Annotated in this window: 58 protein-coding genes, 2 tRNA genes and 1 riboswitch (1 of these 61 only partly in view); of the genes, 35 read left to right on the top strand and 25 right to left on the bottom strand. The window is 59.0% G+C overall.

What is annotated here, in order from left to right:
- Positions 1 to 538 precede the first annotated feature (538 nt).
- Entirely contained in the window at positions 539 to 919 is a 381-nt protein-coding gene (locus J3R80_RS05440; protein WP_275392737.1) for a hypothetical protein, read from the bottom strand.
- Between the two features lie 312 nt (positions 920 to 1,231).
- On the opposite strand from J3R80_RS05440, the gene J3R80_RS05435 reads away from it, so the two are divergent.
- Together J3R80_RS05435 and J3R80_RS05430 are read left to right on the top strand one after the other, a co-directional pair.
- A complete protein-coding gene (locus J3R80_RS05435) occupies positions 1,232 to 1,444 on the top strand; it encodes a hypothetical protein (protein ID WP_275392736.1) in 213 nt (70 codons plus the stop codon).
- A 160-nt stretch (positions 1,445 to 1,604) separates the two neighbouring features.
- The gene (locus J3R80_RS05430; RefSeq protein WP_275392735.1) at positions 1,605 to 6,167 is read left to right on the top strand and encodes a hypothetical protein; all 4,563 of its coding nucleotides are present in this window, start codon (positions 1,605 to 1,607) and stop codon (positions 6,165 to 6,167) included.
- A gap of 169 nt (positions 6,168 to 6,336) precedes the next feature.
- Here the strand turns inward: J3R80_RS05430 and J3R80_RS05425 are convergent.
- From J3R80_RS05425 to murA, 10 genes are all read right to left on the bottom strand, one after another.
- A tRNA-Phe gene (locus J3R80_RS05425) sits at positions 6,337 to 6,411 on the bottom strand.
- 80 nt (positions 6,412 to 6,491) lie between these two features.
- Positions 6,492 to 6,686: a DNA gyrase inhibitor YacG gene (yacG, locus tag J3R80_RS05420; RefSeq protein WP_275392734.1), complete on the bottom strand. Its 195-nt coding sequence runs from the start codon at positions 6,684 to 6,686 to the stop codon at positions 6,492 to 6,494.
- Positions 6,683 to 7,726: a ribonuclease E/G gene (locus J3R80_RS05415; RefSeq protein WP_275392733.1), complete on the bottom strand. Its 1,044-nt coding sequence runs from the start codon at positions 7,724 to 7,726 to the stop codon at positions 6,683 to 6,685. The genes yacG and J3R80_RS05415 overlap by 4 nt, the downstream gene beginning before the upstream one ends.
- Positions 7,723 to 8,310, bottom strand: a complete 588-nt coding sequence (locus tag J3R80_RS05410) for a Maf family protein (RefSeq protein WP_275392732.1) — start codon at positions 8,308 to 8,310, stop codon at positions 7,723 to 7,725. Before J3R80_RS05410 ends, J3R80_RS05415 begins: the two co-directional genes overlap by 4 nt.
- Before the next feature lie 12 nt (positions 8,311 to 8,322).
- On the bottom strand, positions 8,323 to 8,541 hold the full coding sequence (infA, locus tag J3R80_RS05405) for a translation initiation factor IF-1 (protein WP_008186030.1): 219 nt from the start codon (positions 8,539 to 8,541) through the stop codon (positions 8,323 to 8,325).
- 93 nt (positions 8,542 to 8,634) lie between these two features.
- Complete coding sequence (locus tag J3R80_RS05400; protein WP_275392731.1) at positions 8,635 to 9,111, bottom strand: low molecular weight phosphatase family protein; 477 nt, start codon at positions 9,109 to 9,111, stop codon at positions 8,635 to 8,637.
- A gap of 2 nt (positions 9,112 to 9,113) precedes the next feature.
- Positions 9,114 to 9,596, bottom strand: coding sequence for a UPF0262 family protein (locus J3R80_RS05395; protein WP_275392730.1), 483 nt, complete (start codon positions 9,594 to 9,596; stop codon positions 9,114 to 9,116).
- 17 nt (positions 9,597 to 9,613) lie between these two features.
- Entirely contained in the window at positions 9,614 to 10,915 is a 1,302-nt protein-coding gene (gene hisD, locus J3R80_RS05390) for a histidinol dehydrogenase (protein ID WP_275392729.1), read from the bottom strand.
- Positions 10,916 to 10,918: 3 nt separating this feature from the next.
- Positions 10,919 to 11,407 carry a DUF2948 family protein gene (locus J3R80_RS05385; RefSeq protein WP_275392728.1) on the bottom strand — a complete coding sequence of 163 codons (489 nt, stop codon included), beginning with the start codon at positions 11,405 to 11,407 and terminating at the stop codon, positions 10,919 to 10,921.
- Complete coding sequence (gene murA / locus J3R80_RS05380; protein ID WP_275392727.1) at positions 11,404 to 12,669, bottom strand: UDP-N-acetylglucosamine 1-carboxyvinyltransferase; 1,266 nt, start codon at positions 12,667 to 12,669, stop codon at positions 11,404 to 11,406. The genes J3R80_RS05385 and murA overlap by 4 nt, the downstream gene beginning before the upstream one ends.
- Before the next feature lie 265 nt (positions 12,670 to 12,934).
- On the opposite strand from murA, the gene J3R80_RS05375 reads away from it, so the two are divergent.
- The 5 genes from J3R80_RS05375 (at position 12,935) to J3R80_RS05355 (ending at position 18,431) form a co-directional block, all read left to right on the top strand.
- Positions 12,935 to 13,009, top strand: a tRNA-Thr gene (locus J3R80_RS05375).
- A gap of 593 nt (positions 13,010 to 13,602) precedes the next feature.
- The gene (locus tag J3R80_RS05370) at positions 13,603 to 15,909 is read left to right on the top strand and encodes a glycosyltransferase family 2 protein (RefSeq protein ID WP_275392726.1); all 2,307 of its coding nucleotides are present in this window, start codon (positions 13,603 to 13,605) and stop codon (positions 15,907 to 15,909) included.
- Between the two features lie 446 nt (positions 15,910 to 16,355).
- A complete protein-coding gene (locus tag J3R80_RS05365) occupies positions 16,356 to 16,967 on the top strand; it encodes an autoinducer binding domain-containing protein (RefSeq protein WP_275392725.1) in 612 nt (203 codons plus the stop codon).
- 55 nt (positions 16,968 to 17,022) lie between these two features.
- Entirely contained in the window at positions 17,023 to 17,610 is a 588-nt protein-coding gene (locus tag J3R80_RS05360) for an acyl-homoserine-lactone synthase (protein WP_275392724.1), read from the top strand.
- Between the two features lie 236 nt (positions 17,611 to 17,846).
- Positions 17,847 to 18,431, top strand: coding sequence for an outer membrane beta-barrel protein (locus J3R80_RS05355; protein WP_275392723.1), 585 nt, complete (start codon positions 17,847 to 17,849; stop codon positions 18,429 to 18,431).
- Between the two features lie 98 nt (positions 18,432 to 18,529).
- Here J3R80_RS05355 and J3R80_RS05350 read toward each other — a convergent pair whose 3' ends face one another.
- Together J3R80_RS05350 and J3R80_RS05345 are read right to left on the bottom strand one after the other, a co-directional pair.
- On the bottom strand, positions 18,530 to 20,422 hold the full coding sequence (locus tag J3R80_RS05350) for an acyl-CoA synthetase (protein ID WP_275392722.1): 1,893 nt from the start codon (positions 20,420 to 20,422) through the stop codon (positions 18,530 to 18,532).
- A gap of 135 nt (positions 20,423 to 20,557) precedes the next feature.
- A complete protein-coding gene (locus J3R80_RS05345) occupies positions 20,558 to 22,354 on the bottom strand; it encodes an ABC transporter transmembrane domain-containing protein (RefSeq protein WP_275392721.1) in 1,797 nt (598 codons plus the stop codon).
- A gap of 190 nt (positions 22,355 to 22,544) precedes the next feature.
- Between J3R80_RS05345 and J3R80_RS05340 the strand changes: the two genes are divergently transcribed.
- Both J3R80_RS05340 and J3R80_RS05335 read left to right on the top strand, forming a co-directional pair.
- Positions 22,545 to 22,937, top strand: coding sequence for a hypothetical protein (locus tag J3R80_RS05340; RefSeq protein ID WP_275392720.1), 393 nt, complete (start codon positions 22,545 to 22,547; stop codon positions 22,935 to 22,937).
- Positions 22,934 to 23,428 (top strand): YdcF family protein, encoded by a 495-nt coding sequence (locus tag J3R80_RS05335; RefSeq protein ID WP_275392719.1) that lies wholly within the window; start codon positions 22,934 to 22,936, stop codon positions 23,426 to 23,428. The genes J3R80_RS05340 and J3R80_RS05335 overlap by 4 nt, the downstream gene beginning before the upstream one ends.
- Here J3R80_RS05335 and J3R80_RS05330 read toward each other — a convergent pair.
- The 5 genes from J3R80_RS05330 to J3R80_RS05310 form a co-directional block, all read right to left on the bottom strand.
- Positions 23,406 to 23,846, bottom strand: a complete 441-nt coding sequence (locus tag J3R80_RS05330) for a hypothetical protein (RefSeq protein ID WP_343075815.1) — start codon at positions 23,844 to 23,846, stop codon at positions 23,406 to 23,408. The two genes, J3R80_RS05335 and J3R80_RS05330, sit on opposite strands and share 23 nt — an antisense overlap.
- A gap of 124 nt (positions 23,847 to 23,970) precedes the next feature.
- Positions 23,971 to 24,558 carry a rhodanese-like domain-containing protein gene (locus tag J3R80_RS05325; RefSeq protein WP_275392718.1) on the bottom strand — a complete coding sequence of 196 codons (588 nt, stop codon included), beginning with the start codon at positions 24,556 to 24,558 and terminating at the stop codon, positions 23,971 to 23,973.
- A 21-nt stretch (positions 24,559 to 24,579) separates the two neighbouring features.
- Positions 24,580 to 24,900: an antibiotic biosynthesis monooxygenase family protein gene (locus J3R80_RS05320; protein WP_275392717.1), complete on the bottom strand. Its 321-nt coding sequence runs from the start codon at positions 24,898 to 24,900 to the stop codon at positions 24,580 to 24,582.
- A 108-nt stretch (positions 24,901 to 25,008) separates the two neighbouring features.
- The gene (locus tag J3R80_RS05315; protein ID WP_275392716.1) at positions 25,009 to 25,404 is read right to left on the bottom strand and encodes a zf-TFIIB domain-containing protein; all 396 of its coding nucleotides are present in this window, start codon (positions 25,402 to 25,404) and stop codon (positions 25,009 to 25,011) included.
- A 93-nt stretch (positions 25,405 to 25,497) separates the two neighbouring features.
- Entirely contained in the window at positions 25,498 to 25,905 is a 408-nt protein-coding gene (locus J3R80_RS05310; protein WP_275392715.1) for a universal stress protein, read from the bottom strand.
- Between the two features lie 305 nt (positions 25,906 to 26,210).
- Here J3R80_RS05310 and ffh point away from each other — a divergent pair, with 305 nt between their 5' ends.
- The 23 genes from ffh (at position 26,211) to J3R80_RS05195 (ending at position 44,764) form a co-directional block, all read left to right on the top strand.
- A complete protein-coding gene (gene ffh / locus J3R80_RS05305; RefSeq protein WP_275392714.1) occupies positions 26,211 to 27,722 on the top strand; it encodes a signal recognition particle protein in 1,512 nt (503 codons plus the stop codon).
- Between the two features lies 1 nt (position 27,723).
- The gene (locus J3R80_RS05300; RefSeq protein ID WP_275392713.1) at positions 27,724 to 28,269 is read left to right on the top strand and encodes a GNAT family N-acetyltransferase; all 546 of its coding nucleotides are present in this window, start codon (positions 27,724 to 27,726) and stop codon (positions 28,267 to 28,269) included.
- Entirely contained in the window at positions 28,266 to 28,811 is a 546-nt protein-coding gene (locus J3R80_RS05295) for a GNAT family N-acetyltransferase (protein ID WP_275392712.1), read from the top strand. The genes J3R80_RS05300 and J3R80_RS05295 overlap by 4 nt, the downstream gene beginning before the upstream one ends.
- On the top strand, positions 28,808 to 29,329 hold the full coding sequence (locus J3R80_RS05290) for a GNAT family N-acetyltransferase (protein WP_275392711.1): 522 nt from the start codon (positions 28,808 to 28,810) through the stop codon (positions 29,327 to 29,329). Before J3R80_RS05295 ends, J3R80_RS05290 begins: the two co-directional genes overlap by 4 nt.
- Positions 29,326 to 29,622 carry a chorismate mutase gene (locus J3R80_RS05285; RefSeq protein ID WP_275392710.1) on the top strand — a complete coding sequence of 99 codons (297 nt, stop codon included), beginning with the start codon at positions 29,326 to 29,328 and terminating at the stop codon, positions 29,620 to 29,622. Before J3R80_RS05290 ends, J3R80_RS05285 begins: the two co-directional genes overlap by 4 nt.
- A 51-nt stretch (positions 29,623 to 29,673) precedes the next feature.
- The gene (rpsP, locus tag J3R80_RS05280; RefSeq protein ID WP_275392709.1) at positions 29,674 to 30,075 is read left to right on the top strand and encodes a 30S ribosomal protein S16; all 402 of its coding nucleotides are present in this window, start codon (positions 29,674 to 29,676) and stop codon (positions 30,073 to 30,075) included.
- A 19-nt stretch (positions 30,076 to 30,094) separates the two neighbouring features.
- Positions 30,095 to 30,724, top strand: a complete 630-nt coding sequence (gene bluB / locus J3R80_RS05275) for a 5,6-dimethylbenzimidazole synthase (protein WP_275392708.1) — start codon at positions 30,095 to 30,097, stop codon at positions 30,722 to 30,724.
- 167 nt (positions 30,725 to 30,891) lie between these two features.
- Complete coding sequence (gene rimM, locus J3R80_RS05270; protein ID WP_275392707.1) at positions 30,892 to 31,404, top strand: ribosome maturation factor RimM; 513 nt, start codon at positions 30,892 to 30,894, stop codon at positions 31,402 to 31,404.
- Entirely contained in the window at positions 31,401 to 32,219 is an 819-nt protein-coding gene (locus tag J3R80_RS05265) for a hypothetical protein (RefSeq protein ID WP_275392706.1), read from the top strand. Before rimM ends, J3R80_RS05265 begins: the two co-directional genes overlap by 4 nt.
- Before the next feature lie 97 nt (positions 32,220 to 32,316).
- Positions 32,317 to 33,123: a tRNA (guanosine(37)-N1)-methyltransferase TrmD gene (trmD, locus tag J3R80_RS05260; protein WP_275392782.1), complete on the top strand. Its 807-nt coding sequence runs from the start codon at positions 32,317 to 32,319 to the stop codon at positions 33,121 to 33,123.
- A gap of 327 nt (positions 33,124 to 33,450) precedes the next feature.
- Positions 33,451 to 33,618, top strand: coding sequence for a hypothetical protein (locus J3R80_RS05255; protein ID WP_275392705.1), 168 nt, complete (start codon positions 33,451 to 33,453; stop codon positions 33,616 to 33,618).
- A 335-nt stretch (positions 33,619 to 33,953) separates the two neighbouring features.
- Positions 33,954 to 34,328, top strand: a complete 375-nt coding sequence (rplS, locus tag J3R80_RS05250) for a 50S ribosomal protein L19 (protein ID WP_275392704.1) — start codon at positions 33,954 to 33,956, stop codon at positions 34,326 to 34,328.
- Positions 34,329 to 34,339: 11 nt separating this feature from the next.
- Complete coding sequence (rpmE, locus tag J3R80_RS05245) at positions 34,340 to 34,561, top strand: 50S ribosomal protein L31 (protein WP_275392703.1); 222 nt, start codon at positions 34,340 to 34,342, stop codon at positions 34,559 to 34,561.
- 104 nt (positions 34,562 to 34,665) lie between these two features.
- Positions 34,666 to 35,376, top strand: a complete 711-nt coding sequence (locus tag J3R80_RS05240) for a DUF4336 domain-containing protein (protein ID WP_275392702.1) — start codon at positions 34,666 to 34,668, stop codon at positions 35,374 to 35,376.
- A 147-nt stretch (positions 35,377 to 35,523) separates the two neighbouring features.
- The gene (locus tag J3R80_RS05235) at positions 35,524 to 36,336 is read left to right on the top strand and encodes a division plane positioning ATPase MipZ (RefSeq protein ID WP_275392701.1); all 813 of its coding nucleotides are present in this window, start codon (positions 35,524 to 35,526) and stop codon (positions 36,334 to 36,336) included.
- A gap of 59 nt (positions 36,337 to 36,395) precedes the next feature.
- Positions 36,396 to 37,343 carry an ABC transporter permease gene (locus J3R80_RS05230; protein ID WP_275392700.1) on the top strand — a complete coding sequence of 316 codons (948 nt, stop codon included), beginning with the start codon at positions 36,396 to 36,398 and terminating at the stop codon, positions 37,341 to 37,343.
- Positions 37,340 to 38,164: an ABC transporter permease gene (locus J3R80_RS05225; RefSeq protein WP_275392699.1), complete on the top strand. Its 825-nt coding sequence runs from the start codon at positions 37,340 to 37,342 to the stop codon at positions 38,162 to 38,164. The genes J3R80_RS05230 and J3R80_RS05225 overlap by 4 nt, the downstream gene beginning before the upstream one ends.
- Entirely contained in the window at positions 38,161 to 39,738 is a 1,578-nt protein-coding gene (locus J3R80_RS05220) for a dipeptide ABC transporter ATP-binding protein (RefSeq protein WP_275392698.1), read from the top strand. The genes J3R80_RS05225 and J3R80_RS05220 overlap by 4 nt, the downstream gene beginning before the upstream one ends.
- Position 39,739: 1 nt before the next feature.
- Complete coding sequence (locus J3R80_RS05215; RefSeq protein WP_275392697.1) at positions 39,740 to 41,179, top strand: aldehyde dehydrogenase family protein; 1,440 nt, start codon at positions 39,740 to 39,742, stop codon at positions 41,177 to 41,179.
- Between the two features lie 3 nt (positions 41,180 to 41,182).
- Positions 41,183 to 42,340, top strand: coding sequence for a crosslink repair DNA glycosylase YcaQ family protein (locus J3R80_RS05210; RefSeq protein ID WP_275392696.1), 1,158 nt, complete (start codon positions 41,183 to 41,185; stop codon positions 42,338 to 42,340).
- A 55-nt stretch (positions 42,341 to 42,395) separates the two neighbouring features.
- Positions 42,396 to 43,136: an SDR family oxidoreductase gene (locus J3R80_RS05205; protein WP_275392695.1), complete on the top strand. Its 741-nt coding sequence runs from the start codon at positions 42,396 to 42,398 to the stop codon at positions 43,134 to 43,136.
- 73 nt (positions 43,137 to 43,209) lie between these two features.
- Positions 43,210 to 44,196, top strand: a complete 987-nt coding sequence (locus tag J3R80_RS05200; protein WP_275392694.1) for a P1 family peptidase — start codon at positions 43,210 to 43,212, stop codon at positions 44,194 to 44,196.
- Between the two features lie 10 nt (positions 44,197 to 44,206).
- Entirely contained in the window at positions 44,207 to 44,764 is a 558-nt protein-coding gene (locus J3R80_RS05195; RefSeq protein ID WP_275392693.1) for a hypothetical protein, read from the top strand.
- 3 nt (positions 44,765 to 44,767) lie between these two features.
- Here the strand turns inward: J3R80_RS05195 and J3R80_RS05190 are convergent, their stop codons facing one another.
- Positions 44,768 to 45,550 carry an alpha/beta hydrolase gene (locus J3R80_RS05190; RefSeq protein WP_275392692.1) on the bottom strand — a complete coding sequence of 261 codons (783 nt, stop codon included), beginning with the start codon at positions 45,548 to 45,550 and terminating at the stop codon, positions 44,768 to 44,770.
- Positions 45,551 to 45,613: 63 nt separating this feature from the next.
- Between J3R80_RS05190 and J3R80_RS05185 the strand changes: the two genes are divergently transcribed.
- From J3R80_RS05185 to J3R80_RS05175, 3 genes are all read left to right on the top strand, one after another.
- The gene (locus J3R80_RS05185) at positions 45,614 to 47,092 is read left to right on the top strand and encodes an NAD-dependent succinate-semialdehyde dehydrogenase (protein WP_275392691.1); all 1,479 of its coding nucleotides are present in this window, start codon (positions 45,614 to 45,616) and stop codon (positions 47,090 to 47,092) included.
- A gap of 139 nt (positions 47,093 to 47,231) precedes the next feature.
- Entirely contained in the window at positions 47,232 to 49,418 is a 2,187-nt protein-coding gene (locus J3R80_RS05180) for an esterase-like activity of phytase family protein (RefSeq protein WP_275392690.1), read from the top strand.
- Positions 49,419 to 49,548: 130 nt separating this feature from the next.
- Positions 49,549 to 49,682, top strand: a riboswitch (FMN riboswitch).
- A gap of 73 nt (positions 49,683 to 49,755) precedes the next feature.
- The gene (locus J3R80_RS05175) at positions 49,756 to 50,634 is read left to right on the top strand and encodes a DMT family transporter (protein WP_275392689.1); all 879 of its coding nucleotides are present in this window, start codon (positions 49,756 to 49,758) and stop codon (positions 50,632 to 50,634) included.
- Positions 50,635 to 50,691: 57 nt separating this feature from the next.
- Here J3R80_RS05175 and J3R80_RS05170 read toward each other — a convergent pair whose 3' ends face one another.
- The 6 genes from J3R80_RS05170 to J3R80_RS05145 all read right to left on the bottom strand — a co-directional run.
- A complete protein-coding gene (locus J3R80_RS05170; RefSeq protein WP_275392688.1) occupies positions 50,692 to 51,144 on the bottom strand; it encodes an Hsp20 family protein in 453 nt (150 codons plus the stop codon).
- Between the two features lie 121 nt (positions 51,145 to 51,265).
- On the bottom strand, positions 51,266 to 52,039 hold the full coding sequence (locus J3R80_RS05165) for a trypsin-like peptidase domain-containing protein (protein ID WP_275392687.1): 774 nt from the start codon (positions 52,037 to 52,039) through the stop codon (positions 51,266 to 51,268).
- Positions 52,040 to 52,083: 44 nt separating this feature from the next.
- The gene (locus J3R80_RS05160) at positions 52,084 to 52,911 is read right to left on the bottom strand and encodes a trypsin-like serine protease (protein ID WP_275392686.1); all 828 of its coding nucleotides are present in this window, start codon (positions 52,909 to 52,911) and stop codon (positions 52,084 to 52,086) included.
- Between the two features lie 89 nt (positions 52,912 to 53,000).
- Complete coding sequence (gene glcF, locus J3R80_RS05155) at positions 53,001 to 54,281, bottom strand: glycolate oxidase subunit GlcF (protein WP_275392685.1); 1,281 nt, start codon at positions 54,279 to 54,281, stop codon at positions 53,001 to 53,003.
- 1 nt (position 54,282) lies between these two features.
- The gene (gene glcE, locus J3R80_RS05150) at positions 54,283 to 55,407 is read right to left on the bottom strand and encodes a glycolate oxidase subunit GlcE (RefSeq protein ID WP_275392684.1); all 1,125 of its coding nucleotides are present in this window, start codon (positions 55,405 to 55,407) and stop codon (positions 54,283 to 54,285) included.
- Positions 55,404 to 55,499, bottom strand: the 3' portion of a protein-coding gene (locus tag J3R80_RS05145; protein ID WP_275392683.1) for an FAD-linked oxidase C-terminal domain-containing protein. 1,338 nt of this gene lie beyond the right edge of the window; 96 of the gene's 1,434 nt are visible here — the last part of the coding sequence; the start codon falls outside the window, past its right edge; its stop codon occupies positions 55,404 to 55,406. The genes glcE and J3R80_RS05145 overlap by 4 nt, the downstream gene beginning before the upstream one ends.

Raw genomic sequence — 55,499 nt, 5'->3', positions numbered from 1 at the left:
CGTCAGGGTAATTCCCGCGCCCACCAGGGGGACCAATGGGGCAACCACCCCGATGCGCCGCGACATCGCATCTTCCGTGCCAGATCACATGTGCTGCCCTCGCAGCGCTTCAGAGCAGGCGCGGGAACGTCACTTGGCGACCTTGAGGCGTCCTCCCCCCGAAAATAACGAGTTGCCCCTCAGCGGACCGCTACGCGGCGCTACCGGGCGCGGGCGCTCAACGGGAGCGTGGCCGTGGTGAGCCAACTCGCGCTGGCAGCAAGTGTACTCCAGAGGACTTGTACCCGTCTGAGGATGTGCCTCGGGTCCAGGGTGGCAAGAAGCACGCTCAGCGGCGCTCTCCGTGGCGCTGACGAGCGGATTGTTCCTACGGTACGTCGACCATCCCGCACAGATCAAGTGCGCCTCAGCGCGGCGCACAGCGCGCCAGCCGGGTTCGCGGCGGGATCACCACGCCCGAGGCACGCCCGGCACTTCTGGCTCAATACAACGCCGCCGCGCGCGCGTTTAGCCCTCGATCCTCGGGGTTAGTTGCAGGTCATTCCGAGTTGCACACCGGCAGGCCGCCATGCGTCTCTACATGCTCCCAGATCAGCCGTCGCTCAGCGTAGGCGATGTAGGGGTGCAGGATTTCCGGCTTGGGGTCGATCCCGTCGGGCAGGTGCACCGAAACGAACAGGCCAGTCGTGTCACCGTCGAACACGCCGTGGAACGTGACGCCCCCGGCATGGCCTTTCTGTCCGGTGGTCGCAGACCTGTGGAACGTCCGTATCCTGTGGCGTATCCCCTTCGCGCCCCATGTCCGACCGATGTAGACGGTGTTGCCGGGTTCGCCGCGTGCGATCAAATAGACGCCCGCACGGTCAGGCAGGCTTGCACGGTCGATCCACGCGACGTGATTGGAAAGCGCCAGTTCCACCAAACCCCGAACTGCGAGCGCCCTCGCGTTTGACTGGTGATCGGGGTGTTGGAAATCCGCGATAGCACGGACCCTGTGCCTTTAGCCGGGGCCTGTTGTATAACACAGGCACCCCGACCATAGGGTCAAGGTTTCAGCCGATTGCTCGGCCTAGCTATCGAGGGGTTTCCACGCCCCAACACGGCTGCGTCTACCGCGTCGAGATCAGTCATAGCAGCAGATCGAGAAAAGCTAAAGATGTTCTGGGGTTATCCCTGACATGCCCGCTTCCATCGTCTTATCGATCTGCATCAGAAACTTAGGAGATCGAAAATGACTGACATCGTGACGCTCAAGGCCATCTGCGAAGAACTCAAGATCGACCCGCGCGAGACCCGCGAACGCCTGCGCGCCGCCGCAAGCGACGCCAAGGCGAACCCCGAACTGGCCAAGGCGAGGAAACCGCGCACCCCGTGGCAATGGGTGAAGGGGTCTGCCGCAGAGAAAGAGGCACGCCGCGCCTTGAAACCAAAGCAACCCGCGTAGCCATACCCAACCCATCAGCGAGCATAGACAGGGGCGCGATCTGCGCCCCTTTTCTTGGTCAACACTGGCCTTCAACCCACGCAGCAATTATCGTTTCAAGAGCAGTGGCGTAACCGGGCACGGCCCGACAAAGAGGGTCGCCGATTGGGGAAATGAATGCATGGTCGATAGTGCGGAAAATAAATACGAAGAACATCTCGAAACGGTAAAAATCGGACTATTGTCTCTCAAAGCAGCTGGGGCAGATGGATTTGAAGGGCTGCTTCGACTTGTATTGACCAATTTGACAGGCATTCCGTTTCGCCTTGCGGCAAGTGGCTTGCAGGGAGGAATGGATGGCGACGCCGCAATGCCGAGCGATCCCGTTTGCTTTGAGGCCAAGCGATACTCAGGTGATATTCACCGAAATGAAGTAATAACCAAAATCGCGGACTTGTCCCGGAAGACCAGTGCCGCTGATCGCTTGTGGATTCTTGGCGCAACGACAGAGATTAGTACGCAGCTCGCAAGTGCTATTGAGGATGATGGCGACAAGCAAGCCATCTCCACGCTTGTTCTGGATTGGACTGCCGCCCCGCTGCCGCTTCTAGCCATTGCTGTGGTTGCCGCAGATAGTGCGGCCATCGATTTCATTGTCGATAATTACCACGAGAAAACCGAGCAGAAAAAACTAAGTAAAGAAGACCTAAATGCTGCGTTCTCTTCCATTTCGGGGCATCCGGAGTTCAAAAGTCTTCTCCAGCGTCTCAAATCAAATCTCAATGTCTCGAAGCTCTCGTTCAAGCGCGCAGTCGATCAGAATGCCGCATGGCGAGAACAGACCTTTGGCTCGACACGTCACGCTAGGGAGCGGCTCGGACAAGGGCTTGCCGTCCAGAAGGACAAAAACTTCCCGCCAATGCGCACTGAGCTACGCAAAAACATCACGGATGCGCTGGCTACAGGCAAAGAAGTAATCCTATTGGGGGATGAGGGGCACGGAAAATCATGGCTTGCTGCACAGTTGTGTTCCGACGAAACAGGCTTGGCGCTTTTCATCAGTGCGGAGCAGCTTGACGGTGTGTCTGTCCACGACCTTGATGATTTCTTGGTCGATCTGCTGATCAAACAAACTGACGAAGTCGCGGATGATGCGCTTAGGCTTAGATGGAGGCACCGGCTTAAAGCATGGAGAGCGTCGCCGTCAGTAGCTTCGTTGCTGATCGTCATCGATGGCCTGAACCAGCGGCGAAACTTTCGTTGGGACAAACTGCTTAATGGCATCCAATCCCGATTGGCGGAAATTGGAGGCAAGATGGTCGTGACCGTCAGACCGCACTTCTGGGGGAAGGCAATCGCCCACGGATTGACATTCAAGCCGAAGACTATCGAGATTCCTGAATGGTCGCCCCCGGAACGCGATAAGCTTTTGACGCACTATGGCATCGCCCTCGACTGGCTTGACGAACAAACCCTGAAAACACTCAAGAACCCGAGGTTACTGGCGGTCGCGGACGCCACCTTGCCGCACCGAGATGCCATCGCATGGAAAGGATTGACCACAGACAGGCTGTTGATGGAACACCTACGTGCATCACAGCGTGACAACTACGAAGATGAGACCTTTGCGCAACTAACAGGCCGCTTAAGCGACCACGCAACAAAGGTTCTTGAACGGGTGCAAGCGTCGTCAAACAAACCGCCTCAAAATTTTCAGGCGGACTCAGCAGCTGTGATCGAAACCCGGTTTTATCGGCCGCTTGCGGGGCCCGGCGACCTTTATGAACTTCGGGATGAGGGGTTGACCCTTGCGCTGGGTTTCACGCTCATCGACCAGTTGTGGCAAGCTCACCGGGCCAGCCATGATTTGGCCGACCGGATAACTCAGCTTATCGAACCGATCAATGCGATGGACCGAACGGTTGACGTCCTCTTTGCGTCTTTACTGATATGCGCTTTGGACGATATCCGTTTCGATCCCGCGATTTTTTCGGTTCTGCTGGATGCTTTCGCAAACCTCCAGAACGTGAACGATCAACGCTTCGAAGAATTTGTCGAGATTATCAAAAATCAACCGGATGCGTTATTCGATACCCTCAAGCTGCTGTGTCTCGAAAGTGGTCGGCGGATAAATCACGACTGGCTTGTTCACGCTGCATTCATGGTCGCTTCGACCGATGAGGGCTGGCGTGCTGCAGAAACCGCAATCCATAACTGGCTTCGCTGCTACAACAAAGACCCCGTTGAGCAAGCCAAGCGCTATCACAGGCAGAGCGATGCAGACTACGCAGAACGCGTTGAGAAAAAGAAGGCAGAGATCGATGGAGAATTAGAAACCCTCTCCGCGTTTGAAAAGTGTCTTTTAGATCAGATGATGGAAGTGGCGAGCGACCCTGACGACTTGATATCGTTGGCACTGAGGCTACTGGCAGGTCATTCCCTAGTCCCGTTCGCAGAAAGCTTTGTGGCAATGGGCATGGCGTTCGCACTGGATCAAAATATCTACAAAGCGCGAAAAGAGTTTCCGCAGCTTACGATTTTCAATCGCATTGATCGCACCGCGACAAGAGATGCCTTCCGTAAGGCGATTGAACCACTGCGCACTGAGGACACTTCGAAAGGTGGGCAATGGACGGTTGTTCAAATGCTCTATGCCAGCGGTGACGAAAGAGACGCGCAGGAAGCTTCTGTGATAGCCAGCGAATTGCGAAAAGACTGGCATCACTTTGAGCCGCCATCGCCAACCGAATGGCGTCAGGTCAAAGTGGCAAATCCCGAAGCTATGCGACCATCAGACATGGATCAAGGCATGCAGCAGTTCGTTGCGCTCGACGTTAACAAGATTCGGCAGACTATGGGGGTCAGCGGCGAAGATCACAGTTTCGGGGACTTTCTTCCTGTTGCCGCTCGGTTTGAACCCGAAGCCGCTGTTGAAAAAACTCGAAGCATACTGGCAGGCCTGCTCACAAGAACTGGCTTTCCTTTACGACAGGTGATTTTGAACTCCGAGGATCACCTCCCCTTGGTCGATGCTGACTTGGCAGTGAGCTTGGTCAAGAGAGTTCAAGAGAGCAGCGACTTCGATACGTTGCCGGATCAAGATCAGTGGGTTTGTCGAGCGTTCGCATTTTACTATGCCGCCGGACAGATTTCGGCAGGCGAACAGCTCAGGTGCATGACAGGAAAGGCACTTGGGTCAGACTACCTTCTTTCGGTCATCCCAAGCCTAAAACCTCAGCCATCAGAAGAGATAGTATCCGCAATTCGGGACGCTCTTCAAAGAGGCGACGAAGATGCGGCATATGGTGCCCTTGCGGCGGCGCTTTACGGTCAAACACCGATTACCGGTGAACTCGAAGAACAGATCTTGGCCTGTTGTCGTGGGACGTCTTCAAAGCTGCGCGCTGTTGCCTACGAATTGGCGACTTACAATGATCTGGACAGTGTTCGGCAAGCGCACATGCGCAGCAACTGGAACGCGGCCTCAGTGGATGAAAAGACCTATGAGGGCTGGTTCGGTTCAATGTTGCTGGTTGAGGCATGCGCACACGAAGAGATGCCTGTCGATGACCTCCTGAAGCGTATTAGCTCGAAGACTTGGTTTGCGGCGAGTGAAAGGCTTGGAAAAGCGTTTACAGAGCCAATGGTGGAATGTTTTGTTCAGCGGCTTCGCAGTGGGGTCGCGGCTACGCACGAAATTCAGCCGCCACCGGCAGATTTGAAGCTTTCCAAATCTGAGCCGGCTCCGTTCCCCTTTCTATCTATCGAAGAAACGGACCGAGACGGCGAACGCTTTCCCAAGCAACGGAGCCTTAAAGAGGTTCTGGGAACCGACGATGACTTCGATGAGAAGCAAAACAGGCTCAAGGCCGTGGCCAAGGCGTTTTTCGAGGAACTCAAGGAGTCAGATGCAAAACTGTTGGTTCAAAACATCAGCATCGAAGAACTCAGGAGTCTTGTCAGAGAAGTTCCGGCATTGCTGAGCGAGCTTCTCGAGATTTTGGATCACGCGGACGTTGCTCAGTTTGTCTGGCTAAAAAATTTGGCTTTTGCGGTGGCAAACTTGATTTCAGGCGAGTCTCCTGAACGCGCCGTTGCTCTGCTGACGCGGGCTTCGTCGTCACAGGGTTTCGTAATGCTGGCCTTGGGCGATGACCTGACGCTTGAGCACCAAGCGATTTGGGGGGCCGAGGCGTCGGACCCGATAAAAGCAATCTGGCGCCAAAGGCTGTTGGGTTCAGAAAATGACGCGGTCCTCGCTCGCGAAGTCCTTGCAGCCGAACGCTTCGGTGCTGCCGACTATATCAAATCGATGGTCCTAGATCTGGCGGCAAGCGAAGATAGCTTAGATCAAGCATACGCAATTTCGATTGCGGGCTACTCAATTCGATCTGCTGAGTTTGCTGACATCTTGGGTAAGCACATCGACCACAGGGGAGTGTCAGGGCAAGCCGCCAAGCACGCGTTTTCGGAATACGAGGGTGCCATATGGGCGCGGCATTGGGTTGAGAGCATGTGGAATGCCCCGACGCGAGAGGAGTTCTGGCGATGCTTGATAATCGCAAAAACTTCTATGGATGCGCGTGTGAGACCCGAAGCACCAACGACCAGTATATGGGGACTTTACGCCCCGGTGTTTCGAAGAGCGAGAAAGTCGGCAATCAAGGACCGTAACAAGAAACGAGAAAAGAAGCTTGTCGGACAGGAAGTTCCTGAGCCGGTTTTCGTCGCCACGGCACAGTAGGGGCATAACTAGTCCAGCGCCTCAAAGCGGTTCTATCAAACTAGTTCGCACGTTTCACTGGCGTGCGGGTGACCTGCCAGCCGAATGCTACCCAAATGATACCCACAGCAAAACGCGCTACTACGCACGGACCGAAAAGGCGCAACGTCTTGTTTTTATTTGGTTTAAATGGTGCCCGGGGGCGGAATCGAACCACCGACACGAGGATTTTCAATCCACTGCTCTACCCCTGAGCTACCCGGGCACGGGTGAACGGTTCATCGTTCGGGTGGGCGGGTTGTAGACGGGGGGGAATGTGGTGTCCAGAGGGAAAATGCAGGTTTTTCAGTGCGGGCCGTGACTTTCCGCGGGGGCTGCACGAGACAGCGCTTCGGCGGCTTCCTCCAGGTCTTCGGGGTCTTGGGATGGCACCGCATAAGAGCCATTCAGCCAGCGTCCCAGATCCACATCCGCACAACGACGCGAGCAGAAGGGACGGTATCTGGGGTCGGTCTTCTTATCGCAGACGGGACAGCTCATTTCAGGCCCTCCAGACAGGCACGCAGGCTCATGCGCTCGCGCTTTCGCTGAAGCTCGAAATTGCCCAGTGTCGTCCAGCCGACCAAGGATGTTTCAATCCCGTCGGCGCGAAAGGCGGCGCGCAGGGCTTGTTCTATCTGGCGACGATCCTTTTTGGGGCTTGGCGCAAAATCGATGATGATCTGTCCGCCCAGCCCCCGACAACGCAGGGCGCGAGGCAGCGCCTGAGCCGTTGCGATGTTGGCCTTCAGGCCAGCCGCCGGGCTGGAATCGCCCCCGGTGTTTACATCAACGGCCACAAGCGCATGGGTGGGTTCGACATAGGCGAAGGCACCACCAGGCAACGGCACCCGAACACTGCGTGTTTCGCTGATCAGATCGACAACACCGTGGCGATCAAACGATCCTTCCCCATCATCCAGCTGATCAGGCGTTGCCCATTCGCGCCACGCCTGATGATGGGGATCGGCCCCATCAAGCAGCAGCTCGGGCACCTGCCCCTTCGCATCCGCACGCACGGTTCGCGACAGTTCCAACATTTGCGCGATATCGTCAGCAATCTCGTCATCTGCGCCGGTGGCTGCGATCGAGCGCAGGATCAGGCCTTCATCCGCGCCGTCCATCACCTCATGGGCGATGTCCAATAGGCGCACGCGTTCTTCATCGTCGCGAATGGCGCGGCTGACATTGATGCCGGGTGCATCTGGTGTCACGATGGCAAAGCGGCTTTTGAACAGCAACTTCTGGGTCACGGGGACGGCTTTCCCGTCCTCGGCAAAGCCCGTGACCTGCACCAGAATGGATTGGCCGGGTTTCAATCCCTTGCCCTGGCGCAGAAACCCTGTTTCTCCGTCCGGCAGGCGCAGCATCATGCCGCCCTGCCCTTTAAGCGGTCGGTCGCAGATGGCGCGGAAAATGGCACCGGGCAGCGTCACCTGTTCTGGTGGTTCGATCAGCAGGTCTTCCAGCCGACCATCGACGATATGCGCCGCAGCCATACGACCCTTGTAATGGTCAAGCGCGATCACGCTGCCTTTCATGTGCTCTCTCCGTAAAGCGGGTATCCGGCGGCCACCAGCAGATTGGCGGTCTCGGCCACTGGCAGGCCGACAACAGCCGTATAGCTGCCGTGAAGCCAGGTGACGAACGCCCCGGCAGGGCCTTGAATGGCATAGCCACCAGCCTTGCCGCGCCAGTCGTCGGACGCGAGATAGGCATTCAGTTCGGCATCGGACAGACGTTTGAACTTGACGGTTGTCACAACGTCGCGCGCCCAGGTCTGTGTCGCATTGCGCACAACCACCGAGGTGATGACCCGATGGCGCCGCCCGGACAGAGACAGCAGAAACTCTGCTGCCTGCCCTGCATCCTCGGGCTTGCCCATAATGCGGCGGCCCAGCGCGACGGCGGTGTCGGCGCACAGAACAACCTCGCCCGCCGCCACATCCATTGCCTCCGCCTTGGCCGACGCGATCCGGCGGCAATAGGCCAGCGGCAACTCGCCCTTCAGCGGTGTTTCATCCACATCCGGTGGCCGCACCTCATCCGCAACAAGGCCGAGCTGCCCCAGCAACTCGGCCCGTCTTGGGCTGCCAGAGCCCAGAATCAGTTTTGGACGCGTCATGCGCGACAGCGCTTATTTGAAGCGATAGTTGATCCGACCCTTGGTCAGATCATAGGGGGTCATTTCGACCTGCACCTTGTCGCCAGCCAGAACGCGGATGCGGTTCTTGCGCATCTTTCCTGCCGTATGAGCGATAATCGTATGGCCGTTTTCCAGCTCGACCAGGAATGTCGCATTCGGCAGGAGTTCCTTCACGACACCGGGGAATTCGAGCAGTTCTTCCTTGGCCATGTTCACTCCTGTATTTTCACCCACCCATTGTGAGCGCCCTTTAAATGGGGCCAAACTTTCAGATTTTCAAGGGAAATCCGGCCTGCTGGCAGTTTAGACTGTGGTTTCATCATCTTGCGGGGTTGGCGGGCCGAAACGATCAAGGATATGGCCGCGAATCTGGTCGCGGGTCTGACGATAAGCTGCCAACTTCTCGTCGCGGCGGGTGCCAAGCCCTGTCGGGTCGAGAATCGGCCAGTATTCCACGTCCAAATGAAACAGCCGGGTCAGTTCCAGCGCGCGCCGTTGACTGGCCGGTGACAGCGCCACGACCAGATCGAAGCTGGAAAGATCATCCCCCCATTCTTCCATCTGGTCGAAGCTGCGCACCCGGTGATTGGACAAGGCAATCCCCAACTCCTGGCAGACGGAAACAGAAAAACCGTCGACATCCATGTCGCTGTGAACACCGGCAGATTGCACGTATATATCGTGCCCGTAATAGGCTTTCATCATCCCCTCGGCCATTGGCGAACGCACCGCATTGTGGTCGCAGCAAAACAGCACAGATTGGGGAAGATCCGCGGCCATGCTCAGCCCCAGTGTAGGACGCAGATCAGGGTGAACAGGCGACGCGCCGTGTCGATATCTACGTTTGCCTTGCCTTCCAGCCGTTCCTGCAACACCCGCGCACCTTCGTTATGGATACCTCGTCGGGCCATATCGATGGCTTCAATCTGACTTGGAGGCAGCTTCTTCACCGCGTCGAAATAGCTTTCGCAGATTGCAAAATAGTCCTTTACGACCTGACGAAACGGGCCAAGGGACAGGTGAAACTCGGCCGCAGGGTTGCCGTTCTCTGTCTTGGCTTCCACAACCAAGCGTTTCTCGCGTATGGACAGACCCAGATCATATGGACCTTCAGGCGGGGATTGATCATCCCGGCCGGTCAACTCAAAGCTGTTATCTTCCAGCAGATCGAAAATGGCGACCTTGCGCTCCTGCTCAATGGCAGGTGTGGGTGCGGCAAGTCCACTGTCGTCAATCTGGATGTCGTTGATACGGTTTGAGGTCATATTGGGCACTCTGTAGGTCAATCGTTAAGGGCGTCAAGCCGGGCGCGCACAGACAAACCATGCGCTTCAAGGCTTTCGGATATAGCGAGCGTTTCGGCAGCAGGGCCGATTGAGGACAGGGCCGATGGCGTCATCCGCGCCAGTGTCGTTCGTTTCAGAAAATCCATCACCGACAGGCCTGAACTGAACCGTGCAGATCGCGCCGTGGGCAGAACGTGGTTCGGGCCGCCGACATAGTCACCAATGGCTTCGGGTGTCCACTGGCCCAAGAAGATAGCGCCGGCATGCGTGCACTTGTTGGACAAAGCGTCAGGGTCAGCAACGCACAGCTCCAGATGCTCAGGTGCGATGCGATTGGACAGTGCAGCGGCTTCATCCAAATCAGCCACCGTGATTACGGCCCCGAAATCGCGCCAGCTTGCCCCGGCAATCGCGCGCCGTTCCAGTGTTTCCAGGCGTTTTTCAACTGCCTTGGACACTTCACGACCGAAGGCTTCGTCAGTCGTGATCAACAGCGATTGAGCATTTTCATCATGTTCAGCCTGGCTCAGCAGATCCAGCGCCAGCCAGTCCGGGTCGTTGTCTGCATCAGCGATCACCAAAATCTCGGACGGGCCGGCAATCATGTCGATGCCCACCTTGCCGAAAACCCGGCGCTTGGCAGCAGCGACAAAGGCGTTGCCCGGCCCGGTGATCTTGTCAACCGGGGCGATCGCTTCTGTGCCATAGGCCAAAGCCGCCACCGCCTGCGCACCGCCGATGCGATAGATCTCGTCCACGCCCGCAATCCGCGCGGCCAGAAGCACAAGCGGATTGATCACGCCGTCGGGCGTCGGAACGGTGATGGCAAGACGCCCCACCCCCGCCACCTTGGCCGGAATGGCGTTCATCAGGACCGAGGACGGATAGCTTGCCAAACCTCCGGGCACATAAAGCCCTGCGGCAGACACCGCGGACCACCGCCAGCCAAGTTCTGCCCCGGCTTCATCCGTCCAGCGGTCATCACTTGGCATCTGCCGCGCATGGTAAGCACGGATACGTTCGGCGGCCAGTTCCAGCGCGGCCCGATCCGCATCCGACACTTTGGCACATTCAGCGTCAATTTCGTCCGTTGAGAAACGCAGCGTATCTGCGGTCAGGTCCAGACGGTCGAATCTCGACGTCAGCTCGATCACCGCCGCATCGCCGCGGTCGCGCACATCTGCGATGATGCCCGCGACGATATCGTCAACCTCGGGGCTGTCTTCGCGCTTCATCGACAGAAGTTCGACAAATCGCGCTTCGAAATCAGCGTCTTTGGAGTTCAGAAACTGCGGCATAGGTTATTCCGGGTGCTCGGGTGTGTGTCGTGAAGGTGCAACATAGGGACGCGTGACGTCCTGAAGGGTGACATCCAGCGTTTCAACCTCCAGCGCAATCGCTCCGTCGCCTGCCAGAACCAATTCCAACCGTCCCATCCCGTCTTCACCCGCGACAAACGACAGAGACAAAAGCGACAAAATAAGATCCTTATCTCCTCGCTCTACGCCCTGACTTTGCACTTTCAGAACATCCGATACGACAAGCACGGATTGAACACGCTCGACCGGGCGATCTCTTCGTTTGGCCGCTGGCGCGTCTTCCCACCGAAAGCGGTTCAGCAGAAGCGCAAACCGCCGGTGACGCGCATCCCACGAAATCTCCGACGCTGGGAACACCGCATCCTGCACCAGCGTGCTGATCACCTGCAGGTCGTCCGCGTCCATCGCGATCAGGCGAAGCGGGGCCTCTGCCCCATCCTCGAACCGCGCGTCCTGGTCTGAATTGCTCATTCCTTGATCCGTTCAATTTTGGCCCCGATCGAGGACAGCTTGCGCACAACCTTCTCGTATCCGCGATCAAGGTGGTAGACACGGCTGACCACGGTTTCGCCTTCTGCCGCCATCCCCGCAAGGATCAGTGATACCGAGGCGCGCAGATCGGTCGCCATGACGGGCGCACCTTTCAACTTGTCGACCCCATGCACAGTGGCCGTGCCGCCGTGAACTTCGATATTCGCGCCCATGCGCGTCAGTTCGGGGGCGTGCATGAAGCGGTTTTCGAAAATGGTTTCATGCAGCACCGATGTGCCATTCGCGGTGCAGAGCATCGCCATCATCTGGGCTTGCAGGTCGGTCGGGAAGCCGGGAAAGGGCTCGGTCGTCACATCGACCGCCGACACACGTCCGTTCTTGCGCGCGACTTTCAGGCCACGCTCGGTCTCCTCCACCTGAATGCCCGCCGCATCCAGCTTTTCGACAAAACTTTTCACCAAATCTATTCGACCGCCAAGGCATTCGACTTCGCCACCTGCAATGGCCGGGGCCAGCATGTAAGTGCCCAGCTCAATCCGATCAGTAACGACCGGATGGGTCGCGCCATGCAGGCGGTCCACGCCCTGAACCACAATCTCGGACGTGCCGTCACCCTCGATCTGCGCCCCCATCTTGCGCAGGCAGTCGGCCAAATCCACGATCTCCGGCTCACGCGCCGCGTTGCGAATGACGGTCGTACCCTTGGCCAGGGTGGCCGCCATCAGGATGTTTTCCGTGGCCCCGACCGAGGCGAAGGCCAGTTCGATCTCAGCCCCTTTCAGGCCACGTGGTGCCTTGGCGTGCAGATAACCGTCTTTCAGCTCAATCTCGGCACCCAGCTTCTCCAGCCCGAAAATGTGCAGGTCCATCGGTCGCGCGCCAATCGCACAGCCGCCAGGCAGCGACACGACCGCATGGCCCAGCCGCGCCAGCATCGGCCCCAGCACCAGGTTCGAGGCGCGCATCTTGCGCACGATGTCGTAATCCGCGACGTGGTTGTTGATGTCATGCGACGACATCGCCAGCACCTGCCCGTCCTGCATCGACGTCGCCTCGGCGCCTAGGGACGCCAGCAATTCGGTCATCGTCTTGATGTCTGACAGGCGCGGCGCGTTGGTCAGCGTCAACGGCTCTTCCGACAGCAGCGTCGCGGGCATCAAGGTCAAGCACGCGTTCTTTGCCCCTGCAATGGGAATTTCGCCATGCAGCTCGCCGCCGCCGGTCACAACTATCGAATCCATCTGCCCGCCTTTGCTATTGGTCTTTTTCTGTTAGCGACCGATTGGCCCCGCTGTCCGCCCGTGCCCGCGCCTGAGATTTGCGCCGCGCCATATTGGCCTTCAGCGCAGCTTTCAGCCGCTCGTCACGATCCGCCCCTTTTTTTTGGGGTTTTTGGGGTGTCTTCTTACGCTCCATATCCCCTTCTGTAACGCAGGTTCAAAAAAGGGTCCAGAATGCGCTTGCGTCGCGGGCAGATTAGGGCTACTCAGCCGCCCACAACAGAATGCTGCTGTAGCTCAGAGGTAGAGCACTCCCTTGGTAAGGGAGAGGTCGAGAGTTCAATTCTCTCCAGCAGCACCACTTTTTCCTTACTCAGATCGCCAAGATGCAGCCTCAAATGAGGTCTAGATGCCGCGTGTGCTTCGTTGATGTGTCACATGGTGGTTCTGTCAGCTCGGTTTCTGTTAAATCGCAAGAAATAGCCAAATACACCTCTAGGCAGATCGTTCCCGCAAGTCTGCGCGGATAGCCTGACAATACCCGCGTAAGCCTTTCCCTGCACATCTGTGACCTGACCGTTGCGGAGGTGCGTAATGTCTCGATGGTATGTGGACAGGCGATGATGTGGGAGGGACACATGGGAACCACTGCCAAACCATTCCAACGACGGAACCATTTAGCCGAACTGAAGGGGCAGACCGTTTCAGCGTGTGGGTATCACATCGACGCGTCTGGCATACCATCGTGAAGCAACCTGATGCCGCACGGCATGTTTACAATTCCAAATGGCCTGTTGAAACGCTAATCATGTGTGGGGATAAATCAGGCTCAGAATTCGAGACAACCGGCATGAGGTATTGCGGACGCCTATCGCAGACTTGACTTTGCAGGGTTGTAAACCTAGCCGTCTCAACGAAATCGTGTCCCCGTCCATACTCACCTTCAGGAATACCATGTACGACGCAACGATCATTATCCCCTGCTTCAACACGGAAAAATACCTCCAACAGTGTTTGACATCTGCTTTGTCGCAAGAGGATGTCCGCCTCCAAATCATATTCATCGATGATTGCAGCACGGACGGGTCGCTGTCGCTGGCTACTGATATTGCATCGCAGCACCCCGATCTAATCGTTCTGAGCAACCCGAAGAACATTGGCCAAGCCAGATCTCGCAACCGCGGTTTGGACATCGCGGAAGGACGATACATAATTTTCTTGGATTCCGATGACTACTTTGCCTCGACGACATCGGTTCGGGATTGGATCGATCATGCGGACAGGCATTCCAGCGAAATCTGTGTGGCCAACTACATCGTATTGCGCGAGGACGGAACATTTCGCCAGCACGAGCTCGACGGGCTGGATGCCGTGCTGGATGGGAATGGGAACGCTTCCCAAAACCCCGAACTCGCAAATGTACGTCTTGGGTGTCAAATCATGTATTGCCGAGAATTTCTTGACAAACATGACATCCGGTTCTCAACGAAGCTTCGTCAACGAGAGGATCGCGTGTTTTCTTCGTCGGCGATGATCCGAGCTGATCGTGTTTCCGTTACCAATGTTAACGCTTTTGTCTATCGAAAGCATCCCACAAGCACCATGACGCGCGTCACGCGAGACCAGTTCGAACTTTTTTCTGTTCACATGGAAATCGTGAAAGCGAATTTTGATAGTGCTGAAAAAGATGGATACAAACTATCGAACTATATGCACGTGAACGGATGCATATATTGGATGAACACTTTCGCTCTGTGGAAGAATGTAATTATCGAGGAGCTTGAGCCAGCCACACCCAGAACCGTTTTTGACGATCTGCCCGAGTTTGTGCAAAGATTTCTTACGGCTCTTGATAATCTCACCAATCAACTCCCAGCACTCTATTCGAACCGGCATGATCGGGTGGTTTCAAATCAAGTTATCTTGCAAAAAGAAGCAACGATTGATGCTGCTCGCATTTGCCTTGAAGTCGGCCGGTTTGACTTGCTGCGCCAGTTGCTCCTACGCCAACGGATCAAGCCGCATGATGCTTATGATCTGATTGGAGTGTCGAAATATCCATGGGCGAAAGACGCGTTGTGTCACTATCTACGTTTCAACCGCAATGGGTTTTATTCTGACCTGGAACTTAACAAACCGGTTGAAGACGTGTTTGCCAGCGTCGATCGAGTTATTCTTCATATCGGGCAACCGAAAACCGGTTCATCGGCGATTCAAGATTATCTTGAGGAAAACCGTTACGATTTGGCGCTGAGGGGTGTCATGTATCCCGTCACTGGCGTGAATCGCGATCACGGAGAGCGGTATATGCGTTCAGCCGGGCACGCTGCTTTGATGCGTTCAATACTGAACTCGGCAGAACAACCAGACCTTCTGGAAACCTTCAAAACCCACCTCGCATATGAGATCGAAAACCAGCCGGGCAAGCCTCATACGATCATCCTGTCTTCCGAAAGCATCCTTTCTCATTTGTTTACAGAATACGCTTTTGGCGGAACGATATCTGGACGGATCTCGAAAATTACCTCCTCCCTTGGCTTCAAGAACATCGAAGTGGTTGCTGTGTTCCGTGAACAGCAGAGCTGGTTGCGCTCGCTGTACAAGGAAGTGATTTCTTCGATGCACAACAAGATGTTCACTTCGCCCCGCGAGTTTTACACAAAAGTCGAGGGTTTGAGGCTGTTGGATTATGGCTATCTTCAAGATGAAATCTCAAAGGCCCCCAATGTGACTGCGACACATTTCGGCGACTATTCGGATCTTCGGAAGGTTGGAGCCGATCGCTGGTTTTCGGATGCCTTGGGGTTGCCAAATGATATCGCAACACCCGCAGAACGCCGGGATGTAAATACAGCAATGTCAGATGCCCAGGCATTGGCGGTTATGCTGGCCAAGACTCTAAGAATCGATAGCGCGGAAAAGGACAGGCTGCTTGCGCACATCCTGAAAAACCAAGGATTACGCAAATCACCATACGAACTGTTTTCCGATGAGTCTGACGAGACGTTGCAGGGGCAAGCCTGGTTTGACACACAGATGAAAAAGCCAAGCGCCCCTCGGATCGAAAACCTTGTTGAGTATTCGGTTTTAGAAGCAGCCGCCGAAACACCGGCGGTTGATTCCGTCCAGATCGAGAGGCTTAAGAAACAGAATGCGGATCTGCGTGCTTCAATTCAAGATATTCGCAATACATTGAGCTGGCGAATTACTTCGCCATTGAGAGCGGTGCGGCGGCTGCCGAAATCCATGCGTGGAAGGTAAACGGTTATAGTCCGTCGTCACTTTGCCGCGAGGTTCCTGGGTTAATACAGCGACACCCTTAATCTGCGCCGGAATGACATTAGCACCAAATGCTACGGTAAGCCTTGAACGTTAAACCGTGTGTACCTGTGTTCGGTCCTTTCTTGCTGCAGCGCCTCCATCTCTCAACCAAACTCCCCCTAAATCTGACAGCGAACATTTCGAGTGTTGGTCTGTTCTTTTCCTATACGACGACAATTCTCAATTAACCGCCCACTGTCGCCTTCTGGAATACACATGACTACCCTAGATTGCATCTCATCGCTTGGCTTAGGTTTAGGCTTGCATCTTATTTTGTTCAATGAGAGCTTGGCCCGCTGGCATCTTGCGACACATCTCATGGATGTTTCGATAGTTTCCATGCAATTTTAGGTTGTGTTTCTCTTCGGTGTAGCCAAAAATTAACCATGAGCCGGAATCAAGCGATCGACTCGCTGCTGAACGAATTGGGACCTATGGCCCCGGCGGGATATTTCGTCGGGCTGCACATTCGTTTTGCCGCACCTCTCTTGACCTTCCAGACCTACTCGCAAGCCTGGTCCGATCACTATACGCGCAATGCTTACGCCCTGCGCGACCCGATGATCGCCTGGGGCATATCGCGCACCGGCGCCACACGCTGGAGCGATATCGACCTGCCCGACCCGTTCGGCATCATGAAAGATGCGGCGCGTCACGGGTTGGTCTGTGGCGTCTGCGTGTCCTGCGGCGAAATTTCGTCGCGGACAGTGGCTGGTTTGGCCCGGGCTGACCGGGAATTCACCGATGAAGAGATCGCCGCGATCAGCGGTGTCGTGCTTCGGCTTCACCATGTTTCACAACCCCCCGATACTTTGACGAAAGCCGAGATCGAAGCACTGCACGTGCTGGCATCCGGCGAACGTTATGCGGCTGGCGCGGTTGTGCTGGGCATATCGGAAAGCGCGCTGAAGGCGCGTCTGTCCTCTGCCCGCAAGAAGTTATTCGCACGCACCTCGGCCGAGGCCATCCAGAGAGCTAAGGACTATCGACTGATCTAGACCCGGCTGTCGCCAGGGCGTGCTTCCCGTTTTTTCAACCAAACTGGAGGATGTCATGCAGACGACCACACTTTCTTTCGCCAATCTACACAACCATGGCGAGTTATTTGCCAATCTACTTCGCGCTAGACGGCAAAGTTTTATCATTCAAAACCGCTGGGATCTTCCCGAAGCGCTGGGGATGGAGTTTGACCAGTACGACACGCCCGCCAGTCGCTGGGTCGCGGTTCACGAGTTCGGCCGGGTTCTGGCAGGCATTCGGCTGACACCGACCACGGCGCGGTGCGGTATCTACACCTACATGATCCGTGATGCGCAGTTGGGACTGTTGGAATCCATCCCGTCAGATCTGCTGTATGACGAAGCCCCTGTCGCTGAAAATGTCTGGGAAAGCAGCCGCGTTTTCGTGGCGCATGACACGCCACAACGTACGCGGCGCTTGGTCCACGCGCACCTGATTTCCGAGATGACGAAATCAGCCCGCGACCTTGGGGCGACCCGTGTTCTGGGACTGATCCCGGCCAGCTGGCCGCGTTGGGCAAAGCGGTTGGGGTTGGACACCAGCGCCGCAGGTCGGGTGATGGAAATCGACAGGATCGACAATCAGGTTGTGTCCATCGACCTGTCGGGCAAATTGCACTGATCGGGCCAATCCCCCGAACCACCCGAAACAAAATTCTGTGATCAGGGCGCGGCAATCGCGCCCTTTTCGCCAAACTGGCAAGGATCAACCGATCATTCAGGTCGCTTGGCAATTCCTCGCCACCGCGGCGCGACCCCCTGCCTCACCCTCTTCAACCCCAACCGTTTGCACCTAAATATGATCCAGAGGCCCGTAAGCCTCGTATCAGGGCTATGTTAAACGAGAGGATGGAACACATGTTGAAGACACTACGTTATACAACCGCAATCGTTGCGCTGTCTGCCTCTGCGGCACTTGCCGGCAGCATGGCGGAACCTGCGCCAGAGCCGACGATCGCCTATGCCCCGGCCCCCTCTGCCACGCCTGATTGGACAGGTGGCTATGTAGGTGCTCAAATCGGCTTTGCCGATGTTGGCACCACTGCCGCTGGGGTCGAAGGCGACGGTGTGATTGGCGGTTTGACCGCCGGCTATGACTTTGACATGGGCAACTGGGTTGCCGGTGTCGGGATTGACTATGACTGGGCGGATGTGGATCTGGCGGGCGCTGCCACGCTTGAAAACGTGCTGCGCGTCAAAGCGCGTGGTGGTTACAAGATGGGCGATGGGCTGCTTTATGCGACCGCTGGTTATGCCAATGCTTACACGGACACGCTGGGTGACAGCGATGGCTACTTCGTCGGTGCAGGTTATGAACAGCGCGTGACCAGCTCGTTCAACGTTGGTGCCGAAGTTCTGTATCACGAGTTCGCGGATTTCAATGGAAGCGGCATTGACGTTGACGCAACCACGATTCAGCTGCGCGGTACGTTCCGCTTCTGAACTTTGGTGCACCCATGACAATAAAATGGCGCACCCATTGGGCGCGCCATTTTTCATTCCAACGCATCGGGTTGATCCGCGACGCTCATTCGGCGGGTTCAGTCCATCCACTCGAACGGGCGCGTAAACTCGCCCAGACAGTGCGCGACCGCTTCGTGATCCACGTCGCCCGTTGCACGCAGCCGTGCCACCAACCCGCGCTTCTTGTCATCGATCACCTCGACCACATGTGCCGAATGGCCAGCATCTTGCAGCGCCTTGTCGTAAACGCGCGTGATTGCCGATTTGCGCAGGTCAGGCTTGAAAACCTTGCCGACGGCAGTCTTTGGCAGTTCATCCAAGATTTCGACGTGCTTCGGCAGGGCAGCTTTTTCGTGGATATGCTTCTTGGCATAATCCATCAATTCGTCGGTCGTGACCGTCGCATCACCAACCAGTTCGACATAAGCACAGGGTAGTTCGCCCGAATAGCTGTCCGGCTGCCCGATCGCACCGACAAACGCCACCGCATCGTGACCGGCCAGCACCTCTTCGATCTCGGCGGGGTCGATATTGTGGCCGCCCCGGATGATCAAGTCCTTGGCACGGCCGGTGATCCACAGATACCCGTCTTCATCCAACCGCCCCAGATCACCTGTGCGCAGATAGGTGCCTTGGGCAAAGAGACCTGTGTTCTTTGCCTCTTCCGTATAGGTGTTGCCTGCAAATACACCGGGATTGGACAGGCAAATCTCGCCCACTTCGTCCACATCATGCTCTTTCAGAACATTGCCGCTTTCGTCACAGGACAGGATTTTAACATCGGTATAGGGGAATGGCACACCAACCGACCCGACTTTCTTATCGCCCGTCGGAGGGTTGCAAGACACAAGGCACGTGGCCTCCGTCAGGCCGTAACCTTCAACGATCGTCACACCTGTTGCCGCAACGAAGCGGTTGTAAAGCTCGATCGGCAGCGGCGCGGAGCCTGAGAACGCGGTCTTCAGCGACGAGACATCCGCATCGACAGGGCGTTGCATCAGGGCCGAAATCGCCGTCGGCACCGTGATCATGAAACTGACCTTGTAGCGTTCGATCAGCTTCCAGAAATTGTCGAACACGCCTTCGCCACGATAGCCCGCGGGCGTGGGGTGGACGAAATGGCTTCCTGCCATCAGGACTGACATCCAGATCACATGCACCGCAAAGACGTGGAACAGTGGCAAGGGGCAGATGATCACATCGTTTTCATCGAACAAAAGGCTCGACCCAAGCCAGCCGTTATAGACCATGCCGGAATACTTGTGTTGCGCCACTTTCGGCGTGCCCGTTGTGCCGCCGGTGTGGAAATAGGCCGCCACGCGGTCCTCGGGCGTATCAGTGAAATCGAGTGTTTTGTTCTGACGCGACATCTCCGCCACGAAATCCAGCACGCGGGCCTTGTGTGTCACCGGGTTCTTGGGGCGCAAGAGCGGCACCAGCCAGCTTTTCGGTGGGCTGAGGTAGCGGTTCAGATCAATCTCAAGCACCGTTTCCACATTCGGCGCCATCGCCACCGATTTCGCGGCAAGCTGTGCAACTTCGGATTTCGGGAAGGATTTCAGCGTGACCAGCACCTTGGCCCCGGTTTCCCGCAAGATGCCTGACACCTGCTCGGCGTCCAGCAGCGGGTTGATCGGGTTGACGATCCCAGCAATGCCAGCGCCCATCAGGGTATATATTGTCTCGTTGCAATTGGGCAGCAGGAAGGCCACCACGTCCTTTTCACCAATCCCCAGCGACCGGAACAGGTTCGCCGCCTGACAGGACCGTTCCAGCACTTGCTGCCATGTCACGGTTTCCTTGGCGTCCGTTGGCCCGGACGTCAGCTGATACGACGCTGCCGGTCGCTCAGGGAATTTCTTCGCCGTCCGTTCCAACATTTGGTACAATGTGACGGGCTTGTCGCGCGCATCCCAACTCATCTCGGCTTCGACCGCATTACGATCTTTCATCGAGCCAAAATCATACATTCTTATTCCTCCCCTGCACCCGCACACCGGGCGGTCGTTTGATCACAAGAATGCGGTCAAAACACCTACCCCGCAAGTGTGACGTGACGTGGCAACTTTGGGTGACGCAAGGGGAGGTTAGCCAGCCGAGAAATGTCAGGCCATGCCTTCGGTGAATTGCAAACGTGCCAGCCGGGCATAAAGCCCATCCTGCGCTACCAGTTCGTCATGGGTGCCTTGTGCCACGATGCGACCTTCGTCAAAGACCACGATGCGATCCGCCTTCTTCACGGTGGCGAGCCGGTGCGCAACGATCAGCGTGGTGCGCCCCTGCGCAAGCTCGTCCACCGCCTGCTGAACCAGACGTTCGCTTTCGGCGTCCAGCGCCGATGTCGCCTCGTCCAGCAGAAGGATCGGCGCATCCCGCAGGATCGCGCGGGCGATGGCGATGCGCTGTTTCTGACCGCCCGACAGCATCACGCCGCGTTCGCCCACATAGGTGTCATAACCTTCGGGCAGCTTTTCCAAGAATTCATCGGCAGCTGCGGCGCGTGCGGCAGCGGCAACCTCGGCATCCGAGGCGTCAGGGCGACCGAAGCGGATGTTTTCGCGCGCAGAGGCTGCGAAAATCACCGCGTCCTGCGGCACCAGTGCCACGTATTTGCGGAAATCGTCGCGACGCATCTGGCGCAGGTCGATGCCGTCCAGCTTCACCGCGCCGCTTTCCGGGTCATAGAACCGCTGGATCAATTGAATGATCGTTGATTTACCTGCCCCGGATGGACCGACCAGAGCCACGGTTTCACCCGGTGCCACGCTCAGCGAAATCCCCTCCAGTGCCGCCTGATTGGGCCTTGCGGGATAGTGGAAGGTGACATCTTCGAATGCAATCTCGCCTTTCGGGCGCGCGGTAATGGCGATCGGGTTGGTGGGATCCTTCACCGCATCCTCGGCATTCAGCAGTTCGACCAGACGCTCTGTGGCACCCGCTGCGCGTTGCAACTCGCTCCAGATTTCAGACAGGGCACCGACCGCGCCCGCCACCATCACTGAATAGATCACGAACTGAACCAGCGCCCCGATCGAGATCGTGCCGCCCGTCACGTCACGCATCCCGATCCACAAGACGCCCACGACGCCCGAGAAGATCAGCGAGATCACGATCACCGTCATCACGGCGCGGGTGCCAATGCGGCGCTTGGCCGAGGCGAAACTCTCTTCGGTCAGCCCCGAGAACTCATCCCGGCTCAGGTCTTCGTGGGTGAAGGCCTGCACGGTCTGGACCGACAACAAGGCCTCGGACGCATTGCCTGAGCTTTTGGCGATCCATTCCTGATTTTCGCGACCCAGCACCCGCAAACGACGGCCCAGAACGATGATCGGCACGATCACAATCGGCACGATCAGCAGCACCAGACCCGTCAGCTTGGCCGAGGTCAGCAGCATCAGGACCAGCCCACCAAGGAAGATGAACACGTTGCGCAGGGCGACAGACACGGACGAGCCGATGACCGACAGGATCAACGTTGTGTCGGTCGTGATCCGGCTCAGCACCTCGCCGGTCATGATGTTTTCATAGAAGGCCGGGCTCATCCCGACGACGCGGTCAAAAACCGCTTTGCGGATGTCGGCCACGACCCGCTCGCCCAACCGCGTCACAAGGTAGTAGCGCAACCCCGTGCCAAGGGCGAGCAAACTGGCGACCACAAGTGCGGCCAAAAAATACTTGTCGAGCAGTTGGGCCGTGGCTTCCCCGAACCCATCCACAACACGGCGCACCGCAATGGGCAGGATCAGCGAGATGCCGGCAGTGAACACCAGCGCGCAGAACGCTGCCAGGATCCACAACCGATAGGGTTGCATGAACGGCCACAACCCGGACAGCGCACCGATACGTTTGGATTTCTCGCGTTCGTCCATTTCGACGCTGGACGCACCTGCCTGTCTTGCCATATGACCCGCTCCTTTCGGGCAGAGATAGCCGGGCAAGGCGCGGCACACAAGCCGAACTGCGGTTCCCGATTGTCGCAAATCAGCAGAGCCGTTACCAATCAACGAAATTTGCAAAGGGCCGACCTTTTAAATGCCCGCTGCTGAATGCTATGATCGGCGGGTCCAGTGGACCGACAAAGGATCGCGCTTCATGTTACTCTTCAACCGCATCCCGGCAGTGGCTGGCCTTGCACTTATACTGGCCCTGACCGCATGTGCGACACCGCAACAACGGTGCATCGCCGGGGCGACTGCCGACTATCGCACGCTGCAGGCCCAGATCAAAACGGCCGAGGCCAACATTGCACGCGGCTATGCGCTGCATCGGCAGTCCATTCCCATCACCAACACGCGCGTGTGCTATGACAGCAAAAAGAAACCATATACCTGCCATCGCACGGCATTTCGCCAGATTGAAACGCCGGTATCCATTGATATTGGCAACGAAAAGGCCAAGTTGGCTCGCTTGAAAAAAATGCTCGCTACAGCGCAGCGCAAAGCCGTTGCCGGCACCAAAGCCTGCCGCCAAACCTATCCTGAATGACCCGGGTCGCGATCGTTCTGGGGGCGGCGGTGCGACCGGACGGATCGCCCTCGCCCGCACTTCTGCGGCGCGCGACAACGGCGGCTGGTCTGTATCTGGACGGGCAGGTCGATCTGATCATTGCATCGGGCGGCGTACCCCGCGCAGGACGCAGCGAGGCGCAGGTGATTTCGGAGATTTGCGAGCAGGCCGGGGTTCCGACAGCCGCCATTGCAATCGAAGATGCGTCAAGTAACACGCTGGAAAACATCAGAAACTCAAAGGATTTTCTACCACCCGCCGCGCAGGTCGTGCTGGTCACAGATCGCTATCACGCGTTTCGCGCGCGGATGACGGCCCGCGAGTTCGGATTGTCCCCCGACAGCATCTCGCCAGCATTGCGTCCAACCAGCTTTGACCGGATCATCCGGGGGTATCTCAGGGAAGTCGCGGCCGTCTCGCTCTATCTCATGCGCCGCGCGCGGCGGTTCATTTTGCGACAGTCACAGTAAGAGACGTTCCGGTATTGCCACTGCCATAGATGCGCACGAACACGGTCGCCCCACCCTGCACCAAGCGCTTTGCCGCCTGCGGATCAATGGAGCCGTTCATCACCATGCGTTCCATGATCTTGCGATTGTTGATTGACCCGAAGAACGGGTCGAACTCGTCGCCGGGTTGGCTGATCCCAAAGCGATGAAAATTGGCGCGATCCTGACGCAGAATCTGCCAGGGCTGGTTCAGCCGTGCGCCGTTGGAATTATAGAGATCAGGCTGACCGATATAGGCCACGTAGGAGCCGATCAGCTCTTGCGCTTTGGCGGTGGTGCCACTCAACGACGCCAGAGCCAACCCGACCGCCATCACGGCAGCCGGCAAACCAAACTGTCGTTTTCGGATCGTTTGCGACATATCGTTTCCCTTTTCCATGCGCCCAACTTGGGGATGTCGATGCGAAGGGTCAATGGCTGGGTTCAGATGCGGGCAACTCTGCCCCAATTATGCAACGCGGCAAGCACGGCGCGCCAGTGTCCTGCCGCGCCGGAATGTTCGATCACTGAGGGTCCGATACCGTCAGACCCAAAAGCCGCCATGCCTGCATACCACCGCGATAGTAGTGGATCTTTTCGGCGGGAAAGCCTGCTTCGATCATCCGCCGCGCGGCGGTGGGCGACTGTCCACACCAATTGCCGTTGCAAAACAAGGCCACGGGCTTGGCACCTTCGCAATCGAACCCGTCAAAATCAATCTCACACCCCAATTCATCAAGACGGTCTGGCGCCTCGTTATACGGAATCGAAATCGCACCGGGGATGGTGCCACCTGCGTGATCCGCCGGCACGCGACTGTCGACCACGATCACTTCGGGGTCTTGAAGCATCTCCAGCAACTCAAGCTCGCCAATCGGCGTCACACCGGGGGCGGGCACCATCGGTTGCACACAAAAGTTGGGGCAAGCGCGCGACGTCCGCGCCCACTCGCCTGTGATCGTGTTGTCCTGATCTGGATTGCGCAGGATTTCGACCGGACCTGACTCGGTCTCGACCGTTACCGAAGCAACATCGGGACGGATATTCACGCCATCTGCCAAACCGGGAGTCGCCAACAGCGCGGCCGCAAGAAAAACGATCTTGAGTTTCATCTGTTTGCCTTTCTGCAAATCTCAGTCAAACGTTTCGAACACGTCATACATGACCGGCTCGAAGCTCTTGCACAGGGTCGCGATCACGCGGTTCCGTTCACGCATCTCATCGGTCCGCAACATCGCCTGAAAATCCTCGCGCCGTTTCCATTGCGAGTAGTTGGCAATCCGCGTCTGTGCGTCGTTGACATGCAGACCGGCGGCCACGAAACCCGGCTGCTTTGAAATGAATTTTTCATAGGCATCGGTCAGCGCATCCAGCAAATCCTGACAGGTGCCGGGCGTCATTTCGAACGTGGTGATAACGGTCTGATAATCGGGGGCTTTGCTGATCTTGGGCATGGCTTCCTCCTGTTGATAAGGAAAGCCTAATGCCTTTCGCGCGCCAGATGAACATCGGATTTGGGGGTGGGCGGAAATGGCTCACCCCCGACCCGGATCAACCGCAGGTCAGTCGAAGTCGAAAATCTCGGACAGGATCGACTTGCGGCGCTTGCGCTTGTACCGTTTCGCATGACGATACTCGTCGTCATCATAGTCGTCGTCATCATCGTATTCACGATACCGCGCCTGACGCGACCGCTTCTTATACCGACGATCCTCGCGATCATCCCGGTGGGCGGAACGAGGCGTATCGGCGGTGACTGGGCCCGGCCGGTTCTGTGGGTCCGCGGCGGCGGGTATGGGCTCCGGGTCCGGCAGCACAACGGCAGGGGTCGCCTTTTCGATGATTTTGTCCAATTCACCCCGATCCAACCAAACGCCCCGGCATTCGGGGCAATAGTCGATCTCGACCCCGTGGCGCTCCGTCATCAAAAGCTCTGTTCCGTCAATCGGACATTTCATGTGCTGGCTCCTCCTGCCTTGCTGATCAATGATGTAGGCATGAAAAAGCGGGCCACAAGTGCCCGCTTTTCTGCCAGTTTCAAGATCGGCAAGTTATCGCGACACATGCACCGCACATGGCGCATGGCGCACAACGCGGGCCGCGGTCGAGCCAAGGAAAAAGTCCGTCAGACCCGGTCGGTGCGAGGCCACCACGATGCAATCCACCCCATGGTGCTTTGCAAAATCCACAATGGCGTGGCCCGCGTGCCCCGACACGACCTTGATGGCGATACCGGTTTCACCCGCCAGTTCCTCGGTCATACGCGCTTCAAGCTCATGCACGTTTTCTTCCAACTGACCTTCTGGCAGGTATTGGGCGACATAGGCTGGTACTTCTTCCATCACGTGCAGGGCGGTGATCTTTGCCCCTTTCTCGGCGATGGCTTTCGCAATACTCAGCGCTTCCTTGGTATCGCGCTCATGATCCAGAGCGATCGGCACGAGGACATTCTTATACATCTCGGTGCTCCTGTGTTTGAGAGTTCCATTTCTCTTTCTGGATACGTTACCCTTCGACCTGCAACCATGACACAGGTCAATTGGTGCCGCACTGCCGCCCAAAGTGCAGCATTCCTTGACAGCAAGGGGCAAGCGGTCTATTTCCGCCCCAACTCCGGGAGTCGTTATGCTTCCGGTCCCATGGCTTATGCCGGGATCGCCCCCTGTCAGCGCGTCGCGCCCACAGGGGCGTTACTGGTTTGAGGTTTGGAATTGCGCAGCCCGCCCTTATCTAGGGACAAACGAAACGGCAAAGGAGCCGAGATATGTTCGAAAGCCTCTCAGATCGCCTGTCTGGCGTCTTTGACCGTCTGACGAAACAGGGTGCGCTGTCTGAAGATGATGTAAAAACCGCCCTGCGCGAGGTGCGTGTGGCCTTGCTTGAGGCTGACGTCTCGCTGCCCGTGGCCCGCGATTTCGTGAAGAAGGTGCAGGAACAGGCGACCGGTCAGGCGGTGACGAAATCGGTCACGCCCGGCCAGCAAGTTGTCAAGATCGTGCATGACGCGCTGGTCGAGGTTCTGACCGGCGAAGGTGAACCCGGTGCGCTAAAGGTCGACAGCCCCCCCGCCCCGATCCTGATGGTCGGTCTGCAAGGGGGTGGTAAGACCACGACGACCGCCAAGCTGGCCAAGCGCCTGACCGAAAAAGAGGGCAAGCGGGTTCTGATGGCCTCGCTCGATATTTATCGCCCTGCTGCGATGGATCAGCTGGCTGTTCTGGGCACACAGATCGGCGTGGACACCCTGCCGATCGTTCCCGGTCAGAAACCCGTCGACATCGCCAAACGCGCCAAGCAGCAGGCGACGATGGGCGGCTATGACGTCTATATGCTGGACACCGCGGGCCGGCTGCATATCGACGAAGTGCTGATGGACGAGGTCGAGCAAGTCTCGAAAGTCGTTACCCCGCGTGAAACGCTTCTGGTCGTTGACGGTCTGACCGGTCAGGTCGCCGTCGAGGTCGCGCAGGAGTTTGACGACAAGGTCGGCATCTCGGGCGTGGTTCTGACCCGCATGGATGGTGACGGACGCGGTGGTGCGGCGCTGTCGATGCGCGCAGTTACCGGCAAGCCGATCAAATTCGTCGGTCTTGGCGAAAAGATGGACGCGCTGGAAACCTTCGAGCCCGACCGGATCGCGGGCCGCATCCTTGGCATGGGCGACATCGTTGCCCTGGTCGAAAAAGCCCAAGAGACCATTGAGGCCGAACAGGCCGAGCGCATGATGAAGCGCTTCCAGAAGGGTCAGTTCAACATGAACGACCTGAAGATGCAGCTGGAACAGATGATCAAGATGGGTGGCATGCAGGGCGTCATGGGCATGATGCCGGGCATGAACAAGATGGCCAAACAGGCCGAAGCTGCCGGTATGGACGACAAGGTGCTGAAACAACAGATCGCCCTGATCCAGTCGATGACCAAACGCGAACGCGCCAACCCGCAGATCCTGCAAGCCAGCCGCAAGAAGCGGATCGCCAAAGGGGCCGGGATGGAAGTGTCCGAACTGAACAAGCTTCTGAAAATGCAGCGCCAGATGGGCGACATGATGAAGAAGATGGGCAAAATGGGCAAAGGCAAGATGCTGAAACAAGCCATGAAGGGCATGTTCGGCAAGGGTGGAATGCCCGATATGGGTGGTATGGACCCGTCGTCGATGGACCCCAAAGCGCTGGAACAAGCGGCGAAAGCCATGGGCGGCAAACTGCCCGGCGGCCTGCCCGGTCTGGGTGGCGGTGGATTGCCCCCCGGCCTATCTGGTTTTGGGAAGAAAAAGTAACATGATCTCGCCCGTAACCCTTCCCTGCCCCGGCGCCCATATCGCCGAAGCTGCCCGCAAGGCACTGCCCGTTCTGCGCACAGAACGGCTGGTGCTACGCGCGCCGGTGCTGGAAGATTTCGCGGTGTTCCAACGGCTGTTCTCGCTGCCCTCAGCGAAATACATGGGACAGACACCGGGTGACGAGGATATCTGGGCACAGTTCACTAACTATTCCGCCGGATGGGTCCTGCGCGGCGATGGCATGTTCACCGTCTGCCATGGCGACACGGTTGTCGGCTTCGTCTTTGCGGGTGTCGAACCGGGCGATCAAGCCATCGAGCTTGGCTTTTTCATTGCACCCGAGGCACAGCGGCAGGGCTTCGCGTTCGAAGCGGCCAAAGCGGCCCTTGGGCATCTGAGGAGCCTCGCGCCAGAGGCCATCGTAAGCTACGTCGATCCGGCCAACACCGCCAGCCAGGCGCTGGTGGCCAAGCTTGGGGGAGTGCAAACAGGAACGCTCGAAGGGGCGCTTGTCTTCAGCTATTCGCCAGAGGTTCAGATATGACCCTGGCGCACAATATCCCCCGTCTGGAAACTGATCGTCTGATCTTGCGCGCGCCTTGCGAAGCAGATGTGGCGTCCGAAGCGGCATTTTTCGCAACGGATGCCTCACGGTTCGTCGGTGGCCCCCTGCGCGAGGATGAGACTTGGCGCATGGTTGCCATGTTGCTCGGGCATTGGGCAATGCGCGGTTATGGCTTCTGGGGTGTCGAGGAAAAGGAAACCGGCGCCTATGTCGGCCATGTCGGCTTGTGGTGCCCGTTGGGCTGGCCAGAGCCGGAAATCGGTTGGACCCTGATGAACAGTGCGACCGGCAAGGGCTATGCGACCGAAGCTGCCTTGGCTGCCCGTCTGCACGCCTATGAGGTGTTGGGCTGGTCCACTGCCATATCGCTTATCGATCTAGAGAACGAAGGAAGCAAGGCCGTTGCCAAACGCCTTGGTGCGCATTTTGAAAAGCACTTCGATCATCCCGGCTTTGGCAAAGTAGAGATCTGGCGTCACCCCGCAGCCGATGCCGATGGCGGAGCGGAGGCTTACGCATGAGCAGTTTGACCCTGACCACTGACCGTCTGATTTTGCGCAAACCTGAACCGCATGATTTTGATGCTTTCGCCGATTTCGTTGCACGGGACCGCTCGAAATGGGTTGGGGGCCCATCAACCCGAGAGGACGCCAAAGAAGGCTTTGCCGAGAACCTGAGCCATTGGGACGAACACGGTTTTGGCTATTTACATGTCGAACGCCGCACAGATGGTGCTGCGCTGGGGCGCGTTGGGCTGCGCAAATCAAACCACCGTCCGGAACCGGAAGTGGCCTATTCGCTCTATGCCGACGAATATGAAGGGCACGGTTATGCAACCGAAGCTGCAATCGCCGTGCGTCACTGGGGGTATCAGGTGTTGGGATTACCCACTCTTGTGTCGTACATCGACCCCGCCAATGTTGCCTCTACCGCCGTGGCCACCCGAATGAACGCCCGCCCGGATGGCATTGCGCCAGGCTGGAATGCCCATCCCGACCTGACGGTTTATCGCCACCCTGCACCGGAGGATTGCTTGTGACCGACGTATCCAGCCGCGCTGCGGACCTTCTGAAAGAACATCGCGAGTCGATTGATCGGCTGGACGCGATCCTTGTCTATACGCTGGGCGAACGCTTCAAGCACACGCAGGCCGTGGGCAAGTTGAAGGCGGAACATGATCTGCCACCCTCGGATCCGGCGCGCGAAGCGCGCCAGATCGAACGTCTGGAAGACTTGGCCACCCGCGCCAATCTGGACCCCGAATTCGCCAAGAAATTCCTGAACTTCATCATTGATGAGGTCATCAGGCATCACAAGAAACACCAAGAATAACCAAATGCCGGGGCCTTCCCCGCAAATAGCTAGAAAAAAAGGAAAACTCTCATGGCTATGAAAATTCGTCTCGCCCGTGGCGGCTCGAAAAAACGTCCCTTCTATCGCGTTGTTGCCACCGACTCGCGCATGCCGCGCGATGGCCGCTTCATCGAAAAGCTGGGCACCTATAACCCGCTTCTGCCGAAAGATTCGGAAGAGCGTGTGAAACTGGACATGGAACGCGTTCAATACTGGCTGGGCCAGGGCGCCCAGCCGTCCGATCGCGTGTCGCGCTTCCTGGAAGCGGCTGGCGTGCTTGAGAAAAAAGAGCGTGCCAACCTGAAGAAAGGTGAGCCGGGCAAGAAAGCTCAGGAGCGCGTGCAGGAAAAAGCCGACAAGGCTGCCGCCGCGGCTGAAGCTGCCGCCGCACCTGCCGAAGAGCCTGCAGAAGAAGCAGCTTCGGAAGAATAATCTTCCAATAGGGTCTGACATGCACACCTTTCCCAAGGCGTTCCAGTCGGATCTTGAAGATCTGATGCGTTGGCGGCGCGATGTGCGCCGCTTTCGCACCGATCCTGTGGGCGAGGCACTCTTGCAAGAGTGCCTCGACGCATTTCTGCTGGCCCCATCTGTTGGGCTGTCAGAACCATGGCGGGTGATCCGCGTGGAAAGCGATGCCGCCCGCAAGGCCGCTCTGGATAATTTCACCGCCGCCAATGATGATGCGCTGCACGGCTATTCCGGTGACAAGGCAAAGCTGTATGCCGGGCTGAAACTGTCGGGGATGCAAAACGCGCCCATCCAGTTGGCCATCTTCAGCGATGAAGCCACCGAAAAGGGTGCAGGGCTTGGGGCGGGCACCATGCCCGAAATGCGTCGTTATTCGGTGGTGTCGGCCATCATGCTGTTTTGGCTGGCGGTGCGCGCCCGTGGACTTGGACTGGGATGGGTGTCGATCCTTGACCCCGACCGGCTGTGTCGCGACCTTGATGTGCCGCCGAACTGGCAGTTGGTCGGTTATTTCTGTCTGGGCTGGCCCGAAACGGTTGACGATAGCCCGGAACTTGAACATGCGGGCTGGGAGGCGCGGCGCGGTGCCCTGCCCATCGAAACGCGCTGACATCCAAGCAGGAGCTGTATCATGGGTTTGCTATTTCGTCCCTTTCGGTTGATCCTGATTGTCGGAGCCGGTTTCTTGGCCGGATTGCTGTTTGAACGAAACGCGATGACGGACCGTTGCCTTGACCGGGGCGGTTCCGTGGATCGGGGCATTTGTGTAGGTGTGAAATGAGCGACGATCGGATTTGCGTGGGCGCGATTGCAGGGGCCTATGGCGTCAAAGGCGAAGTGCGCGTGAAAAGTTTCTGTGCCGATCCCGAAGCCATCGGGGACTACAGCCCGCTTTGGTCGGAAGACGGCAAAAGACAGTTTGCCTTGGTATTGGATCGCCCCATCAAGAACGGGTTCGCCGCCCGGCTGGACGGCGTGCGCACCAGGGAAGAAGCCGACGCTTTGAAGGGCACAAGACTGTTGGCCGATCGCGATGCGCTGCCCACCCTGCCCGACGATGAATATTACCACGCCGACCTGATCGGGCTGACCGTTCTGGACACGGGCGGCCGCGAACTTGGCCGCGTCTCGGCCGTGCACAATCACGGCGCCAGCGATGTGTTAGAGGTGCAGGGGCCCGGCCTGAAAACCGGCGCGCTGCTTCCCTTCACACTCGAGGCTGTGCCGACCGTCGATCTGGCCGCCGGCCGGATCATTGCGGACCCGCCCAAGGGCGTCTTTCCGGAATGACCCCCGGAAAGCCCCATGTCATTGTCCATGCCGGCTTTCATAAGACCGGCACGACAAGCCTTCAGGATTTCCTGAGCCAGAACCGCGCCGCCCTTGCGCCCTATTTCGACTATTACGGCCAGCGCGATTTTCTGAACGCGGGCGCTGCCGCGCGGCTGTATGCACAGCGACCTTTTCCACATCGCCTGTATCTGTTTCGCAAGGCTCTTCGCACGTTCCTGGCCTCAATCCCCGATCACGAGGTTATCATCCTGTCGCGCGAAAGCTTTTCGGGCGGGATGCCGGGGCACCGGATGCTGGGTGGGCGGTTGATCACATCCTATCTTCCCGCCGCCCAGAAACTTGCCCGGACCATCGTGAAAGAACTGCGCCTTCGTTTTGGACCCGGCGTCGCAATCACATTCTTTTACACAACCCGCGAACGCGAGGATTGGCTTCGGTCGGTACACGGGCATCTTCTGCGCTCAATCCGTCTGACCGATGATTACGACACCTTTCGCGGACGGTTTCCGATGGACGTCGCGCCGGTTGAACAAGCGCGGGGTATGGCCGAGGCATTGTCGCCCATCCCGGTCGTGACTGCTGCGCTGGAAGATCACTCGGACGATCCGAACGGATTGGCCACGGCCCTGTTGGATCTTGCGGATGTGCCTGCCTCTGTGCGGGCAGACCTCGCGCCCGCCCCGCATACCAACCGCGGTCAGCGGGAAAAGCTGCGCGCGGCGTTTCTGGCGCTGAACCGCCAGCGCCTGTCAAAACAGGAGTTAAAGGCGCAGAAAGAACGCCTGTTGACCCCCCATCGTCGCACGCCCTGACTTTCCACCCTCATCGAAACCCGGTATGGGAAGCGCCATGACGGACAAACAAAAGCCCTCTGCAAGCGATACAGGCGCAAGCCCCAAGGCGCGCGCCATGAAATCGCACGGCAAAATCGCGGTCTCAGCCTCGTTCAAACCGCGCGAACTGATGACCGACACGCCACGCTATGCCGGGGTCTGGACCGCCAAAATCATCACCCTGTTCCCCACCGCCTTTCCCGGCGTGCTGGGCGAAAGCCTGACGGGACGGGCGTTGAAAGACGGGTTGTGGGCCTTGGAGCCGATCGACCTGCGCCCGTTTGGCGAAGGCAAGCATCGCAATGTGGATGACACGCCTGCCGGTGGTGGCGCGGGCATGGTGCTGCGCGCCGATGTCCTGGGCAAGGCGATAGACACAGCACAATCTGGCGTGTCCAGCGACCGCGCAAACTGGCCGATCCTTTACATGTCACCGCGTGGCAAACCGCTTGATCAAGCCATGGCGCGCCGCTTTGCGGCCTGCGACGGGCTGACCATCCTGTGCGGGCGTTTTGAAGGCGTCGATGAACGGGTTCTGGACGAATACGAGATTGAAGAGGTCAGCCTGGGCGATTTCGTCCTGACCGGGGGCGAAATCGCAGCGCAAGCCTTGCTTGATACCACCGTGCGGCTATTGCCCGGCGTTCTGGGCAACGAAGCCTCGACCGAAGAGGAAAGCTTCTCGGCCGGACTGCTGGAGCATCCGCAATACACCCGCCCGGCCAACTGGCGGGGTCGCAGCATTCCCGATGTTCTGACATCGGGGCATCACGGGCGGATCGCCACATGGCGCCGCGACATGAGCGAACAACTCACGCGCGAACGCAGGCCGGATCTGTGGGAATCATTACGGCGAAAACGAGACGAAGACGGGGCTGATTGACAGGTTTTGCCCAATTTCAATCAAGGCTTTTTTGTGGCTTTGTTTCGAAAAGTGTAACTGTCCGAAAATTCGCCTTTAACTGTTTCGAAAATCCCGAAAAACGCGCAGCTTATACACCTTTGCACTCGCCAGATATGGGGAACCAAGAAAGGTGAATTTGTGTCATTTGTTGGGCGTGCGACGTTTAGTCAACGATAGACCGAACCCGCCATTTCAAAACATACCGCAACCTAACGCGACCATCTTTCTTAGTCTCTTTTCGATTGAAAACAGTTTGTGAACTTCGAACTCTGAACGACCGGATGACGGCAAAGAAAGGTGAACGACATGGAACTTTTGATCACTGCAAAACAAAACCGCATCAACGCACTGAGCGCCCTTGCGAAAAAGAAGCGTGCGGCGTGCACCCCGCGCCCTTCGGCTGAGCTCAAGCGTCGTATCCCGATGTTCCGCACAGCACGCAACGCACTTTCGGCACCCCTCGTCCTTGCCTAACGGACACCACTCACGGACGCCGAAACGAAGGAAGCCGCGCCGATTTTCCGGTGCGGCTTCTGCCTTCTCAGCGCACGCTTTCACACCGTGCCAACACCCTTGATCTGGAGGCACATTCCCCCTATACACCGCCCGTCTGCCACTCGTCTGAGTCGCGCGGGCGTTTTTCATTTGGGGTGGCGCTTTCTTCTGCGCCCCACGACCCGGCTGAAAAACAGAAAAAGAAACGACGGACGACCTCCTGCGGGCGCAAAGCGGACCCGGTGAAGACAAGGAGCTCTTGGACGGCAGCTAACTTTGCGGACCAACCGCAAGCATAGATAGGAGATGGTCAGATGAACCTGATCGCAGAACTTGAGGCGGAACAAGTTGCCGCCCTGGGAAAAGACATTCCCGATTTCAAAGCCGGTGACACCATCCGCGTCGGCTTTAAGGTGACCGAAGGGTCGCGCACCCGTGTGCAGAACTATGAAGGCGTGTGCATCAGCCGCAAGAACGGCGCAGGCATTGCCGGGTCGTTCACCGTGCGCAAAATTTCGTTCGGTGAAGGCGTGGAGCGTGTATTCCCGCTGCATTCGACAAATATCGACAGCATCACCGTGGTTCGCCGTGGGCGCGTGCGTCGTGCGAAAATGTACTACCTGCGGACCCGCCGTGGCAAGTCGGCTCGTATCGCGGAAGATACCAACTACAAAGCCAAGAAAGCTTAAGGAGCGTCGTTATGAAAAAGGATATCCATCCCGACTACCACATGATCGACGTCAAAATGACCGACGGAACGATCGTTCAAATGCGCTCGACCTGGGGCAAGGAAGGCGACACGCTGTCGCTGGACATTGACCCGTCGGCACACCCCGCATGGACCGGTGGCGGCACCCGCTTGTTGGACACCGGCGGCCGCGTGTCGAAGTTCAAATCGAAATACGAAGGCTTCGGGTTCTAAAAACCTGCCCCTTCGAGAAGACAGAAACGCCGTCCCAATCGGGGCGGCGTTTTTCGTTGCGGGTGGCGATGTGCATCCCTAGCCTTGCTGTCAGAACCACCGGTATGAGGCATGAAATGATTTCGCAGTTCGGGCCCGAACTTTGGCTGGCGGACGGGCCCTCGATCAAAGCCGCTGCCGGTTTTCACTATCCGACGCGCATGGCGGTGATCCGACTGCGTGGTCGTGATCTGTTCATCTGGTCACCCATCCCGTTAACGAACGCGCTGCGTCGAGGCATTGATGCACTTGGGACCGTCAAATACCTGATCGCGCCCAACACGCTCCATCATATGTTCTTGCAGGACTGGATCGCAGCCTTCCCAGATGCTGCACCATTTGCCGCGCCCGGTTTGCCGTCCAAACGCACCGATATCTCTTTCGCAGGCGAACTGACCGAGACGCCAGATCCTGCTTGGGCCGACGATATAGATCACGTCATACTGACCGGAAACGCAATCACGACCGAGGTTGTCTTTTACCATCGCCCAAGCGGCACGGTGCTGTTCACCGATCTTTTGCAGCAACTGCCGAAAGATTGGTTCTCAGGTTGGCGCGCCATGGTGGCCCGGCTTGACCTGATGACCGAAGCAGAACCCACAGTCCCAAGAAAATTTCGCATCGCCTTTCGCGACAAAACAGCTCTCCGCCAATCTGTACGCAAGGTGAAATCCTGGAACCCGCGGGCGGTGGTGATGGCGCACGGAACGCCCATTACACAAGATGCGTCAGCGTTCCTTGACCGGGCATTTTCATGGGTTCCGGGTTCGAAATGATCTGCCGGGCACACAAACGACCGAAAACCACGCTATGGCACTGAAGACTCAACCCTGATTTCAATGCGCGCAGCATCTTCCCCCCGCTGGGCTTCATATCTATAGTCGCCGCACATAAGAAGCTGCACAACAGTCGGGGATACAGGCGTGGCGCATATTATCGTGGTCGGAAACGAAAAGGGCGGGGCGGGCAAATCCACCGTGTCCATGCATGTGGCAACCGCGCTTGCGCGGATGGGGCATAAGGTCGGGGTTCTGGATCTGGACCTGCGCCAAAAGACATTTGGCCGCTTTGTCGAAAACCGCAAGGCCACCATGGCACGCGCCGGCGTCGATCTGGCAACGCCTGAATATCATGACCTGCCCGAGGTCGATCCCGCCACGCTGAAGCCCGGCGAAAACCCCTATGACCGCCGCCTGTCCATGGCCGTGGCTGCGTTGGAGGCGGATCGCGATTTCATCATCATCGACTGTCCGGGATCACACACCCGGCTAAGCCAAGTGGCGCATTCACTGGCCGATACGCTGATCACCCCCCTGAATGACAGCTTTGTGGATTTCGACCTGCTGGCCCATGTCGACCCGGAAACCAACAAGGTAAAAGGCCCCTCGGTGTATTCCGAGATGGTCTGGAACGCGCGGCAGTTGCGCGCCAAAGCGGGACTGAAACCGATTGACTGGGTCGTCGTGCGCAACCGTCTGGGCGCGCAGATGATGCACAACAAGAAAAAAATGGGGGACGCTGTCGCGGACCTGTCCACGCGGATCGGCTTTCGCGTCGCCCCCGGCTTTAACGAGCGTGTCATCTTCCGCGAGCTGTTCCCGCGTGGCCTGACCCTTCTTGATCTTCGCGATATCGGTGTGGTTGGGCAGATGAACATCTCGAATGTCGCGGCCCGCCAGGAATTGCGCGAGCTGATGAAGGGGCTGAACCTGCCCGGTGTCGAGGTCAAAATCTAGCCGACCCGGCCGCGTTTTCCCTCTTTCCGAAGGGCGTGGCCCCGACTACCCTCGCGATCATGTTGCGTTTTGTCCTGACCCGCGCCTTGTCGCTTGGCTTGAGCCTCGTGGTTGCCTCGCTGGTGATCTTCGCGATGATCGAGGTCATACCCGGCGACCCGGCGTCTTTCATGCTGGGCCTGAATGCTGAACCGGAAACGGTCGCCGCACTGCGGGCTGAACTGGGTCTGGATGGCTCGTTACCCTCGCGCTATCTGGGTTGGATCGGTGGGTTGATGACGGGGGATTTCGGACTGTCCTATACCTATCGCGTGCCCGTGTCCGAACTGGTGTTGGAACGGCTTAAGGTCTCGCTGCCGCTCGCATTATTCGCTTTGTGTCTGTCCACCCTGATCGCCATTCCAGTCGGCCTGTTTGCCGCCACCCGTCGCGGCGAACCCACAGATTTTGCCATTATGGGGGCCACGCAGTTGGGTATCGCGGTGCCCAACTTCTGGTTCGCCATGTTGCTGGTCCTGGTCTTCGCAGTGCAGCTTCGCTGGTTTTCCGCAGGCGGTTTTCCGGGTTGGGACGAAGGGTTCTGGCCCGCAGTCAAGGCGCTGACCCTTCCGTCTGTCGCATTGGCCTTGCCGCAAGCCTCGATCCTGGCCCGCGTCATGCGGTCATCGCTTTTGGATGTGCTGCATCAGGACTATATGCGCACCGCCCGCGCCAAGGGGCTGACCATGTCACAAGCCACCCGTCGCCACGCCCTGCGCAACGCGCTGATCCCGGTTCTGACCATCATCGGGCTGCAGTTCAGTTTTCTGTTGGCGGGCGCGATCATCATCGAAAACGTCTTCTTCCTGCCCGGCCTTGGGCGGCTGATCTTTCAGGCCATCACGCAGCGTGACCTTATCGTTGTCGAAAGCGTGGTCATGTTGCTGGTCTTCGCCGTCATCCTTGTGACCTTCCTTGTGGACGTCGCTTATGCCGTCGTCGATCCAAGATTGCGGAGGAGCGCATGACCCGCCTGCCCGCCCAGCTTTGGATCGGTGCCGTGCTCAGCGCCGTGCTGCTCGCCGCCGCGCTAATCTCGTTCCTGTGGACGCCTTATGACGTCACCGCGCTGAACATCGCGGACAAGCTGAAGGCCCCCTCCGCCGACTATCTGCTTGGCACCGACCACTTTGGCCGAGACCTTCTGTCCATGCTGATGGAGGGCGGGCGGATTTCCATCGCCGTTGCCGTTCTGGCCGTGGGGATTGGGATGGTGATCGGCGTTCCCATGGGGCTGATGGCCGCCGCCAATCGGGGCGGCTGGCTGGACGAGGTCATCATGCGCGGCAATGACCTTATCTTCGCCTTCCCCTCGCTGGTCATCGCCATCCTGATCACCGCAACCTTCGGCCCATCCGCCACCAACGCGATCATCGCCATCGGCATCTTCAACATCCCGGTTTTCGCCCGTGTAGCCCGTGGCGGCGCGCTGACGATCTGGACGCAGGAATTCATCATGGCCGCGCGGGTGGCGGGCAAGGGCAAGGCCCGGATCAGTATCGAGCACATCCTGCCCAATATCGCGAACCTTCTGATTGTGCAGGGCACCATCCAGTTTTCACTGGGCATTCTGGCCGAAGCGGGGCTGAGCTATGTGGGTCTTGGCGCGCAGCCCCCGACCGCCAGTTGGGGACGGATGCTGGCGGATGCGCAGACGATGATCTATTCCCATCCGCGCCTTGCCATCACGCCGGGGTTGGCGATCGTCGCCATGGTGCTGGGCCTGAACCTGATGGGCGACGGATTGCGAGACCTTTTGGATCCCCGGATCAGAAGGGCACGCCTATGATCCGGATCGAAGATCTTGCCCTGTCGATCCATGGCACCCCAATCCTGCGGGACGTGGACCTGTCCATCGCGCCCGGTCAGGTGGTCGGGCTGGTGGGCGAAAGCGGGTCGGGCAAGTCGATGACCGCACTGGCCCTGATGGGGCTTTTGCCGCGCGGGTCGGATGTGACCGGCAGGGTCTGGCTGGACGGCTCGGACCTTGCAACACTGGACGAGGCGGCGATGTGCGACATTCGCGGGCGCCGCATCTCGATGATCTTTCAGGAACCGATGACGGCCCTGAACCCGGTCAAGACCATTGGCGATCAGGTCGCGGAAACCCTGCTGATCCACGGCCGCGCCGACCGTGACGATGCCCGCCGCATCGCGGCCGAAAAGCTGGCGCGCGTCGGCCTGCCCCAAGACCGCTTCCCACTGGATCGTTATCCGCACGAACTGTCAGGCGGGCAACGACAGCGGGTTTGCATCGCCATGGCCATTGCCCTGCATCCAGACCTATTGATCGCGGACGAACCGACCACCGCGCTGGACGTGACCACGCAGGCGCAAATTCTGGATCTGTTGAAAGAGCTGGTCGCAGAGGAAGGGATGGGCCTTCTGCTGATCACCCACGACCTGGCTGTTGTGGCGGGCATGGCCGATCATGTCGCCCTCATGCGCAAGGGCGAGATCGTTGAACAGGGTGACACCGAAACCCTGTTTCGCACCATGTCGCACCCCTATACGCGGCAGTTGCTGGCGGCCTCGGGCCATGTGCCTGAGAGCCAAGCCACCCCGCAAGACGCACCATTGCTTGAAGTGCGCGACGCAGTGAGGGACTATGCCCTGCCCCGCGTAAACCTCTTCGGACCGACCCCACAGTTTCGCGCGGTGGACGGGGTCAGCTTCACGCTGAACAAGGGGGAAAGCCTTGGGCTGGTGGGCGAAAGCGGATGCGGGAAATCCACGCTCAGCCGCGCCATCTTGGGGTTGGAGCCATTGCAGGGCGGTGACATTCTGCTGAACGGCACGCCGATTGCCCCTGACATGCCACCCGCCCGCCGCGCCGGTCTGCAGGTGGTTTTTCAAGACCCATATGGCAGCTTCAATCCTCGCTGGACGGTCGAACGACTGGTCGCCGAACCCTTTCACCTGCTGGGCGTGCGCCCCACCGACTGGCGCGACCGCGTGCGCGAGGCCTTGGCAGAAGTCGGGTTGGATGCCGGTGCGATGACCCGCTATCCGCACGAGTTCTCGGGTGGTCAGCGCCAGCGCATCGCCATCGCCCGCGCCCTGATTTTGCGCCCCGAACTCATCATCCTCGACGAAGCGGTGTCGGCGCTGGATGTTTCGATCCGGGCCGAAATCCTTGACCTTTTGGCAGAGCTTCAGGCGCAACACGGGCTGGCCTATCTGTTCATCAGCCACGACCTTGGCGTCGTGCGATCAATCACCGACCGGGTGCTGGTAATGAAGGCAGGCAAGATCGTTGAAGAAGGCGCAACCGATGCGGTCTTTGCCGCGCCGCGCCACACCTATACCCAATCCCTGATCAACGCAGCACCGGTCATCCCGCCCGCGTGGAAGGAGGCATAAGATGAAAGAACTTTGGTTCGACCCCGCCGAGATTTTGATCGGAGGTGCGTGGCGCAAGACCGAACGCACACTGCCCGTCGAAGACCCCTCGACCGGCGAAGTATTCGCCCAGATCGCTCGCGGATCCGCACCCGAAATCAACGCCGCCGCGACCGCCGCGCAATCCGCGCTGGAGGGCGACTGGGGCCGGATGACCGCGACCGAGCGCGGGCGCATCCTGACCCGGATCGGGCAGTTGGTCGAAACCCGTGTGGACGATCTGGCACTGCTTGAATCGCGCGATGTAGGCAAACCGTTGACCCAAGCGCGAAACGACGCCGTAGCGCTGGCGCGATACATGGAATTCTATGGGGGGGCCGCCGATAAAGTGATGGGCGAAACGATCCCGTATCTGGACGGCTACACCGTCTACACCTTGCGCGAACCGCACGGAGTCACGGGGCATATCGTGCCATGGAATTACCCGATGCAGATCATCGGACGCTCGGTCGGAGCGGCCTTGGCAATGGGCAATGCCTGTGTGTTGAAGCCAGCCGAAGAAGCCTGTCTGACCGCCCTTGCCTTCGCCCGATTGGCCGAAGAGGCCGGGCTACCGAAAGGCGCACTGAACGTGGTCACGGGGCTGGGCGAAGACGCCGGTGCCGCATTGTCTGTCCATCCCGATGTCAATCATATCAGCTTCACCGGCTCGGTTCCCGTGGGTGGGTTAGTGCAAGCCGCTGCTGCGCAAAACGTGGTGCCCGTGACGCTTGAGTTGGGCGGCAAGTCGCCCCAACTGGTGTTCGACGATGCCGATCTGGACGCCGCCCTGCCCTTTCTCGTGGGCGCTTGCATCCAGAACGCGGGGCAAACCTGTTCGGCCAGTTCGCGTGTTCTGGTCCAGCGTGGGGTGTATGACGAGGTGGTGGCCCGGATGGGCGCCGCCTATGACGCGCTGCGGGTTGGTCCTGCGGGGGTCGATCTGAATGTCGGCCCCCTGATCTCGGCACGCCAGAAAGAGATCGTCGAAGAGTTTCTGGCGCGGGGCAGCGATCTGCGCGTTGCCGGGCGCGGGCAGCTTACCGATGTGCCCGACGGCGGGCATTATGTGACGCCGACACTGTTTGCCGATGTGCCGCCCGATCACCCGCTGGCGCGGGACGAGGTGTTCGGCCCGGTGCAGGTCGTCATCCCCTTCGACACGGAAGAAGAAGCCGTCCAGATCGCGAACGCTACCGACTACGGGCTGGTCGCCAGTATCTGGACGGCTAACGGCGCACGCCAGATGCGGCTGGCAAAACGTCTGCGCGCGGGGCAGGTGTTTATCAACAATTACGGCGCGGGCGGTGGGGTCGAACTACCCTTCGGCGGGATCGGTAAATCCGGTCACGGGCGCGAAAAAGGGTTCGAGGCGCTTTATGGCTTCTCGCAACTCAAGACCGTTGCGGCGAAACACGGGTAAAGCATGAGCGCGCGGCTGAGACTTTCCAACCGGCAAGCGCGGCACTTGTGGCTGTGGACCAACGGGCTGTCGGACACGCCGACGGGGGCGCTGGACCTTGAGGCGATCATCTGGCGGCTGGGCTTCGTGCAGATCGACACAATCCGCAACGTGACCCGCGCCCATAACCACATTTTGTGGAGCCGCAATCAGAACGTCCGCGAAGGGATGATCTGGGACCGACTGGCCCGGCGCGAGGTGTTCGAACATTTCACCCATGACGCCAGCCTGATCGACAAACGTGTTCTGCCCTATTGGCGGCGGCAGTTTGATCGTCTGGGCGCACAGGCCGGTCGGCACGCCTGGTATCAATCCGGGTTGGGTCAGGCCCAGATCGCCGAAATCCGGCAACGCATCAGGGACGAAGGCGCCCTGTCCACCCACGCCTTCGACACCAAGGCGGAAAGCCGCGAAATGTGGGCCCGCCCGCCGCACAAAAAAGCGCTGGACCAGATGTGGTATGCGGGCGAGCTGGCCACGTGTCACCGCGACAACTTCGTGAAATTTTATGATCTTGGCGAACGGGTGTTTCCGGCCCATGACCCCGTCGAGGATGCCCATGCCATCGACTGGCTGTGCTCTGCCGCGATGGACCGGCTGAGTTTCGGCACGACCGGCGAAGTGGGTCGTTTCTGGGACGCGATGACCCCGCGCGAGGCCAAACGCTGGTGCGACACCGCCGATCTGGTGTCGGTCGATGTTGAAACCGCAGATGGCGGCACCATCGCTGCTCTGGCCCATCCCGAGATCGAGGCACGGCTCACCGCCCTGCCGACACCCACCACGCGGTTGCGCATTTTGAACCCGTTCGACCCGGCCATCCGTGACCGCGCGCGGTTGGAGCGCCTGTTCGGCTTTGAGTATCGCAACGAGATGTTTGTCCCCAAGCCCAAGCGACGCTGGGGGTATTACGTTTATCCCTTGCTTGAAAGCGACAGGTTCGTCGGGCGGATCGAGTTGAAGGCCGACCGGAAGGCGGGAACGTTAAGCGTGACTGGCTTCTGGCGCGAGCCGGGTGTGAGATGGGGACCAGCGCGGCACGACAAACTGGACGCAGAGCTTCAGCGCTTCGCACGATTTGCGGGGCTGAATCAGGTGCTTTGGCAAACATCGCGCGGTTGACTTGCGCCGACGTAGAAATCGGCGCAAGCTCCGCCCAGCCACGAAGGGGGATCGGATGCGGCTTCAAGGAAAAACAGCTATCGTGACCGGCGGCGCCTCTGGCTTCGGCGCTGGTATCGTTCACAAATTTGCAGCAGAAGGCGCACGCGTGATGGTCGCCGACCTTAATGATGAACTGGCCCGCACGGTTGCCGCAAAGGTGAACGGCGTGGCGCATCATGTGGATGTCTCCAGCGGGGACAGCGTGGCCCAGATGGCACGCGCCGCGCATGAGCTTTGGGGCCATGTCGATATCATCGTGAACAATGCGGGCATCACCCACCTGCCCAAACCGATGGAGGACGTGGACGAGGGCGAGTTCGACCGCGTCTTTGCCGTGAACGCCAAATCGGTTTATCTGATGGCGCGGTATTTCGTGCCGTCCATGAAAGCGGCGGGCAAAGGCGCGATCCTGAATGTGGCGTCAACAGCCGGTCTCAGCCCGCGCCCGAACCTGAACTGGTACAACGCCTCGAAAGGTTGGATGATCACCGCCACCAAAGCGATGGCGGTCGAGCTTGCCCCGCACGGGGTACGCGTCAACGCGATCTGTCCGGTCGCGGGGGAAACGCCTTTGTTGTCCAGCTTCATGGGAGAGGACACGCCCGAAATCCGCGCGAAGTTCCTGTCAACCATCCCGCTCGGCCGGTTCTCGACTCCAGAGGATATGGGAAATGCAGCCTGTTTTCTGTGCTCGGACGAGGCGTCAATGGTGACGGGCGTGGCGATGGAAGTTGATGGCGGGCGTTGTATCTGAGGACATGTAAGCGCCGGGGGTTTCACACCCCCGGACCCCCGTGGGATATTTGGAACAAGAAAAAGAGGACGTCATGAAACCCGGCCCCAGAAACCTGATCACCGATGTCGCGGGCCTTCGCGTCGGCAATGCCGAGGACCATGTGATCAAGACGGGTGCAACCGTGTTGGTGGGAGATGCGCCGTTCACGGCGGGTGTTCATATTATGGGCGGGGCGCCGGGCACACGGGAAACCGCGCTTCTGTCCCCCGACAAGCTGGTGCAACAGGTCGATGCGCTGGTGTTGTCGGGAGGATCGGCCTTCGGGTTGGATGCAGCGTCTGGCGTCGTCGATGGTTTGCGCGCGCAGGGGCGCGGGTTTCAGGTGGGCGATCAGCGGGTGCCGATTGTGCCGGGGGCCATCCTGTTTGACCTTCTGAATGGGGGTGACAAGGGCTGGGCGGAAAATCCCTATAAGGCGCTGGGACGGGTTGCCCTGGAGGCCGCAGGTGAGGAGTTCGGGCTGGGCACGACCGGAGCCGGCACCGGGGCAACCGTTGAGGGTTTGAAGGGGGGGCTTGGGTCGGCCTCGCTGGTTCTGGAGAGCGGTATCACCGTTGGTGCGCTGGTGGCCGTGAACGCTCTTGGGGCCGTGACAATGGGCGACGGTCCGTCCTTTTGGGCAGCTCCCTGGGAAATGAAGGGAGAGTTCGGCGGGCGTGGCATGGGCACCCACGATCCGACACTGGAACCCCGCCCCGAGGCGCAGATGGGCGAAAACACCACCATCGCAATTGTCGCAACAGATGCCGACCTGACGCAGGCGCAGGCCACGCGGCTGGCAACGGCGGCCCATGATGGGATGGCCCGTGCCATCCATCCGAGTCACACGCCCTTTGATGGTGATCTGGTCTTTGCTGCCGCGACTGGCGTGCAGGCTCTGCCTGACGAGGGCTTCGATGCGTTGCGATTGGGGCATGCCGCAGCCACCTGCCTGGCCCGGGCGATCGCACGTGGCGTCTATGCTGCGACACCTGCCAAACATGATACATTGCCCACATGGGCCGAGAGATTTTTATAAGGAGAGTTAGATGACCCGCATGTTCAAGATCGCCGTTTTGGCAGCACTGATGGCACCAACACTGGCCCAGGCCGACGAGGTAACCGACACACTTCAAAGCGCGCTGAAAGCGTATGAAGAAGGTGACATCACTTACACGCTGGAAGAGTTGGAATATGCCAAGCAGTTGCTGCAGGCGATGAAAACGGCGGATCTTGCCAAGTTTCTGCCCGATGCGCCCGATGGCTGGACCCGCGAGGTATCGACCGAGATGAATGCAGGCCTTGCGATGCTGGGCGGCGGCGCAGGGGCCGAGGCGACATATACCAACGGGTCCGACGAGTTCACCATCACGATCATGGCGAACAACCCGATGGTTGGCGCGCTGTCCGGGATGCTGTCAAACGCTGCCCTGATGGGCATGAAGCTGGAACGGGTCGGGCGGATGAAATACCTTAATCAGGATGGCGAACTGTCGGGCATTGTCGACGGGCGCATCCTGATCCAGGCCGACGGCGCAGATGTCGACGTGATGATCCCGGTTTTGGAAACCATAGACGCCCGCGCGCTGGAAGATTTCGGGCGCTAAGGCTCAGCCCAGCAGCGCGGCCACCATGTCGCTGTCCGGGTCCGCCAGCGGCTCGATCACGTCGAAATGGTGGCGGTCCGGCGCGATGACCAGATCAGCTTCGGGCCAGGTCAGTGCAAGGTCACGGGCCTGATCCAGAAAGGCGGGGCGTTCGTCCGCTCCTACCCAAACCGTCGTGGGTATGCCTGCGCGATCCCTGATCAGCGCGGGACTTTCGGCCTGCGCCTCAGCGTCATCAAAGTGAAGCGTTTCATTCATCGCCGTCTGCATCAGAGGGCGAAGATCCCCGAGCGGCGAGATTGGCATGATGCGCGCGATCCGGTCGCGACAGGCCAACGATACATCACAGCAATTCATTCGTGCCACCAGATGTCCACCCGCGGAATGACCGGCAAGCCGGATCGGCCCCTCCACATGGTCCGCCGCGGCGTCGATGGCCTGCGCAACAGCGCGCGTGATCTGGGCAATCCGCACATTTGGTGCCAACGGGTATGACGGCAGCGCCACGGCGTAACCCTGCGCCACGGACCCCGCCGCCAGATGGGTCCAGTCGCGGCGCCCGAACGCCATCCAATAGCCGCCGTGCACGAAGACCACCAACCCTTTCGGCGATGCCTCTGGCAGCACCAGATCGAAGGCATTCGAAGCATCTTCTCCGCAAGGCAGGTCCAGCCGAAGATTCTTGTGCGAGGTGCGAAAACTGTTCGCCATTTTCTCCCATTTTTCCGGGAAATCGTGCCCATTCGGGATGAAATCCGCATTCGCATAGGCTATGTCGAAATCCATGAGAGATATCCTGTGATTGCGTCGGGCCTGCCCCGAACGGCACAAGAGCTATGGGAGAGGAAAATGGCCGCCAATGCAACCGAGCTGAAGAGCTTGCTGAAAGACCCGTCCTTGGTCGAAACCCGCGCCTATGTGAACGGCGAATGGATCGACGCCGATGACGGCGCGACGTTCGATGTGACGAACCCGGCCCGTGGCGATGTGATCGCCAAAGTGGCCGACCTGTCGCGCACCGAAGTGGCCCGCGCCATCGAGGTCGCCGACAAGGCGGGCCGGGAATGGGCCAAGCGCACCGCCAAGGACCGCGCCAACATCATGCGCAAGTGGTTCAACCTGATGATGGAAAATCAGGGCGATCTGGCCACGATCCTGACCGCTGAGATGGGAAAGCCGCTGACCGAAGCGACGGGCGAGATTGCCTATGGTGCCAGCTTCATCGAATGGTTCGGGGAAGAGGCCAAGCGGATCTATGGCGAAACCATTCCCGGCCACCAACCCGACAAACGCCTGATGGTGATCCGCCAGCCGATCGGTGTCGTCGCCTCGATCACGCCGTGGAACTTCCCCAATGCGATGATCACCCGCAAATGCGGCCCGGCTGTGGCCGCAGGTTGTGGCTTCGTGGGACGTCCAGCGGCGGAAACACCCCTGTCGGCCACCGCGCTGGCCGTGCTGGCCGACCGCGCGGGCATCCCGGCAGGCGTGTTCAACATCGTGCCCAGCTCGCGCAGCTCGGACATCGGCAAGGAATTCTGTGAAAACCCGCTGGTGCGCAAGCTGACCTTCACGGGGTCGACCAATGTGGGCCGCATTCTTCTGCGTCAGGCCGCCGATCAGGTGCTGAAATGCTCGATGGAGCTGGGCGGCAACGCACCGTTCATCGTGTTTGACGACGCCGATCTGGATGCCGCCGTGGAAGGCGCCATCGCTTGTAAATTCCGCAACAACGGCCAGACCTGCGTCTGTGCCAACCGGATCTACGTGCAGGAAGGTGTCTATGACGAATTCGCCAAGCGCTTCGCCAAGGCCGTGTCCGCCCTGCCCGTCGGCGACGGTCTGAACGAAGGCATCGCCCTTGGGCCGTTGATTTCCGAAAGCGCGGTGGAAAAAGTGCGCGAGCACGTGGCCGACGCAACCGCCAAGGGGGGCGAAGTGATCCTTGGCGGGAAAGACCACGAGATGGGCGGCCTATTCTTCGAGCCCACCATCATCAAGAACGCCACGCGCGACATGGATGTCGCCACGGACGAGACCTTCGGCCCGATGGCGCCTCTGTTCAAGTTCAAGGACGAAGATGACGTGATCCAACAGGCCAATGACACGATCTTCGGGCTGGCGTCCTATTTCTATGCCAACAACCTGAGCCGCGTTTACAAAGTGGCCGAGGCGCTGGAATACGGCATCGTCGGCGTGAACACCGGCATCATTTCGACCGAGACCGCGCCGTTCGGCGGCGTGAAACAGTCGGGCCTTGGCCGTGAAGGTTCGCGCCACGGGATCGAGGATTTCCTTGAAATGAAATACATCTGCATGTCGGTCTGATTACCGCTGCATATATTGGAAAAGGAGGGGCCTGCCCCTCCTTTTTGCGTTTCAATTGTCATGTTTCTTTAACAAATCTGTCAAATTCACATTACGTCCACCGCGATGATGTCCGGGACCAAACTTACAGGAGTGTCCCATGCTGCATCGCACCCTTTGCCTGACCTCTGCCCTTGCACTTTGCGCGGGCGCAGCACAGGCCGAGATGAACTTTAACCGTATCGCCTCTTTCCCCGTTGTCATGAATATGGCCGAGGGCGAGGATACGACCCGCGAAACAAGCCCCGAGATCATTGACGTCACCGCGGACGGCATGACGCTGGTCTATACCGACAGCCCGCTGGGCGTTCTGGGGCGTATCGACATCACCGATCCCCACGCCCCCAAACCGCTGGGCAATATCGCGCTTCCGGGCGAGCCGACCTCGGTCGCCGTGATCGGTGGGACCGCGTTTGTGGGCGTGAACACCTCGGAAAGCTACACCGCGCCGTCGGGCATGTTGAAAGCCATCAACGTGGTATCGGGCGAAGAACTGGCATCCTGCGATCTGGGCGGTCAGCCTGACAGCGTCGCGAAAGCACAGGACGCAAGCTTCATCGCCGTTGCCATCGAGAACGAGCGTGACGAAGACTTGAATGACGGCGTGATCCCGCAAGGCCCCGCTGGCGATCTGGTTCTGGCTACTTTGAAAGACGGGATGCTAGACTGTGGCGGCATCACCCGCGTCGACCTGACCGGATTGGCCGAAATCGCTCCCTCGGACCCCGAGCCTGAATATGTCGACATCAATGCCGAGGGCGAGATTGTCGTCACGATGCAGGAAAACAACCACATCGCGGTTGTGTCGAAGGACGGTAAACTGCTGAGCCACTTCTCGGCCGGAGCCGTGGATCTGGAGGGCATCGACGCCACCGACGAGCGCGGCGCGCTGATCTTCACCGAAAGCCAACAGGGTCGCAAACGCGAGCCTGATGCTGTGAAATGGCTGGACAATGACCACTTCGCCACCGCCAACGAAGGTGACTACGAAGGCGGTTCGCGCGGCTGGACCATCTTCCATCAGGACGGCACGGTCGTCTATGAAAGCGGCCCATCGTTCGAGCACGCCATCGTGCAGATCGGCCACTATCCCGACAAACGGTCGGACGCCAAGGGCGTCGAACCGGAAAGCGTGACCGCTGCCACCTATGGCGACATGGAGCTGGCCTTTATCGGGTCGGAACGCGGCTCGATCGTCGGTGTCTATGACGTCGCGGATCTGGCCAATCCGGTACTGAAACAACTTCTGCCCTCGGGCGTGGGGCCGGAAGGTTACGTGACCATCCCGGGTCGCAACCTGCTGGTCTCCGCCAACGAAAAAGACCTGATCGAAGATGGCGGCGCGCGTGCGCATGTCATGATCTATGAACTGCAGGACGCCCCCGCCAGCTATCCCATGCTGACCTCGGAAGGCGCGGACGAGCTGATTGGTTGGGGGGCTATTTCGGGCATGGTTGCCGATGAAGGCGGCATCGTCTGGGCGGTATCTGACAGCTTCTATGGCTTCCAGCCCTCGATTTTCAAGATCGACACGAACGCCACGCCTGCCCGCATCACCGACGTGATCCGCATCACCCGCAACGGCGCCCCTGCGCAGAAGCTGGACCTTGAAGGCATCACGCTGGACGGCAAGGGTGGCTTCTATGTCGCCTCGGAAGGCCGCACTGAACGCCTGATCCCGCACGCGATCTATCACGTGCAGGCCGACGGTTCGATTGCGAACCTGAAGGGCGAGATCGGTATCCCGCCGGAACTGGCCGCCGTCGAGAAACGCTTTGGCTTTGAGGGCATCACCAAGGTGGGCGACACATTGTGGATGGCCGTGCAGCGCGAATGGAACGATGACCCCAAGAACCATGTGAAATTGATCGCCTATAACCTTGAGACCAAGGAATGGGGCGCCGTCCACTATCCGAAAGCCGAGCCTGCCACCGGTTGGGTTGGCCTGTCGGAAATCGTGGCGCATGGCGATTATTTCTATGTGGTCGAGCGCGACAACCAGCATGACCACCGCGCCGTGACCAAGAAGATCTATCGCATCCCGGCCGCCGAGATGGTGCCTGCACCGCTGGGCGGCGACCTGCCAGTTGTCTCAAAAGAAGAAGTGCGCGATCTGCTGCCCGACCTGACCGCCACCGGAGGCTATGTTCTGGACAAGGTCGAAGGTCTGGCGATCGCGGCTGACGGTACCGCGTGGGTGTCGACCGACAATGACGGTGTGGACGACCACTCGGGCGAGACCATGTTCTTCTCGATCGGCAAGGTCAGCGAACTCAACATCAACTGACCCGATCAACTGTCGACTATCACGAGGGGGCTTCGGCCCCCTCGTTTCGTTTGCAAATACGGCCAAGCAGACATTCTTGACTTTCCGTATATGCCCCCTATCTTGCCCTGCGCTGCCCCTGCCGGGGTGGTAACATTCTCAGGGCGGGGTGAAATTCCCCACCGGTGGTTACAGCCCACGAGCGGCCCCTTTTCACAAGGGGTGTCAGCAGACCCGGCGAAATTCCGGGGCCGACGGTCAAAGTCCGGATGGAAGAGGATGGTCTGAGGTGCACGGGGAACGTGCACCTTGTCCTTCTGCCTTGGGTCAACGCGTAAGGAAGAAAGGACATTGCGCAATGGCTCATCAATTGACACTGACCACACCCGTCAAGGCGGCGGGTCTGATGGTTCTGGCAGGCGCAAGCTTCGCCGTCGTAAACACCGCCCTGCAAGGGGCCACGATGAAAATGGGGGCGTCGGCGCCCTCGGTCACCTTCTGGCAGTATCTGATCGCATTGGGATTTTACCTGCCATGGGTGTTTCGCCACCGCGCAGCGGTGATGAAAACCGGGCAGGTCTGGCTGCACATCCTGCGCGTCGCGCTTGCAGCGGGCGGTGTGCAACTGTGGACGCTGGGGCTGGCCCATGTGCCGATCTGGCAGGCAATTGCGCTGATCCTGCTGTCGCCCTTCTTTGTGACACTCGGCGCGGGGCTGGTCCTGCGCGAAACCGTGTCAATCCATCGCTGGGGCGCGGTCATATTGGGCATCATCGGCGGCGCAATCATACTCGAGCCGTGGTCCGATCGGTTCGAACTGGTCGCCCTGCTTCCCGTGGGGGCCGCAGCTTTGTGGGCTGCCAGTTCCGTCGTGACCAAATTCCTGACCCGTGCCGACGGGCCGGAAACCGTGACAATCTATCTGCTGGTGCTGCTGAGCCCACTGAATGCAGCCTTGGCGCTAGGGTCCGGTTTTGCTTTGCCAACAGGTGCCATCTGGCTGGTCGTGGGGGCCGGGTTGCTTACCGCCTTGGCACAACATGTGTTGGTGCGTGCCTATTCGCTGGCAGACGCTGCATTTCTGCAACCATTCGACCACCTGAAACTCGTGTTCAACGTGCTCTTGGGCTTTGCGGTGTTCGGCTTTTTGCCAACCGGGTCGATGTGGCTTGGTACCGCGATCATTCTTGTTGCCAGCTTTTACCTGCTGGAACAGGAACGTCGTCAGACAATTTAAAACAAAAGCGCGGAGGTTGCCCTCCGCGCCCATCTTTTCAGGTGATCAGGCCCAAAATCAGGCTTCGATCGTTTGGTGCTCAAAATCCTTGGATTTCGCAATCTCGATCCGGCGGGGCTTCAGCGCCTCAGGCACCTCGCGCACAAGGTCGATATGCAACATGCCATGTTCGTGGGCTGCACCCGTTACGCGCACATGGTCGGCCAAATGGAAACGACGCTCGAACGCGCGCGTCGCGATACCACGGTGCAGATACGTCCGTTCGTCTTCATCGGCTTTCTTGGCCGAGATGATCAGGGCGTTTTCGCGGACTTCCACCGACAACTCGTCTTCGGTAAAGCCAGCCACGGCAACTGAAATGCGCCAACCATCGTCGGCGATTTTTTCAATGTTGTAGGGTGGATAGCTTTCGCGGCTCACGTCGTTGGTCAGCACCCGGTCCATCAGGTCAGCAATCTGATCAAAGCCGACGGTGGCACGGTAAAGGGGCGAAAGGTCAAAGTTACGCATGGTGTCCTCCTAAAAGCGACAGGGTTTGCGCCTTCCCATCCTTGGGACAGGCAAGATTTCGGGCCCAGTTGTTCGGCACCCGTGTCACAAATTTATGGAGGATTTTTCACCCTTCAAGAGGTCAGGGGCGCAGAAATTTCGCACCCGCATCGTTTGCCTGCCCAACGCCCAAGCGGCGTGGCTTGAAGCCGGTTTCGCCGATCACACCTGTTCCGGCCCGCAGCGCCCGTTTGGCTTCTGTCACACGTTCGAAAAGTTCCGTTCCATAGGCAATCTTGTCACGTTGCCCACGCGTTCCGGCCGACACCAGGGATACGATGCGTATCCGATGTGCACTGTCATCAAACACCGGCGCCCCGCTGGACCCGAAGGTCACATCGCAGTTAAACGCCAGCAAACCCCCACCGCGTCCCAACACCTCACAGACCGCTTGGCGCGACAGGGCTGCATCTCGGCCTTTCCCGTAACTGACGACAGACACTTTACGTTTGGATCGCGGCAATTGCGTCACGGCAAACGGGGCCGCGACCGCTGCCGCAATTGGTGTATCGAGTTGCACCAATCCAACATCGTTGCGAATATTCTTGGCGGTCATGTGTTGGTTGGGGTCATAATCTGGATGCATGATTGCCAGCTTGGCATTTCTGATCGCCACCGCGCGCCCGTCCCGCAATCCTGCCCTGAACCGCACCCCCTTCACATGACCCGCACGGGCAATATCACGCAGACAATGCGCGGCGGTCAGAACAAGGTCCGTTGAAATCAACACACCGGTGCAATAGCCATCTTGACCGAAATCCAAACGCCCGACCGCCTCGTAACCGAACAGATCTTCACGCTGTGTCAAACGGTGCAAACCCGTGGGCTCCTCGGCCATCGCGGCGGGAATCATCATAATAAACGCAGCAATAAAAAGAATAAATCCGTTTAGCCTTCGCATCATGGGCGCAGGAATTTTGCGCCACCTGGACCGGCTGCGCCTGTTCCAAAGGTGCTGACCGGCGGGCGCGAGACTGATTGCACGCGCGTAAACACGCCATCCCCATTGGCAAGCATCTGCATCAGTTCCGCCAACGGCTTTTCAAGGCTGGTGCCCAGCGAAACGGGAATATCTCGAACCATCGCCTTGGCCGAAATCACCGACACGATCGCGGGTTTTCCGTCCTGCACGACAAAAACGGGCGCGCCAGAGGATCCGAAATCAACTGAGCAACTCATCACCAGCGCCCCGCTTTGACGCGCCAGCACCTTGCACATTTCCTGCAAAGCCGGGCTTTCAGAACGGTTATGCGCATAGGATACGACGCCGACTTCGGCCCCTTTGCGCGGACGGGAATGAATGGCAAACGGTTGGACCGAGCTTTTGCGAATGGGCTGGTCCAGTTCCAGCACCGCAAGGTCATTCACTACGCGCGCGGCCCGGTCGTCAGTGGTAAAGGTGAAATCAGGATGAACAACCGCCCGCCGCACCCCGCGATAGGCCGAGGCCCGCCCGTTGCGCCAACCCGCCAAAAATTGGATTTCCTCGGGTCTGACGCGCGCGCCAGAGACCTTGTCAAACATACAATGGGCTGCTGTCAGCACCAGATTTTCGCCGATCATTGCCCCGGTGCACAAGCCACCCGCGCCGATATTCAACCGTCCCACGCCTTCCCAGCCCCGGCTGTCATCCCCTGTCATCAAGGTGCGAAGGGGTGACGGGTCGGATGCGACCAAGGGGCTGGCGAGCCACAGGCCCACCGCCATCATAGCTATCAGTTTCTTCATTTCTCTGCCTCTAACGGGGCGGTTCATCCACCCTCTGACCATATGTTTAGGGCGAAAATAGGGGCAGGAAAAAGAAAAAACTGTTCGGGTCAGGTCAATTTGCGTGGCTGTGGCCCCCCGGTGGCCCAATCCAACAGCTCGACCGTATGGACGACAGGAATGCCGGTGCCCGATCCAATTTGCATCATGCAGCCAATATTGCCCGCCGCGATGATCTCGGGCGATTTGGCTTCCAGATTGGTGACTTTGCGGCGCTTCAGTTCTTGCGAAATCTCCGGCTGCATCAGGTTATAGGTCCCGGCAGAGCCGCAGCACAGATGGGCATCGACGGGCTCCACAACCTCGAACCCCGCCCGTTTCAACAGCGTTTTCGGGTGGGTTTTCACCTGTTGGCCGTGCTGCAGGCTGCAGGCCGAGTGATAGGCCACACGCTTGTTCATATGCGCCTCGGGCAGATCGAGTTTCATCAGCAATTCACTGACATCCATGGCAAGCGTCGACACGGTTGCCGCATCTTCGGCCAGCGCGTCATTGCGAAACATGTGCCCGTAGTCCTTCACCGTGGTGCCGCAACCTGATGTGTTGATCACGATGGCGTCCAGCCCATCGCTGTTTTTCTCGCGCATCCATGCGGCGATGTTCGCGCTGGCCTGGGCGTGGCTTTCATGTTCTTTGCCCATGTGATGGGTCAGCGCCCCACAGCAGCCCATCCCCTTGGCCACGACGACCTCGCACCCCAGCCGGGTCAACAGGCGAATGGTGGCATCATTGATATCCGTATCCAGCGCCTTCTGCGCGCAGCCCGTCAACAACGCCACGCGCATCTTGCGCGCGCCCTTGGCCGGGAAGGTCTGCGGTTTGTCGTTCGGGCTGGGGCGCGGCAGCTTGGGCGGTGCCATTTCCAGCATTGCCTCCAGCCGGGGATCGGGCATGAACTTGCGCAGGGGCCGCGCCAATCGCGCGCCCTGCATCGCCAACCGGAACCGGCCCGGATATGGAATGATCTGTGCCAGCGTCCAGCGCAGCATCCGGTCAAATAGTGGACGTTTATAGGTCTTCTCGATATGCGCGCGCGCGTGGTCGATCAGGTGCATGTAATGCACGCCAGATGGACAAGTCGTCATGCAGGCAAGGCAGGAGAGGCATTTATCAACATGCTCGACCGTTTTCTTGTCGGCGGGACGCCCGGCTTCAAGCATGTCCTTGATCAGATAAATGCGGCCCCGAGGGCTGTCGAGTTCATCGCCCAACACCTGGTAACTGGGGCAGGTCGCCGTGCAGAACCCGCAATGGACGCACGAGCGCAAAATCTCGTTGGCGCGCTTTATCGCAGGGTCTTTCAGTTGCTCTTCCGTGAAATGCGTTTGCATGTCAGGCTCCCATCAGGCCGTGGTTCAGGATGCCGCGCGGATCGAACTTGGCGCGCAAGCCTTGGGTCAGAGTTGCAACAGGGGCCGGGTCGGGATGGAACACCGGCACGGCAGCCCGGGTTCCGGCACTGGCCCGCACCAATGTCGCATGGCCCCCGATATGGCTCAGTTCCTTACGGATCATCTGGGCACCAGCATCGCCTTCATCCGGCACACGCAACCAAATCAGGCCGCCGCCCCAGTCGTAGATCGCGTCGTGTGCGAAGCCACTCAGTTCGCGGACAAGCGTCGGCCCGTCTGACGGTTTGACCGAAATGCGCCAGACCGCGCCGCCTTGACTCGCAAAGGGTTTCACATCGCGCAGGTCTGTCCACAGTGCCGCGGACGCATCGCCATTGATGATATCGAACCCCTTGAGCACACCCGCTTGCAATGCCTTCGCGCGATACTCCACCGATTGCGCCAAGCCCTCGACCCGGATCATCGTCCGGCCATTCATCAAAGCCGCCCCCGTCACGTCAAACGGCGAACCAAGCGCCGCCGCCATCGACGCCACGGCAGTTTTCGCCTTCGCGTCATCACAAATCAGCGTCGCCTCGGTTTCCGGTATGGCCAGCACCTTCAGGCTGACCTCGGTCAACACGCCCAGCGTGCCCCAGCTTCCGGTCATCAGCTTCACGAGGTCATAACCGGTCACGTTCTTCATCACGCGCCCGCCGTTTTTCAAAACCTGCCCCTGCCCATCCACAAAGCGGACGCCAAGGCAGAAATCACGCGCCGCCCCGACCTGAATGCGACGGGGACCAGACGCGTTGGTGGCGATCACACCACCGATGGTGGATGCGCCCTTGGTGCCCAGAAGCGGTCGCATGTCGCCGGGTTCAAAGGCCAGCCGTTGACCTTCGCTGGCCAAAAGCGCCTCGACCTTGGCCAAGGGGGTGCCAGCCCGCGCCACCAGTGTCAGCGCGCCGGGTTCGTATAGCGTTATGCCCGACAGACCGGCGGTCGACAGGATGGCACCATCGACGGGCGCCCCGATGTCGCGGGTGCCACCGCCCTGGATACGCAAGGGGCCATTGGCCGCGACAATCGCCTCGGCCAGCTCTGCTTCTGTTTTCAGGGTCATGAGGCGCGCCTTGTTTCCGTTGTCGACAGGGGGAACACCTTGGCTGGGTTCAAAAGCCAGTTGGGATCGAACACGTCTTTGACGGCCAGCTG

This window comes from Aliiroseovarius sp. Z3, from assembly GCF_029105185.1.
Lineage (GTDB): Bacteria > Pseudomonadota > Alphaproteobacteria > Rhodobacterales > Rhodobacteraceae > Aliiroseovarius.
This window is presented reverse-complemented; position numbering and strand designations above follow the sequence as displayed.

What these genes read in the sequence shown, in the direction of transcription:
- J3R80_RS05165 (WP_275392687.1), bottom strand. Translation starts at nt 52,039, where the DNA reads ATGATGATTCCCGCCGCGATGGCCGAGGAGCCCACGGGTTTGCACCGT.
- J3R80_RS05345 (WP_275392721.1), bottom strand. Translation starts at nt 22,354, where the DNA reads ATGGCAAGACAGGCAGGTGCGTCCAGCGTCGAAATGGACGAACGCGAG.
- J3R80_RS05350 (WP_275392722.1), bottom strand. Translation starts at nt 20,422, where the DNA reads ATGTATGATTTTGGCTCGATGAAAGATCGTAATGCGGTCGAAGCCGAG.
- J3R80_RS05215 (WP_275392697.1), top strand. Translation starts at nt 39,740, where the DNA reads ATGAAAGAACTTTGGTTCGACCCCGCCGAGATTTTGATCGGAGGTGCG.
- J3R80_RS05325 (WP_275392718.1), bottom strand. Translation starts at nt 24,558, where the DNA reads ATGAAACTCAAGATCGTTTTTCTTGCGGCCGCGCTGTTGGCGACTCCC.
- J3R80_RS05330 (WP_343075815.1), bottom strand. Translation starts at nt 23,846, where the DNA reads ATGGAAAAGGGAAACGATATGTCGCAAACGATCCGAAAACGACAGTTT.
- yacG (WP_275392734.1), bottom strand. Translation starts at nt 6,686, where the DNA reads ATGAGCTGTCCCGTCTGCGATAAGAAGACCGACCCCAGATACCGTCCC.
- murA (WP_275392727.1), bottom strand. Translation starts at nt 12,669, where the DNA reads ATGGATTCGATAGTTGTGACCGGCGGCGGCGAGCTGCATGGCGAAATT.
- J3R80_RS05295 (WP_275392712.1), top strand. Translation starts at nt 28,266, where the DNA reads ATGACCCTGGCGCACAATATCCCCCGTCTGGAAACTGATCGTCTGATC.
- J3R80_RS05200 (WP_275392694.1), top strand. Translation starts at nt 43,210, where the DNA reads ATGAAACCCGGCCCCAGAAACCTGATCACCGATGTCGCGGGCCTTCGC.
- glcF (WP_275392685.1), bottom strand. Translation starts at nt 54,281, where the DNA reads ATGCAAACGCATTTCACGGAAGAGCAACTGAAAGACCCTGCGATAAAG.
- J3R80_RS05430 (WP_275392735.1), top strand. Translation starts at nt 1,605, where the DNA reads ATGGTCGATAGTGCGGAAAATAAATACGAAGAACATCTCGAAACGGTA.
- J3R80_RS05205 (WP_275392695.1), top strand. Translation starts at nt 42,396, where the DNA reads ATGCGGCTTCAAGGAAAAACAGCTATCGTGACCGGCGGCGCCTCTGGC.
- J3R80_RS05160 (WP_275392686.1), bottom strand. Translation starts at nt 52,911, where the DNA reads ATGAAGAAACTGATAGCTATGATGGCGGTGGGCCTGTGGCTCGCCAGC.
- J3R80_RS05365 (WP_275392725.1), top strand. Translation starts at nt 16,356, where the DNA reads ATGAGCCGGAATCAAGCGATCGACTCGCTGCTGAACGAATTGGGACCT.
- J3R80_RS05315 (WP_275392716.1), bottom strand. Translation starts at nt 25,404, where the DNA reads ATGAAATGTCCGATTGACGGAACAGAGCTTTTGATGACGGAGCGCCAC.
- bluB (WP_275392708.1), top strand. Translation starts at nt 30,095, where the DNA reads ATGCACACCTTTCCCAAGGCGTTCCAGTCGGATCTTGAAGATCTGATG.
- infA (WP_008186030.1), bottom strand. Translation starts at nt 8,541, where the DNA reads ATGGCCAAGGAAGAACTGCTCGAATTCCCCGGTGTCGTGAAGGAACTC.
- J3R80_RS05410 (WP_275392732.1), bottom strand. Translation starts at nt 8,310, where the DNA reads ATGACGCGTCCAAAACTGATTCTGGGCTCTGGCAGCCCAAGACGGGCC.
- J3R80_RS05435 (WP_275392736.1), top strand. Translation starts at nt 1,232, where the DNA reads ATGACTGACATCGTGACGCTCAAGGCCATCTGCGAAGAACTCAAGATC.
- J3R80_RS05355 (WP_275392723.1), top strand. Translation starts at nt 17,847, where the DNA reads ATGTTGAAGACACTACGTTATACAACCGCAATCGTTGCGCTGTCTGCC.
- trmD (WP_275392782.1), top strand. Translation starts at nt 32,317, where the DNA reads ATGAAATCGCACGGCAAAATCGCGGTCTCAGCCTCGTTCAAACCGCGC.
- J3R80_RS05195 (WP_275392693.1), top strand. Translation starts at nt 44,207, where the DNA reads ATGACCCGCATGTTCAAGATCGCCGTTTTGGCAGCACTGATGGCACCA.
- rpmE (WP_275392703.1), top strand. Translation starts at nt 34,340, where the DNA reads ATGAAAAAGGATATCCATCCCGACTACCACATGATCGACGTCAAAATG.
- J3R80_RS05300 (WP_275392713.1), top strand. Translation starts at nt 27,724, where the DNA reads ATGATCTCGCCCGTAACCCTTCCCTGCCCCGGCGCCCATATCGCCGAA.
- J3R80_RS05360 (WP_275392724.1), top strand. Translation starts at nt 17,023, where the DNA reads ATGCAGACGACCACACTTTCTTTCGCCAATCTACACAACCATGGCGAG.
- J3R80_RS05240 (WP_275392702.1), top strand. Translation starts at nt 34,666, where the DNA reads ATGAGGCATGAAATGATTTCGCAGTTCGGGCCCGAACTTTGGCTGGCG.
- rimM (WP_275392707.1), top strand. Translation starts at nt 30,892, where the DNA reads ATGAGCGACGATCGGATTTGCGTGGGCGCGATTGCAGGGGCCTATGGC.
- J3R80_RS05340 (WP_275392720.1), top strand. Translation starts at nt 22,545, where the DNA reads ATGTTACTCTTCAACCGCATCCCGGCAGTGGCTGGCCTTGCACTTATA.
- J3R80_RS05415 (WP_275392733.1), bottom strand. Translation starts at nt 7,726, where the DNA reads ATGAAAGGCAGCGTGATCGCGCTTGACCATTACAAGGGTCGTATGGCT.
- J3R80_RS05400 (WP_275392731.1), bottom strand. Translation starts at nt 9,111, where the DNA reads ATGGCCGCGGATCTTCCCCAATCTGTGCTGTTTTGCTGCGACCACAAT.
- J3R80_RS05175 (WP_275392689.1), top strand. Translation starts at nt 49,756, where the DNA reads ATGGCTCATCAATTGACACTGACCACACCCGTCAAGGCGGCGGGTCTG.
- J3R80_RS05290 (WP_275392711.1), top strand. Translation starts at nt 28,808, where the DNA reads ATGAGCAGTTTGACCCTGACCACTGACCGTCTGATTTTGCGCAAACCT.
- J3R80_RS05310 (WP_275392715.1), bottom strand. Translation starts at nt 25,905, where the DNA reads ATGTATAAGAATGTCCTCGTGCCGATCGCTCTGGATCATGAGCGCGAT.
- hisD (WP_275392729.1), bottom strand. Translation starts at nt 10,915, where the DNA reads ATGCCGCAGTTTCTGAACTCCAAAGACGCTGATTTCGAAGCGCGATTT.
- J3R80_RS05265 (WP_275392706.1), top strand. Translation starts at nt 31,401, where the DNA reads ATGACCCCCGGAAAGCCCCATGTCATTGTCCATGCCGGCTTTCATAAG.
- J3R80_RS05210 (WP_275392696.1), top strand. Translation starts at nt 41,183, where the DNA reads ATGAGCGCGCGGCTGAGACTTTCCAACCGGCAAGCGCGGCACTTGTGG.
- J3R80_RS05255 (WP_275392705.1), top strand. Translation starts at nt 33,451, where the DNA reads ATGGAACTTTTGATCACTGCAAAACAAAACCGCATCAACGCACTGAGC.
- J3R80_RS05320 (WP_275392717.1), bottom strand. Translation starts at nt 24,900, where the DNA reads ATGCCCAAGATCAGCAAAGCCCCCGATTATCAGACCGTTATCACCACG.
- J3R80_RS05190 (WP_275392692.1), bottom strand. Translation starts at nt 45,550, where the DNA reads ATGGATTTCGACATAGCCTATGCGAATGCGGATTTCATCCCGAATGGG.
- J3R80_RS05395 (WP_275392730.1), bottom strand. Translation starts at nt 9,596, where the DNA reads ATGACCTCAAACCGTATCAACGACATCCAGATTGACGACAGTGGACTT.
- J3R80_RS05225 (WP_275392699.1), top strand. Translation starts at nt 37,340, where the DNA reads ATGACCCGCCTGCCCGCCCAGCTTTGGATCGGTGCCGTGCTCAGCGCC.
- J3R80_RS05170 (WP_275392688.1), bottom strand. Translation starts at nt 51,144, where the DNA reads ATGCGTAACTTTGACCTTTCGCCCCTTTACCGTGCCACCGTCGGCTTT.
- rplS (WP_275392704.1), top strand. Translation starts at nt 33,954, where the DNA reads ATGAACCTGATCGCAGAACTTGAGGCGGAACAAGTTGCCGCCCTGGGA.
- J3R80_RS05335 (WP_275392719.1), top strand. Translation starts at nt 22,934, where the DNA reads ATGACCCGGGTCGCGATCGTTCTGGGGGCGGCGGTGCGACCGGACGGA.
- J3R80_RS05230 (WP_275392700.1), top strand. Translation starts at nt 36,396, where the DNA reads ATGTTGCGTTTTGTCCTGACCCGCGCCTTGTCGCTTGGCTTGAGCCTC.
- J3R80_RS05370 (WP_275392726.1), top strand. Translation starts at nt 13,603, where the DNA reads ATGTACGACGCAACGATCATTATCCCCTGCTTCAACACGGAAAAATAC.
- ffh (WP_275392714.1), top strand. Translation starts at nt 26,211, where the DNA reads ATGTTCGAAAGCCTCTCAGATCGCCTGTCTGGCGTCTTTGACCGTCTG.
- rpsP (WP_275392709.1), top strand. Translation starts at nt 29,674, where the DNA reads ATGGCTATGAAAATTCGTCTCGCCCGTGGCGGCTCGAAAAAACGTCCC.
- J3R80_RS05220 (WP_275392698.1), top strand. Translation starts at nt 38,161, where the DNA reads ATGATCCGGATCGAAGATCTTGCCCTGTCGATCCATGGCACCCCAATC.
- glcE (WP_275392684.1), bottom strand. Translation starts at nt 55,407, where the DNA reads ATGACCCTGAAAACAGAAGCAGAGCTGGCCGAGGCGATTGTCGCGGCC.
- J3R80_RS05385 (WP_275392728.1), bottom strand. Translation starts at nt 11,407, where the DNA reads ATGAGCAATTCAGACCAGGACGCGCGGTTCGAGGATGGGGCAGAGGCC.
- J3R80_RS05180 (WP_275392690.1), top strand. Translation starts at nt 47,232, where the DNA reads ATGCTGCATCGCACCCTTTGCCTGACCTCTGCCCTTGCACTTTGCGCG.
- J3R80_RS05185 (WP_275392691.1), top strand. Translation starts at nt 45,614, where the DNA reads ATGGCCGCCAATGCAACCGAGCTGAAGAGCTTGCTGAAAGACCCGTCC.